Genomic DNA, 57,671 nt, shown 5'->3' on the forward strand with positions numbered 1-57,671 from the left:
TCTTAGACTAATTCGTTAGCTATCAAAAGTAACGACTAACCGAGAAGCCCCCACTTCAAACAGTCCGTAAGGACGTTAAGTGGCGGGTAGTTCACGTTGTAATTATTCAGTAAAGGACACGCCATAAATAAAAGGTAGCGTATGATTCCCAGTTTTTCCATGGAAACGATATTTCTAAGATTTCATCTTTCGTAGGCTTTCGGTCCATATTACGTAATATTTTTATCGAATTAATAAGACCCACATCATCGATTGGAAAAGCTGTCTGGAACCTGAGGCAGCGCATTAGAACATAATTGGCTGTCCAAGGACCGATGCCTCGTATTTTAATTAAGTTTTTTTCAGCATCTTTAAAGCTCATTTTCATTAGTTTCTCCTTCGATAATTCTCCACTTGCCATTAACCTGGCAATTCCAATGATATATTCACTTTTTTTTACCGTCATTTTAATATCTGCTAGGTCAGTAGGTGTTAACAGTGCAATTCGTTCGTACGGTGGGAACACCCAATACTTTTTACCATTCCATTCGATGGAATCGCCAAATCCTTCTACAAATTGCTTCTTTAAGGAGTACGCGAACGCTAAGTTAATTTGTTGCCCTAAAACTCCCCAACATAAAGCTTCAAATAAGTCGGGAATGCCGACGACTCGCAAACCATAGAATTTTCGGGCAGGCATTTTAAGTAATGGATCTGCTTTTGCCATTTCATAAAATGGGGTTAAATCGTTATCAAGATCAAGCCATTCACGAATATATTTTACAATCTCTTCCCGTTGCCACTCTTCAATGGGCCTAGAATCATTTAAGAACTGAATAATCATTTGTTTATTATCAATTACTCTTACCTGTACCAAGGACCGAATTCCCCCAATGGCTATGACTCTTGTAATGATACCGTTCTCGATTTCATACATGCATTCATTTTTTCCCCTTGTTAGATAGCCTAGGTTAGCATTTATGTCAAACTCTTCAGGTAATGTAATAATAATATCATCATTGACTTCATGCCATTTCACTTTTTCATCCCCCTCATCTTAATACTATCTCCTATAATATTCACAAAATAATTAGAAGGAAAACTCACACTGATTGAAGTTTTACTTTATCACATAATAATCTTGATTAATTTCGTTATCTTGCTATTTCATTCTAAATACCTTACTTTTTCCTATTTATGAGGTTATAGTGTTAGTTATCAAGAATGCTAAATAGGAAGGGATAAAAATGGTTCAAGATATAAAAACACGTGTTAAAAGCTTAAATTGGGATTCAATTCAAAACGAATTAGATGAGCAAGGATTTGCAAAGCTTCCAGCAATATTAACAAAAGATGAATGTGACTTCTTCATAGAACTTTATAGTGAAGAAGGATCATACAGAACGACAATCAATATGACGAGATATCACTTTGGGAATGGGGAGTACAAATACTTTTCCTATCCATTACCCGAAATCATCCAAAGTTTAAGAGAATCCTTTTATCCAGAGTTGGCTAAAACAGCAAATCGATGGTTGAGTTATTTAAAGAAACCAGAACAGTTTCCAGATCATCTTCAAGATTTTTTGAAAACATGTGAAGAATATGAACAAACTAGACCAACACCCTTAATTTTAAAGTATAAAAAAGGCGGGTTTAATTGCTTGCACCAAGATTTATATGGAGACGTATTTTTCCCGTTTCAAGTAGTGTTTGTATTAAATCAACGAGATAAAGACTTTTGCGGTGGAGAATCCCTATTAGTGGAACAAATTCCTCGTGCTCAGAGCAGGGGGCATGTGATTACTTTGGAACAAGGTAGTGCGCTGATCTTTCCTACTAACCATAGACCTGCTCTAGGTAAAAAAGGATATTACAAAAATACGGTTCGTCACGGAGTAAGTACGGTTACTTCTGGAGAACGATACGGTCTTGGAATCATTTTTCATGATTCCAAGTAAATATTAAATTTCAATATCTTGCTATTTCATTCCTAGAATTGTACATTCTGAATTTATAGGGAGTATATTGTAAGGAGAAGTGAGATAAATGCCTGATAGCATTAATAATGAATTACAAGAGAGCCATGATCATAGAATTTTGAATGACGTGGACATGATGACAAATGAAAAGTGGCAAGCAATTATAGACAATGATGCTTCGTACAATAATCAATTTTTCTATGCTGTAAAGACCACAGGGATCTTCTGTAAACCGTCATGCAAATCTCGCGTTCCGAAAAAAGAAAATGTACGTATTTTTCCAAACGCAGAACAAGCTCTCCGTGCAAATTTTCGCCCTTGTAAACGTTGTAAGCCTACTAATGTGAGATTGCCTGATAATGAATGGATGACACTTATCACAGAATACATTGATAAAAATTTTACAGAAAAATTAACTCTAGAAACGCTATCAGGTATTGCTCACGGGAGTCCCTATCATTTGCATCGAACGTTTAAAAAGATTAAAGGCATCACACCAGTTGAGTATATACAACAGGTTAGATTAAACGCGGCTAAAGAGTATTTGATTCAGACAAATAAAGCGATTGCGGATATCGCCATATGTGTGGGTATGGCTAACACGCCCTATTTTATTACCTTATTTAAAAAGAAAACCGGACAGACACCAGCACAATTTCGTCAAATGAGCAAAATGGAGGAAATGTAAAATGGAAACAAAGAATACACCAACCGTTTATTGGTCTTTACTAAAGTTTAAGGATTGGAAATTTTATATTGCTTCAACCTCTAAGGGTCTATGCTATGTAGGTTCACAGAGCAAACCATTCGAAGAATTGTGCGAATGGGCTAAGAAACACTTTCCAAAAAGTCCTCTTATTGAAGATGTTGAAAAGCTTGAACCCTATGCGGTTGAAATCACCCAGTATCTAGAAAGAAAAAGGAAAACCTTTACTGTTCCATTTGATTATAATGGGACAGCATTCCAGCTTGCAGTCTGGAATGCACTTTGTGAGATTCCATACGGACAGACGAAGTCCTATTCTGACATTGCAGATTATATAAATAAACCAGCAGCTGTTCGTGCTGTAGGGGCAGCCATCGGAGCTAATCCAGTATTAATCACCGTACCGTGTCATCGTGTAGTAGGAAAGAATGGATCATTAACTGGCTATCGTGGCGGATTAGAAATGAAGACACTGCTTTTGGATCTGGAAAGACAAGTTTCTTCCAGCAATGAGTGATTATTGCCGTACAATGAAGGGAAAGAAGGTTCCGTCATGAAAAGTGAATTGTTCTATAAAAACCCGAAAACCATTCTTAATAAAGGTACAGGCTTTCTTTCTGGATATACTCATTCACTAAATCCTTATACAGGCTGTTCATTTGGGTGTTCATATTGTTATGTACGCCAAATGCCTGTATCCCTTTTTCGAGAAGGGGAATGGGGAAATTGGGTCGATGTTAAAAATGGAGCTGCGAATTTACTAAGCAAGGAGCTTCATCGTGCCAAAGCCAAAGGAAATGTAACCATTTTTATGTCATCAAGCACAGACCCGTATCAACCAGTAGAGGATAAGGAAAAAGTAACGCAATCTCTACTAAAGGTTATGGTAGAAGATCCCCCTGACTTCTTATTAGTACAGACGAGGAGCCCGCTTGTAAGTCGAGATATCGATTTGCTGCAGCATTTAAAAGATAGAGTCCGGGTAAGTATGACAATTGAAACGGATTCGGAAACGATACGTAAACATTTTACTCCAGAGGCACCTCCTATTCAGGCACGCTTTAAGACATTGGAAAAATTAGTGGATGCGGGAATACCGACCCAAGTGGCGATAGCACCCATATTACCGAGTGGGGAATATTTTCCTGAGAAATTGAAGTCCTTCGTCGATCGGATATGTATTGATGACTACTTTATGGGCGATGGCAGTGGAGGAAAACGGACGAGAAAGCTTGGAATTGAAAAAAAATACGCCCAACTTGGTTTAGAAGAATGGTATGGACCGCAAGTTATTAAAAAAGTATATAACAGATTTATAGAAACCTTTCCGAAAAATCAGGTTTATGTGAGCCAGACAGGGTTCGAACCGTAAAAAATAGGAAGTAATTGCATGTATAAAGATAATGAGAAAAGTGCTGAAAATAGAAAAAAGACATTCACCCTGTTGGGTGCCGATATGCATCCATATCAAAGTGATACACCGGGTATTTTTGGTGGGTATCGACCGAGTAAATTATATGGAAGATTAGATTGTCCCTCAGCGCTTAGAGCTATAGCAAAAGGTGGATACGTTAAACATCGCGTGTTTTTTGCCGATGAACAGACGGCTATATCAGCAGGTTTTAGGCCATGTGCAGTTTGCATGCCTGAAAAATATGCACGATGGAAAAAAAAGAAAAGATAAGAAGCGCTGTATTTCTTTTCTCTACTTCACTATCCGCTTGTTCAATCGACTCCCCTCCACCTTTTTTGCTTTTCGATTTTGTTTGTATCCGTTTTGCCTTCTCCCAAGGAGGTACCTCTTCTTTCTTCGTAGGAGTTTCAGGAACCTCCCATCTATCTGTAATATGCGACCGCTCTTATTTCAATAATTCTTTCAATATAGTTTGCGTATATAGCGCACCGCTTACTATAAACACAGCAAGTAATAAACAAATACTAACTAAAAGCATCTGAAATACAAAACGCTTTCGTTTATATATCATACTCATGTAGGATCAATAACAATAAAAACTATTGATTATCCCCCGCTACTTTATTTCACCACTTGCAGCCATCCCCCATGTTTTTCAGGTGGATTCCCTATAATAATCGGAATTGCTCCAGCCTCTTGCTGGCAGAAACCTGTTTGATAAAAAAAGGAAGAAGATAACGGAACATCTCGATCTGTTAAGGACGATAATAATTGTAATGTTTTGTGCAATTGTTTTCGGTATTTACCAGCCGTTATATGGACAATTCCGTTTTCACACATACTATTCACCCATAGTTCAAATGAACAATCTTGCGCTATTAGTTCCCGGCAAACGCCCGCTGTTACTTCGATTAAATACTCTATATCAGTACGCAGTGTATAACCCGTTGAACCTAATACATTTAAATAGACCGCATACCGATCACCTTGCGTATATTCATACTTTTTTGCACTTAATACACCTGTTTTGGCAGTCGCTCCCCAATGAATGGCACGAAATGACTCCTGTTCGTATGCCTTTACTCCAATGATTTTCGTTTCATCATAAAGAGGCGAAACAGCTGCAGTGCGGAATCCGTGCTTCCAGCTGTTTGTTTCCGGAATATTTACTTTGACAATGCGAGGATATATACGAAAGCACGGCATATTCTCTTTCCTTATTGGGATGTGAATGGTAATAAGATGAAATGGATCAGACAAAATGATTTCGGCTTCTTGCCAGCTATGCAGTCCTCTTTGCTGCGCTGATACATGTAAATCTATGTCTAATGTTTCCTGTTTTTTCAGCTGCAAAGGAATACGATAAGAATGAACCGCTTGTTCTAATTCTCCTTCTGACCATTCCCATTTCATCTGTTCATCTGAGCGAAACCGAAAGGCAACTTCAAAAATCGGCAGTTTTGTTGGATTTACAATACGTACACGACAATGCCCGGTCTCATCAATAAAGAGACGTTCATGTTGTTGTGTTATTTCACAATATATTTGTGAAGCTTTCCGAACATACCAATGAGAAAAACTAACCATAAGCAAATAGAAAAAAGCAAGTACAAACAGAAAGAAATGTTGTACAAAGAGCCACACTAGTATTGTAATAAAGACGACGGCCCCTGCAACATACGTTTCTACAAACGGACGTTTCATTATTAATTTCTCTTTCATACATTCTCCACTGGAACAGCTACTTGCTCCAAAATCTCTTTCATTACATATGCTTTCGTCGTTTTCATATCTCCTTCAATACTAAGAGTTAATCGGTGAGCACAAACCGGCTCTGCTAGCGTATAAAAATCATCAGGTGTACAAAATTCTCTTCCCTTTAATAACGCACGGGCTTGTGCTGCTTTCATAAAAGCTAATGAACCACGCGGGCTCACCCCGATTTCAACGAGTTCATGCTGACGTGTCTTTTGCACAATATCCAATAAATAATCTTCCACTTCTTCATGAATTTCCACCTGCTTTGCTTTTTCTTGTAGAGAAAGAATATCCGCAAGAGACACAACACTTTGTAAGCTGCGCAGTGGGTCTTGCTGGCGGAAACGCCGTAACATCTCCTTTTCGTGCACTCGACTTGGGTATCCTTGCCTGATCGTTAATAAAAAGCGATCTAACTGCGCATCCGGAAGCGGAAAAGTACCGGCAGACTCTAGCGGATTTTGCGTAGCAAGTACAATAAACGGCTGCGGCAATACATGCGTCTCCCCAGCAATCGTAACGGTACGCTCCTCCATTACTTCTAATAAAGCAGACTGTGTACGCGGAACGGCACGATTAATTTCATCGACTAACACGATATTAGCGAAAATCGGCCCCATCCTCGTTTTAAAATCAGATTCTTTCATATCGAAATACTCTAAACCTACTACATCTCCTGGTAATGTATCTGATGTAAACTGTACACGCTGAAATTTTCCATCTATACTTTTTGCAAGACTTTTCGCTAATGACGTCTTCCCCGTTCCTGGAACATCTTCTAATAAAACATGTCCATTTGCTACTAATGCGATCATCGCTAAATCAATAACCTCTTCTTTTCCTACAATCACTTGCGAGACATTTTCTCTGATTCTTTCTAAAATTGACATGCCCTCTTCACCCTTTCTCTTCCTATAATAAATTTTCTGTTTTTTCCGATATTTATTTGTAGTATAGCAAAATTCATGTACTAACTGCTTATTTTTTGAGATTTTTTGTAAATTAAGTTTTCTTCTTACATATACTGAATTATAAAAAATACAATTCATTCCAAAAAAACATTTGCAAAAGTAATTTGAATACTGTATATTATGAATCAACATACTAATGCTATAAAAAAGCAACGAAAAGGACACGAGATATTCTTTACGGTTTTACAGAGAAGGAAGAATTGCTGAGATCTTCCTAAACGCAGGAGAATACACTTACCACCTTGGAGCTGTATTGGGGAAACATAGTATCCAATACCGTAGACGCTACGTTACAGTGCATGGAGCCATCGACGCTTTTTTAAGTGCGATGGGAATCTGGGTGGAACCACGGGTTTTAACGCACTCGTCCCTATTTTAGGGATGAGTGCGTTTTTTATTTTCTTAATTCCATATAACAATTAGCTATGAAAAGGACACGAGATATTCTTACGGTTTTACAGAGAAGGAAGAATTGCTGAGATCTTCCTAAACGCAGGAGAATACACTTACCACCTTGGAGCTGTATTGGGGAAACATAGTATCCAATACCGTAGACGCTACGTTACAGTGCATGGAGCCATCGACGCTTTTTTAAGTGTGATGGGAATCTGGGTGGAACCACGGGTATTAACGCACTCGTCCCTGTTTTAGGGATGAGTGCGTTTTTTATTTTTCTCAATTCTATAATATCAATTGGCAATGAAAAGGACACGAGATATTCTTTACGGTTTTACAGAGAAGGAAGAATTGCTGAGATCTTCCTAACGCAGGAGAATATACTTACCACCTTGGAGCTGTATTGGGGAAACATAGTATCCAATGCCGGAGACGCTACGTTACAGCGAATGGAGCCATCAACGCTTTTTTAAGTACGATGGGAATCTGGGTGGAACCACGGGTATTAACGCACTCGTCCCTGTTTTAGGGATGAGTGCGTTTTTTTATATTATGAAATGGAGTGATAATGATGAGTAACAAAATGATTCAAATTCGTTTTCCAAATGGTCGTGAACAGGAGTATATGAAAGGAACTACATTAGAGGCAATTGCAGAATCAATTAGCCCTGGGTTAAAAAAGAAAGCTATTGCCGGAAAAGTGAATCAGCAACTATTTGATTTACGCAGAAGCATACAAGAAGATGCAGAAATTGAAATTTTAACTGTAGAATCAAAAGAAGGCTTAGATGTAATGCGTCATTCAGCAGCACACATATTAGCGCAAGCAGTTAAAAGAATACACGGTCACATTAATTTAGGTGTTGGTCCTGTTATTGAAAATGGATTTTATTATGATATGGATCTTCCGAATAGTATTGCAGTTGAAGAGTTAGTTCAAATTGAACAAGAAATGCAAAAAATCATTGATGAAAATTTGGAAATTCAACGAATCGAAGTAAGTCGCGATGAAGCAAAACAAATATTTGAAGAACTCGGTGACCATTTAAAATTAGAGCTATTACAAGATATCCCTGCTGATCAAAACATAACTCTTTACAAACAAGGTGAATTTTTAGACTTATGCCGCGGACCACATTTACCATCTACTGGTTTTATGAAAGCTTTTAAATTAACAAATGTTTCAGGAGCATATTGGCGCGGTGACAGTAATAACCAAGTCCTTCAAAGAATATATGGGGTTGCCTTCCCTTCTAAAAAGGAACTAGATGAGTATGTAATCTTTTTAGAAGAAGCCGCAAAACGCAATCATCGTAAATTAGGCAATGAATTAGAATTATTTATGTTCTCTGAAGAAGCGCCAGGAATGCCATTTTATTTACCAAAAGGACAAATTATCCGAAACGAAATGGAAGCTTTTTTACGAGGGATTCAGCAAAAGCGTAATTATCAAGAAGTTCGTACTCCTTTAATGATGAATCAAAAACTATGGGAAAACTCCGGTCATTGGGACCATTATAAAGAGAATATGTATTTCACAGAAGTTGATCATGGAAAATTTGCTTTAAAACCAATGAACTGCCCTGGTCACATGTTAATGTTTAGAAATAAGCTGCACTCTTATCGTGATTTACCAGTTCGAATGGCTGAATTTGGGCAAGTCCATCGTCATGAATTTAGCGGCGCTCTTAATGGACTTCTTAGAGTTCGTACATTCTGTCAAGATGATGCCCATATTTTTGTAACACCTGAACAAATTGAAGATGAAATAAAAGGAGTAATTGATTTAATCGATTATGTATATCGTACATTTGGTTTTGAATATGAAGTTGAGCTCTCTACAAGACCAGAAAATTCAATGGGAGATGACGAGTTATGGAACAAGGCGGAAGGTGCCCTGCAAAATGTACTAGAAGAGCTCAATTTCCGCTATAAAATCAATGAAGGTGACGGAGCGTTTTACGGTCCGAAAATTGACTTCCATATTAAAGACGCTTTAAATAGAAGTCATCAATGCGCAACTGTACAGCTCGATTTCCAAATGCCGGAGAAATTTAACTTAAGCTATATTAATGAAAAAAATGAAAAACAACGTCCTGTTGTTATTCACCGTGCTGTATTCGGTTCACTTGACCGTTTCTTCGGAATCTTAATCGAACATTTTGCCGGAGCATTCCCAACATGGTTAGCTCCCGTACAAGCAAAAATTATTCCTGTATCTGCCGAAGTACATGAACAATACGCAAAAGAAATAGAAGAAAAGTTAAAAAATGCTGGTGTACGCGTAGACCTTGATCTTCGCAATGAGAAACTTGGTTATAAAATGCGAGAAGCACAAGTTCAAAAAATCCCATATGTCCTTGTCGTTGGCGATCAAGAAGCCGAGCGTAACGAAGTAAACATTCGAAAATACGGAGAACAACAATCTAAAGCTGTACGATTTGACGAATTCTTTGCAAATATTCAGCAGGAAATTCAAAATAGAAGGTTATAATACAAAAAGAAACCGCAAGAAGGCCAAGAGATATAATTTGAACCTTTTTGCGGTTTCTTCTATTCCTTCTTTCGGCTTAATCGGATTGGATGCTTCTCCTTTTGCTAAGATTGTTTCATATTTTTGATGCTCCTTATTCCACGAAAGCACCTGTTAGTTCAAGAAGATTAATTGTTATTTTTATAGTAGAAGATGGTAGCAGCTAATTCACCATTCTCAGATTTCGCATAGTTAGGAATCCGCCCAGCTTGAATATAACCTAATGAAGTATATAATTTATTGGAAGGGTCTCCTTCTCTTGTATCAAGAACTAATAATGACCTATCCTTCTGTTTTGCTATTTCTTCAGCCCTTTGCATAAGTAAACGACCAATACCATTACGTCGATAATTAGGGTGTGTCATTAATTTTGCGATTTCAGCTCTATGGCTTCCATTCTGCTTCGTCGATAATTGTAACTGTACACTTCCAACAATTTGATTGTTTAATTTAGCAACAAATAAAATCACTTCGGGGCTAAGAACGGTTTCCCAGTACTTCTCTGCATCTACTTTTCCTATTGGTGGTAAAAATCCAATCGAAGCCCCCTCTTCTACGACCTTTATTAAAAGTTCCGAAAGCTCATTAAGATGTTCTTCAATTAAAAATAATTGTTCAATTTTCACATCAATATCCAAGACAATCACCTCTATGTTAAATTAGCAGTTAAATAAAGTGAAACTTCCATCAGTGGGGGTTTTTTCATCCCCCACTGATTATCAGCCCTCACCAATCGGGCTTTTACGGGCAGTTATCCCCCACCTATCTTCTTCGCTTCTCTCTCAATCTTGAGGTGGGGGGTCTTACTGCCCACGAATAGCGGGATAAAAATTAGGCGTATCTGTGTTGCCTATCTAATTTCATAAAATAACCATTCGGATATGTGACCATTCTCCATTTAAACTAGAAACATTTCACACAACTATCCTGCACCTTTAGTGAAATAACAGAGTGTAGTTAATTTTAGTACATCTTTTTTATAAACGGTTAAACTTTTTTCAAAACAGTACAACTTTGTTTTAATTCAATAAAAACATAATTTGAGCTTCCTTGCGCTTTCTTTTATTTGCACCATTTATTTTAACTATTAATATATGTAACCACTTCATTTATATAACAATCTAAAGGTTGTCCAGAATCAACAACCAAATAATGAGAATCAGATGGTTTTTTGCTATTTTCAATCCATTCCTTAAATAATTCTTCCGATTCTACATGCTGTATTTGACTAATCATTCGCTTCCGATTTTGTAATCGATTATCAATTTCCTGCATATCATTCAAATAACATTCCACATATTTGTATTTTGCATCATGTTTCTTAGCCACAGCTGTCCCCTTTTCCACCATTTCTACATACAAACAAGGACTATCAAGTATCACATCATGCCCTTGTGACAGATGAAAATCTATTAGCGCCCACTCAATATCATACGAAATTTTACCAGCAAGCCTTGTATCAATATCATCTACCCCAAAAGATTCTAGCAGTGCCGTTTTCACAATATCATGATCTATTATAATAGCACCTGTCATTTTTGCTATTTCCCTAGACAAAGTTGACTTACCCGAACCCGGAAAACCTGACATTTGAAGAAAAAACATAAACATTCACCTTCCATATACTTTATCGTTCAATACTAATATCTTGGCGTTAATATTAATTGGATTTCTTTTGATTATCTCTATAAAAGTGAATAAGAACATTTCCTATACTACAGATTCCAATTGCAAAAACCATATAAGTTGAAATGACATCCCCATCTAGATTTAATTCATCTATAATATAGCCCATTTTATTAAGCATAGAATAAATATTAATAATTATGAGTTAGCAATCAAAACATATTTTCTAATCATCATGAATAGCAACTTCTAAAAATAATCTTTCATCAATTCCTTCATCCATATTGGAGAACGAGTATCTTCTCTTGAATCAAATTCTGATATATACGGCTTAATATCCAGAACTGGCGTCTTATTATTCGCATCTAATCCTTTTACAATCATTACATTATCTTCAATTGATACAATCTCAACAGTAGAAATCCCAATAGGATTCGGACGATACTTTGTTCTTTGTGCAAAACAACCCTTTGCATCTAAAGATTCTATCCCTCTCGGTTTTCTAATCCAGGACTGCGTTTTTTCCTTAAATTGATCCATATAAAAAATAACGATCGCATGTGAATATTCTTCTAATCCAACTAGTCCATCTTTATATTCTGGATGAATTATGATTGTTGAAACAACCTCTCCCCACCGTTCATATACCTTTTCATCAATAATTGATGCTACTTCACCTATAGGAGACATATTTATTAAATTCAATTTTTGTTCCTTCTTTCTTTACATGGTGTACACTTATCGGCAGTAAATAAAATATCTTCCTCATTTGTTTACAACCCCAAAAGTAACTTTCATACTTGGAGCATAGTTTAAAGAGGAATTTATGTTGAATACCTCAGAAAATCGTAGTTCTGCTTTATACTGTTCATATGCTTCATTATATGTAGCCCCTCGATTTATTAAGCGTTCAATAAATTCTTCTCTTTCAGCGGGAGCTATACCTAGTCCTTCTTCTTTGAGAGAATCATATAATCTCTGCTTATCTGTTTGGTTTGCGTTTGAGTCAAGAAAATTAACTTTATCGCTAACTCGACAATCAATATTTTTTACACCTAATTTACTTAAGTATGTCGGTAATTTAATCCCGATGTTTCCATCTTTTCCATTTCGTTTTACATCTTCTTCAAACAGTTTTTGAAGAAAACCAAGCTGCATAATTTCTGATTGATCGTATTCACTAAGATGATACGAAGACATATTGGAGATCCAGTGTGGTTCAAAACATATGATATTCCCTTCATTAATGACCGAATGAATCATTTTCTGCAACATTTTTATTGGATCAGTCATATGCAGTAAAAAAGCATGGCAAACTGCTATATCATATTTACTCTCTAATTCAATTTCAGTAACATCAGCCACTATGAATTCAGCTTCATAGGGAAGTGTTTCAAACAATTTTTTGGCATCATTAATCAATTTCTGTCCTTTATCAATACCTGTATATCTTGAACCTTTTGGTAACAGTGGTAATAATTTAAGTCCTAAATAACCATACCCACAACCATAGTCAACGATATGTACAGGCTTAGAAATCTTCCAAACTGAATTCACTAAAAATCCTAAATAGTCATCGTTATAATATAAATCTCTTGTATTTTTTAAATAATCTAACTTATCATCCCAATAATAATCTTCCAATATAAGGAGCTCCTTTCTCTACATTTAGTTAGTATTTTCAGTTTGCACAAATTTCGTTAACAAAAATGAAATTAAATATCTTTATCTTCTTTTTCAAATAAACGTTTCATATCGTTTCTAAAAAATTTCAGTTCATTTTTCGTTTTAATTAGTTCATATAAGATAAAACATAATGCTAACAATATTAAGATTTCACTCATATTAGTCACATCTCTTTCATATTGTGGCTTTATATTTTAAAAAAGAGGGCTGTACTAATTGTAAATACAAGAGTAAATATTCACATAATTTTCTCCAATTGTAACTTAGTACAAGCTGTTGTTTTATCCCGTTATTTGTAGGCAGCAGTAAGACCCTCATCTCAAAATTCAAAGGGAAACGAGGAAGATAGTTGGGGGATGACTGCCTACCATAAGATTAATCTTCTTTACGTTAGAATGTGATTAAATTAGTAATTTAGTTATTGCCTAACAATATATCCTGTATTTCTATAACATCTGATACGATTGCACTCGGAATATGTGCGGTAGCTTTGGAGAGGCCCTTTGTATTAACCCAAATGGCGTCCATCCCAACTTCTATTGGTCCAACTACGTCATGAGTCCAAGAATCACCAATAAAAAGAGTCTCCCCTGGCTTTTTACCAAATCGTTCTAATGCCATTAAATAGATTTCTGGATCTGGCTTTCTGTAACCTAATTGTTCCGCATGAAGTATTGTGTCGTTGCCGAATACTTCAGACAGTCCCATTTGGAAAATTTTTAATCGCGGATCATATAATCCATTGCTGACTATTCCAAGGTTATAATGTTTTTTCAACTCATTTAATAAACTTGTAATTGAATTATTTATACCAATGCAAGACATACTAGTTTTAAGAAACAGTTCATCAATCTCATCAATAACTTCTACATCAGGTAACACATGAAAATGAGCAAAAGCATGCTGCCACCTAGCTCTTCTAAATTCAACTGGGGTTAGTTCCCGGTTCTTAAAACGCTCCAATAAAGACGTAGGAATATGCAACTTTTTTTCAAGGAATATAGATGCATCAAGGTTTTTTGTTATAGGATGCATTTCAAGAGTCTTAATTAGCCCGGCATGAAACCAAGTGGAATCAAGAAGTGTATCGTCCAAATCGAATAAGAGTAAACTATACTTATTCAATCTTCTCCCCCCTTATATCAGGTTATTCCCTACAGTGATAATATTCCAATTCAGGAAAAATCTCTTATAACCCCCTTCTATTATACTACACATACTAATCTCAAAAGCATAAAAAAGCACCTCCAAATAAAGGAGGTTTCGACAGTTTCAAAAAAATTTATAAAAATTTATAAAAGGCGATGAAAACTATCACATACATCCCTTTTTTTGTTATATTTTATAATAAAAAGGGAGTTGTTTTTATGGGAAACGCGGAGGAAAAAAAGTAAGTAAAGAGATTGAAAATGTATGAACGAAAGGCGGATAATAGATGAAAACAACACGTTCTTGTAAAATCAAAACCATTACAATAGAACAAAGGGAACAACTTCTAGATTTGATTCGTACATTTGAAAGTGCCAAACGTTATAGTTTTAATCGTTTAACAGAAGGACATCACGATAAAGAATTGATCAAGAAATTACAACACGTGTACTCCTTAAATAAACGGTATTGTGAAGATACAGTTTTACAAGCACAAACCATTATTTCCTCTCAAAAAGAGCTCCTTCCTGTTTATGTAGAAAACACTCAAAAAAAGTTAGAACAAACCATACAAAAAATAGAAGAATATGAAAGTGGTAGAAAAAGGCCCAAAAAGGTACCATTAGACGCTTGTTTAAACGGTTTACGAAAGCGAAAACAAAAATTAGAACAAAAAATTACGATGTATGAAACGCATATTGCAAACGGTACATTACCGCCTGTTATTTTTGGTGGTCGAAAAGCCTTTTATGAACGCATGAAACAAAACATTTCCAATCAAGAATGGAAAGATTTACGGACACGGCAATTGTATTCAAGAGGTGATAAAAGTAAAAAAGGAAATTTAAATATGCGGATCACAATTGATGATAACGGCCAAGGTTGGTTAGAAATTGCCAATCCGTTAGGTTTGACTTCAGGAAAAAGAACAAGTCCTCGTATTGTAGTACCGATTACAATTCCATATCGTTATTACAAGGAAATCACAGATGTTGTCATGGGTACACAAACAGGTGTGAATCCAAAAGGAAAACCAATGATTGACCATCAAACATATAGTGTAGAATTACTTCGTAAAAAAGATGAATTCTATGTAAACATTACATTTGAGGAAACGGAAACAGGTCGTATGTTAGACTTCAAAGAAGTCCCAATATCTGATTTGCAGGGATCGATGTCAATCCTGATCGTATAGCCGTCAGTTTATGCACGAAGCAGGGGAATTTCAAAGGATCAAAAATCTTTTATTTACACAATCTAGATACGTTTTCTACGGATAAACGAGCTACTGTAATTGGGCAAATGACACAACAAATCAAAGATTGGTTATTTTCTCAACATGTTGGCGGCATTGTCCTAGAAGATTTACATTTTCAACAATCTCATGATACAGACAAATACAGGAATCGCAAATTTCATCAGTTTACTTACAAGAAGATGGTAAGTAGTTTAATCAGAATGGGGCTTCGCAATGGATTTTCCGTCAAAACGGTGAACCCTGCTTATACAAGCGTGATTGGAAAACTAAAATATAGTAAAAAGTATGGGATTAGCGTTCATGAAGCGGCTGCGGCTGCGTTTACGATTGCACGTCGTGGACTCAGACTACAAGAAAAACTACCAAAAGAAATGATTTCTTTGTTACAAAACCAGATCTCAACGAAACTTCGTATTCTTATTGCTTCATTGGAAGAAAGCAATAAGAATACAAAAAAGGTATATAAGAAATGGTTACAAACCATCGCAACATGGAAAGACCATCACAACTGGAAATTATGGAGTATCCTCCATAAAACAGTGTATATGAGTAATCAACAAATTTTATTTCAAATCAAGAAGGGAGGGAACCTGGTTTAAAACTTATATCCCTTTGCGTATAGTTGACTCGGATGAATGATTATGCGCAAAACAAGACCGTTCCTAACAGGAACCTGCCGTTATTCTTTCACAGTAGGTGAATGAGAAGGTGATAGCCTTGCGGACAGGAAAAAGGTGAGATCCCTTTTCGGTAGTTGGTTTTTGTCTTGGTTCTCCAACGTTTTGATAGATTTTTATAAGTTTTTCAAACCAGGTGTTTACTTAACAAATACGCGGGAACATGGTGCCCGATAATCGAGTCAGCATTCGTTTAGAGCCAATGGGCGTTTCCAAAAGTAACTGTCCTTTTCCTTTGCTGGTAATGCTGCCGATGATGGTAGCATCTTTTCCTTCGGGGCAGGATTTTAAAATATCGATTACTTTTTCTTTCTGACTGTCCGCAACGATAAAAATGGCTTTCCCTTCATTTGCAAGATAAAGAGGATCGAATCCTAGAATGTCACAGGCACCATGTACCTCTTGTTTAATCGGCAGCGACCGTTCATTAATTGTCATCGTAATTTGAAAATCTTCGGCAATTTCTACAAGTGTTGTAGCAAGACCACCTCTCGTTGGATCCCGCATAATGCGAACAGTCCCGCATTGCTGAAGTACGCTGTCAATCATGCCGTTTAGTGAAGCACAATCACTTAAGGTAGGAGCTGTTATCCCTAAATCTCCTCTTGCTGTTAGGACTGCAATGCCGTGATCACCAATCGTTCCTGAGATAATAATAGCATCGCCTTCTTCAAAGGCAAGGCTGCAACCTTTATTGTGTTCATACACGCCAATCCCAGTGGTGTTAATATACACCCCGTCAGCACTTCCCTTTTCAACTACCTTCGTGTCACCAGCAACAATCGTAACACCCGTTTTTTTCGCTTCATTCGCCATATCGATTACGATTTTCTTTAAATCAGCAATCGGAAAACCTTCTTCAATGACAAAACCGCACGTAAGATAAAGCGGCTTTGCACCACTCACAGCTAAATCATTGATCGTACCAGCAACGGCTAATTTTCCGATTGAACCACCTGGAAAGAAAATCGGCTTAATGACGAAGGAATCGGTTGTGACAGCAACGTTTCCGGTTGGAATATGCAAGGATGCCGCATCAAATAATGCTGCATCCTTCTTACCAAATGCAGCTACAAATACATCACGAATGAGACGATGCGTTAATTCTCCTCCATCTCCGTGCGCCAAGTTGATGAACGTTTCCATTACAAACTCTCCCTCATATATTGATAATAGGCCCCGCAGCTACCTTCTGCCGATACCATGCATGGACCGATTGGGTTTAACGGCTGACATGCTTTTCCAAACAAATGGCATTCACTCGGTGAAATCAAACCTCTTATGACTTCCCCGCAACGGCATTTTGTTTTCCGTGGTTCTCCTACTTCCACCTTAAACCGCTTTTTTGCATTATACAAATCATATTCTTTCTTTAAATCTAATCCGCTATTTGAAATAACGCCGATGCCACGCCATGCTTCATCACAAATTGTTAAATAGGTTTCCATCCATTGCTTAGCAACTTTATTTCCGCTGTTGCTTACAACCGATGAATAATTATTTTCAATAGCAGTCTTTTCTTGCAATACTAAATCAATGAGCTTATAAATGGTAGAAAGCAATTCAGCTGTTTCAAATCCTGTGATAACACCGGACATATTATACTCTTCAACTAAATAGTTATACGATGATTCCCCTAACACAATAGACACATGTCCTGGAAGGATAAAACCATCGAGTTTTACATCCCCTGCTTCTAGTAAATAGCGAAGGACGGGCTCTACCAATTTCGTTGTCATCCAAATAGAAAAATTTGTAATCCCTCTCTTCTTTGCTTCTCCAACCATTAGTGTAAGAATCGGAATGGTTGTTTCAAACCCAACACCTAAAAAGATGACTTCTTTATCTGGATTTTCTTCAGCGATTGTAACCGTATCGATCGGAGAATAGACAACCCGAATATCACTGCCAGCAATTTTTTTATCTAGCAGCGTTTTGTTCGACCCAGGTACGCGCATCATATCACCAAACGTGCAAATAATGCGGTTATCTTCATCGCTAAGCGCAATCATTGCATCAATAGACTTTTGATCCGTTACGCAGACCGGACATCCTGGACCAGATATTAAATTTACATCAGCCTTTAGGCATTGCTTTACTCCCGTTTTAGCAAGCGCCATCGTATGAGAACCGCATACTTCCATGAAAGCCGGCTTCCGTCCAAACTTCTTTTGAAATTCCTTCGCTTTTTCAAGAACTGCTTCCACAAGCGGCATACATATACCTGGATCATTCGACTGTTTCAGAATTTCGAGCATCGACCAACTTCCTCCATTCCAACACGCTATCTTTTGCATATTGTTCATCGACAATACTCATCGCTTGACCTGCATGAACAATTACAAATTCCCCTTCTTCTACTTCTGGAACAAAAATAATTCCAACGGTGGTTTGTGATCCCATCACATCAACTACCGCCGTATATTCCATTTTTTTCACAACCTTCGCCGGTACTCCTACACACATGACTAGGCCCTCCTTTTCGCCGCTGCAACGGCCAATTGACCATATGATAAGCCACCATCATTGCAAGGCATTAGTTCTGGTACATATACAGTAAACTTTCGTTTCACTAATTCTTCTCGTAATCGTTTGCGCAAATAACGATTGTGTAAGCTACCACCGCCTAATATGACGGCTTTGCTTCGCTCAGGTTGTGCACTAGCTATCTTTTCTATGGCGGTAAGAATAGACTGGACAACCGTTTCATGAAAGCGACCGCTAATATTTGCTGCCTCTTCACCTGCTAAAACGTCACACACAATTTCTTTAATCATTGCTTTCATTTGAATTGTAACAAGCTCGTCTTCTATGTATTCATACGAATATGGCTCGTACACGCATGTTTCATCCACTAATTCCGAGAGCAATATTGCTGCCTCTCCGTCATAGCTCACAATTTCTGTAATCCCGCATAGCGCGCTAACTGCATCAAACAAGCGACCGCATGTACCAGCTTGAATAATATTTATATGGTTTTCTATCATTTTCTTTAAAATATGAATTTCTTTCTCTTTATCTGGAAATAGAAGGATTGCTAAACTTTCTCCTTCTTCCCCAAACAAAAATAGCAGCATAGCGACCGCATTTCGCCACGGTTCACGAATACACACTTCTCCGCCAGGAAGAGGTGTATATTGCAAATGAGCAAGTCTTTCCGCACTGCTGGCATCTCCATAAAAAATTTCAAATCCCCAAATGTTTCCGTCAAATCCGTATCCGGTTCCATCAAGGATAACTCCATAAGCTTTTCCTGTAAGATGGTGTTCCTCCATACATGCGGCCATATGGGCATGATGATGCTGCACTTCTAGTACTCTATGAAATCCTTCAATAAGCTGTCTCGTAACATAGCCTGGATGTGTATCGATAACTGCGATGTCCTGCTTTGTATCCATCCATTTCATTAAATGGTTATACTCCTGCCGGTAATGACTCATTGTTTCCACATTTTCCAAATCACCAATGTGCGGTCCAAGAAAAATTTGCTCATTTCTTCCAATTGTAAAAGTTGTTTTCTGTTGTCCGCCAAAGGCAACCATTCCAGATACATCATAACTTGCTGCAAAAGGATCAGGAACATAGCCCCTAGCTCTTCGGAAAAAATCTAAGCGACCGTCGTTTACTTGCACAACCGAATCATCAACAGGGTGAAGGATGTCTCGATTATGAACAAGAAAATAATCAGCGATTCCGTCTAAGTAAGTCAGCGCTTCATTATCTTTATAGAGAATCGGCATCCCAGAAGGATTAGCACTCGTCATGACAAAGCAACCATTCTCATTATACTTAAACAGTAAGTGATGAAGCGGTGTATAGGGAAGCATCACGCCAACTGTCTTCATGTTCGGTGCTATATTTCCTGCCAGTTTACCTTCTTTTTTCTTTACAATTACAATAGGCGCTTCTGGACTTTTCAACAAATTCCTTTCTGCCTCATTCACATAAGCAAAAGTATCAATTGCAAGAACGGAAGCAGCCATAACCGCAAGTGGCCGTGCCGGACGTTTTTTTCGTTTTCGTAGCAGTGCCACAGCCTGTTCATTTGTTGCATCGCAGCAAAGATGATAGCCGCCGAGTCCCTTTATCGCCAGTATATGTCCCGCTTGTATTAACCGCACGGCTTGTTGAATCGGCTGATTCGTTTCAAGCTTATGTCCATACTGATCCAAAAGTGTAACTTTCGGACCACATGCAGGACAAGCGATAGGCTGAGCATGGTGGCGCCGATTCGTGGGATCTTCATATTCTCTTTGGCAATCGGAGCACATCGCAAAGTTCTTCATCACCGTGTACGGCCGGTCATAGGGCAGTTCTTCAATAATGGTATATCGCGGTCCACACTGCGTACAATTGATAAACGGATATTCATAACGGAAATTGGCCTTATCATTCATCTCTTGTAAACAATCATCGCATACTGCAGAATCGATTGGAATGACAAGGGATGACGTTCCCATACGCTCGCTATCAATAATGATAAACTCGGTTGCATCGGTTGGTTCTGTATTTACTACCGTTATGTTATGAATACGTGAGAGACGGGGCGCTTTACTTTGCAGCTCTAACAAAAACTGCTGCACATTCGCCTTCACTCCTTGCGCTGTAATTCTTACGCCGTCCATATTGTTTTGCACCATTCCCGCTAGATGATATTCATGGGCAAGCTGATATACAAATGGACGAAATCCAACCCCTTGTACCCTCCCGCGGATACTAATATTTACCGCGTACATTTTTTATACGCCTCTTGAATCCATTCATACCATTCTTCCAGTCCAATTTCTGATCTTGCTGAAAGAGGAATAAGCGTTGAATTTGGGTTAATCTCCATTAAATCCTTCTTCGCTTCCTCCACATTAAAATCAAGATAAGGAAGTAAATCAATTTTGTTAAGAAGAACTAGCTCCGTACGTATAAACATTTGCGGATATTTCGGAATCTTATCATTTCCTTCAGGAACGCTAAGAACCGCAACTTTATGGTTCTGTCCCAAATCATATCCAGATGGACAAACAAGGTTACCTACATTCTCAATAAATAATACATCAATCTCATCTAAATCCAGTTCGCCAAGGCTTGCTGCAACCATTCGGGCATCCAAATGGCAGCCGCCATAAGTGTTAATTTGGACCGCCTTCGCTCCCATTGCGCGGATACGATTAGCATCTCGTTCTGTTGCCAAATCTCCTTCAATAACGGCAATACAATAGGATCCAGATAATGCCTTTACCGTTTCCTCTAACAACGTCGTTTTACCAGCTCCAGGAGAGCTCATTAGATTAATCACAAGTGTATTTGTTTTTTCAAAAAGATCGCGGTTAAATTCAGCCGCCTTATTATTGTTCGTTAATACATCTGTTCGTAACGTTATATTCATCAATCATCGTTCCCCTCATAAGATAAAATTTGAAATGTTTCCCCCGCTAACACCTTGCCAGATGGAATGTTACAGTTTGGGCACAATGCGATTTTCTGGGTAGGATGATATGTCAAGCCGCATATAACACATTCCGCCTTCGCTTCCTCTGTATGAATAATTAATTGTGCAGCGTGGCTAAATAGATGTAGGTTTTGGTCACGAAAAATTTCGAAGGCCATCCGCAATGCCTCTGGCATCGCATTGCTAATTTCTCCTACAACTAATTCAATTTTCTTTATTTGTACGATATTTCTTTTTGCTGCATCCTCTTGAACAAGCTGCAAAATATCTCCCATCAATGACATTTCATGCATCGCGATCACCTTTTACTGTTGTCTGTAAAACCAACAACATACATTTGGTCCTTCCTTTTCATCTGCAACCTTTGGACAGATAATTCTCCGCCCAGCGTTTTAAAATCGTAGTCCTTGTCACAAATCGGACATGTCGCCCGATAATCATACATACGAACTTGAATGAGATTTGAGCAAATCGGACAAATACCGCTAATAGCATGAAGCTTTTCTTCATGCGAGAAAACGATAATCGATTTGCCAGAAGCAAAGCGAACTTCCGGCCCAATAACCATTTCATCAACTTTCATCACAGGTATCCATGTAATTCCAAGAACTCGACCTGCCGCTTCTTCCACTTTTTCTAAATCATCCTTTAAAAAAGGCTCATACACATATTTCATGGTTTGAAATATGCTTCCTGTCACCTCTTTTAAGAAATCGAGACGATTCATGATACATATCTCCAACGATTTACTTGATTCATAACTGCTTCCGCTAGGTCCCCTAGTTTTGCCTGGTTCGTTCCCGTTAGTTCTACACCAAGCTCTAATGAAGTGGGCTGCATTCCAAACATAATAATCTTTTTCGGATAGCGTTCTCTGAATTTCGCTGCAAATAACACTTCCTGAAAGCCCATTTGATGAACGGACATCTTTATACCAAAATAAGCAGGAATTTCATCCCCTTCTAATGAAAGAATAGTTCCGCCTTCTACACCTGCATTAATCGCATCAATAATAATAAGATTTTCCGCTTCCTCAACCGGACCTAGAAGCTTCATTCCATCCGTTAATCCTTCTATAATCTCAATTTGCTTATCGTCCTTATACACTTCTTCAAGCAGCGGCAACAAATGAATGCCAACACCCTCATCTGTGAAGAGGGTGTTGCCAATTCCAAGTATCGTGATTTTCGCTTCCTTATTTTGATTCATCATTCTTATCACCAACTAATTTTTTTGGTTCAGTCTTGTAGCCTGTAAACATTGACGAAATGGTGCCATTTCGTTCCATATAATCATCACGGACTGCCATATAGATATGAATAACTGTAAATAACATAAACGCCCATGCCACTAAATGGTGCCAGGAACGAATCGTATAGCTATCTCCGCCAAACAAAGTCGGAACCCAAACAAATAGCTTAGCCCAAAATGATTCTGGCTGCGGCTCAAAATACATATAATAGCCTGTTAGCATCATTACCCAAGAACCAAGACCGATAAAGATCCAGTAGCTAAGCTGTGCCAGTGGATTGTGGCCAATGTAATGCGGCTTTTTATTTTTTAAGAATAAGTAAAATTTAATCGTTTCTAATACTTCTTTCCAAAACACCAAGCGAAATGGGTTCGATGTGGCAAATTTATTTCCTATAAACGCCCAGAACAATCGATAAAGAAGATTGATTGTGAAAAGAAATGCTGCAAAAAAGTGTATATATCTCGCCCATCCCATGAGATAAGAGTAATATGCTTCCTCTTGTACACTTGAACTAACGAATGGTTTTCCAATATAAATTCCCGTTATCATGAGCAAGATAATTGCCACTACGTTAATCCAATGAAACACTCGAACCGGTAATTGCCATACATAAACTTTGACAACATCTTTTGTTTTCTTATATTGAATTGGGCGTTCTGGATGAAGCGTCACTTCGCTGTTTTTTTCTGAAACAAGCGTATTGGTGTTATGTGTTGTTGGCATGAGGTCTGACATAATGTGTCTCCTCCTAACCTAATCGGATTTCAGTTGTTTTATTAGACTCTAAATCTGTTAAATGCACTGCACAAGCAAGGCAAGGATCAAAGGAATGAATAATCCGTAAAATTTCTAATGGCTGTTCCTTATTCAGCAGCGGTGTTCCCTTCAATGCCGCTTCATAAGCTCCAAGATTATTGTTGTGATCACGCGGCGATGCATTCCAAGTAGATGGAACGACAGCTTGATAGTTTTTTGTTTTTCCATTTTCAATATCAATCCAGTGCCCTAGTGCTCCGCGCGGTGCCTCAACCCAACCAACTCCTTTTGTTTTCTTCGGCCAGGTGCTTGGCTCCCATTTTGTACGGTCAAATGTGACCTGGTTTCCATTCTTCACATTATGAAGTAATTCATCCATATCATGTCGAATCCAATTCGATAGAAGAGTCGTTTCGAGCGCACGTGCCACTGTACGACCAAGCGCTGATTTCATTGCAGTAATTGGAAGATCTAGCTTTTTCAGCGTGTCGTCCATCAAGCTTATAATCTCTTTATCTCCTGCTGCATAACCAACCATCATCCGAGCGAGCGGACCTGTTTCCATCGGCTGATTCTTCCAGCGCGGTGTTTTCAGCCAACTATATTGCTTATTCGTATCCAGATTCTTATACGGTGCTTTCGGTCCTGTATAATGAAGGAACGTTTCTCCTTCAAACGGATGCTTTCCAATCCCACCGCCTTCCTTGCCATCATATGTATACCAAGAATGATCAATAAACTCTTTCACCTGTTCAGGATCTTTGAGATCTACATCATGTACTTCATTCATGTTTCCATTTAAAATAATTCCTCTTGGGAATCGGTATGATTTCGTATCATATATGCTGCGCGTAGAGAAATCACCATAGCATAAATAATTATCTAATCCGCCGCCATATGTCCAATCTTTATAGTAAGAACCGATGGCAATTACGTCAGGCACATACACTTGACTTACGAATTCACGAGCTTGGTCAATGATTTGAGATACATGCATTAATCGTTCTGCATGAATACCATTGTCACTATTAATATCAAGTGGAGTTGCCATACCTCCTACTACATAGTGAGGATGCGGATTTTTACCTCCAAAAATCGTTTGTACTTTTACAACTTCTTTTTGCCAGTCAAGTGCTTCTAAATAGTGAGCAACTGCTAATAAGTTCACTTCTGGCGGAAGTTTATATGCATTATGTCCCCAATATCCATTCGCAAAGATGCCAAGTTGTCCGCTATCTACAAGTTTCTTTATTTTGTTTTGCACATCTGCAAAATATCCTGGAGAAGATTTTGGCCAACTTGAAATCGATTGTGCAATTCGTGATGTTTCAGAAGGATTTGCCTTTAACGCACTTACTACATCGACCCAGTCTAACGCATGTAAATGATAGAAGTGAACGACATGGTCATGAAAGAAGATAACCATATTCATAATGTCCCGTATCAAATGAGCATTTCTCGGAATTTTAATTTCTAGTGCATCTTCAACGGCCCGAAGTGACGCAAGAGCATGAGTCGATGTACAAACACCGCAAATACGTTGAATGTACGCCCATACGTCACGAGGGTCACGGTCTCGAACGATTAACTCCAGTCCCCGAACCGCTGTCCCAGAACTAAATGCATCCTTAATCATACCCCTATCATCGATATCTACCTCAACGCGAAGATGGCCTTCAATTCTCGTAACTGGATCTACTACTATACGCTCGCTCATTCGTCTTCCCCTCGTTTGTCATCGATTTTTTTCTTAATTACAGTTCCTGCTGCATGAACAGCAATACCTGCTGTCGTAACACCAACTGCTGCTAATCCAATCGTATCCGGATTAATCGTTGTTTGTGAGCCAGGAATTTTCGCTCTTCTTGTGTAGAAAGGACCATTATCCCAGAATCCCTTTTCCGAGCAGCCAATACAAGGATTTCCCGATTGAATCGGATAGCTAACCCCGCCGTTCCAGCGCATTTCAGCACAGGAATTATAAGTTGTTGGCCCTTTACAGCCAACCTTATATAAGCAATACCCTTGCTTTGCTCCTTCATCATCGAAGGACTCTACAAACAGACCTGCATCAAAATAGGCGCGGCGGTTACATTTATCATGGATACGATGGCGATAAAATGCCTTCGGACGTCCGAGATGATCTAATTCTGGTAATTTTCCGAATGTTATAATGTGAGCAATCACACCAGTCATTACCTCTGCAATCGGCGGGCAACCTGGAACGAGAATAGTAGGTGTGCTCGTTTGAAAGCTTGTAATTGGTTTTGCCCCCGTTGGATTTGGATAAGCAGCAGGAATGCCACCCCATGCAGAACAAGATCCATAGGCAATGACAGCTTGCGCGTTCGAAGCCATTTCAATAAAAGTATCTTTTCCTGATTTTCCTCCAATGTTTAAGAAGCCCTCTTGAGGAATACTTCCCTCAACAGCAAGAACATACTTTCCTTTATATTTTTTCAACACCTGTTCCATCGCTGCTTCAATTTGAAATCCAGATGCAGCCGAAAGAACTTCTGTGTATTCGAGTGAAATCATATCAAATAAAACGCTTTCAATTTTAGGTTGAGAAGAACGAATAAACGACTCTGAACAGCCTGTACAATCTTGGAATTGCAGCCATACTACAGGAACTCTTGTACTCGTCTCCATCGCCTTTACAACTTTATCTGTTTTTGAAAAATCGAGACCAATCGCCGCAGCCAATACAGTGCACATTTTCAAAAAATCTCTTCGGGTAACCCCATTATCCATCGCAGTTTCATAGATTGTTTTCTGCTTTTTCATTTGCTAGCCCCCTCCATTTTCCATGGAACAAGTAAGTAATACTCAGAAATTCAGGGTAAATGTAACATACTAACCCTATTTTCGTCTTGATACGGAAGAATTGTTCACAAAAACTCTTTCATCACTTTTCATAACTATTTGATAGTGTCCCTTTGCTCGTAAACAGTCCATTCTTTCTCTTCTTCCTGCCTGCGCTTCAATTGCTTTCGAAAAACAAACTTAGAAAGAGAAATGCTGATTTCATACAGCACGAATAACGGGATTGTTACGATAAAATCGGACACGAAATCTGGCGGCGTAATGACAACAGCAATTACAGCCAGAATAAAATAGGCATACTTACGAATGGTTGATAATACATAAGGGTTTAAAATACCGAGCGAAGTTAAAAACATAACTACGACTGGAAGCTCGAATAAAACCCCAAACGGCAATGTCACATTCATCATAAATTGAAAATATTTCTCCGCTGTAAATTGAGTCACAAACATATCCTGACCCAAATGAAGCAAAAATGAAAGAATCATAGGAAAAATAACAAAATAGCCAAACGCAAGCCCGATGATAAATAAGAAAAAGAGTGCTGGTACATATGTAAGCGCAATCTTTCTCTCCTTCGGACGCAGCGCAGGACGTACAAACAACCAAATCTGTATCGCAATGACAGGGATTGTGCCTGCAATTGCAACCACCGTCGCAAGCATAAAATATACCCATAATATATCACTTGGTCCGAGTACCGATAGTTTCATATCTATTCCCTTTGCAAACCATTTATAAATATCAGTGGCAAACATAAACCCAACGATAAAAAAAACGACAAATACAACAGCTGAAATGATAATCCGTTTGCGCAATTCCTCTAAATGGTCCACAATCTGTAATTCTTTATCTATCATCCTCTTCTCCTACCCATTCACAATGGTTACGGCTACCGCTTTACAAAAAAACGACTCGCATAAAAACACGAAATCGTTTTCATAAAAAAGTAAAACCGCAGACATTTCAAATTCTTGCTACTACACTTTACTTTGCTTCAACTTTTTGCTCTTCCTTCTTCTCAATCTTTACTTCACTTATCACATCATCCCTTAATTCAGCTGTAGATTTCTTAAATTCCTTCAACGTTTGACCAAACGCACGACCAATTTCCGGGAGCTTCTTAGGGCCAAATATAATAAGTGCAAGAGTTAGAATTAAAATTAAACCAGGAACACCAATATTAGAAAACATGCGAATTCACCCCTTCACTTCTGATGTGTATTTCTGAAATAATTATAGTATTATTTTGGTAAACAATGTCCTAAATAGTGGAAAGTTCACAAGAAGTTCGAATATGAACGAAATGTGTCAGTTTTGTTGTTCGTGTAATAAGGTACTTTTCATATTGATTTGCACATCATTAAACTATATATATCCAGTTTCATTTTCCGACATATAGGTCACTGCTATACAGAATATAACATGACCGCTACTTGCCTTCTCCTGTTGTTTGAAACCTTGCCTGTAGCAGAAAAAAGGCCCTGACCGCTTCTATGCATAGCCAGATGTTCTCGCCCTCCTAAAAAGAAAGAGAGTTTATATTGATTTTTCAATTTATACTTATATGGTTTAAGGAGAATTTATGAATTTATTTACTTTTATAATAGTAATTTATTTTTATCTGTTATAATTTACCTTTAAAATGACATTCCTGCATTGTATTTGGTTGAATGTTGCTTCTTACTTACTAACATTTATAACGTATTTTTAAACTTTTTATCTCGTAGGTTATATTATTAAAGGAGGTATATGAATGGAGATGAGTTTTCTATCCATTCTGGCTTTAGGATTTGTACTTGGAATCAAGCATGCAATTGAGCCGGATCATATAATCGCTGTTTCTACTATCGCTAGTCAAAGCAAAAAATTATTTCGCTCCACTTTAGCAGGAGTATTCTGGGGAATAGGTCATACTGCTACATTATTTATCATTGGAATTATTCTTATTTTTATGAAAGGTGAAATACCAGAAAAATGGGCGATGTCATTAGAATTTTTAGTAGGTATTATGCTCGTTTATCTTGGTGTGACCACCGTCTTCTCTTTAAAAAATATTCATGTACATCAGCACGAACATGATGGAGAAGAACATAAGCATATCCACTCTCATATACATAGCGGTAAACATGAGCATAAACGCCAACATAAAAATGTTTCATATTTAAAATCCATGTTGATCGGCTTAGTGCACGGACTTGCTGGAAGTGGAGCAATGGTTCTATTAACTATGAGTACGGTGAAGAGTGTTTGGGAAGCGGCTATTTATATTCTTATATTTGGTGTAGGGACTGTTATTGGGATGCTTTTCTTTACTACAATTATTGGACTTCCATTTGTTTTTAGCGCAAAAAAAATAAGGCTGAATAAAACACTCACCAAAATAACTGGGAGCATCAGTATAGTGTTTGGGATATATTACATGTACAACATAGGGATAACAGAAGGGCTGTTTCAACTTTGGATCCAATAGCAATTATTTAAAAGAAGAAAAGAGATGGGTTTTCCATCTCTTTTTATACTTTTAATTCGCTGTTTTTCTAACCCGATCCGCTATAACTGACAACAAAAACTTCGGCAATACAAGCTGCCGTTTTATTCTCTTCGGCTGTGTTACCAACCTATATAACCATTCTGTTCCTGTATCTCTCATAACCTTTGGGGCTCTTTTTACATTACCTGATATAATGTCGATCATCCCGCCAATACCAATGGACAACGGGACATTTAGTTCTTGAAGATTGTCATAGATAAACATCTCTTGCTTAGGAGAACCAAGGCCTACAAGCAGCAAATGCGGTTGAAACTGTTTGATTTGATCTTTTACTTCTTCGATTTGTTCCTTACCTATAAAACCGTGTTGCCCTTGAAAAATGGCATGTGGATAGTTTATTTTTAAATTTTTAATTGCTTTTTCATTATTTTCTGGAGCAGCTCCAAAAAGAAACACGCGATAGCTGTTTTGATTACAATATTCTATTAAGTCATACGTTAAATCTGCACCTGTCACCCGCTCTTTCAACTGTCCATTTAAAATTTTCGAACCGAGTATAATGCCGATTCCGTCAGCTGTGATTATGTCTGCAGATAACAAAATATTTTTGAAGTGTACAGATTCAGACGCTGTCTCTTTCGCAGACATCACAATTTCAGGATTGGCAGTAACAATGAATCTTGGTTTCTCGTTCTTTTCTGATAACCAATCTTTTAGTATATGTACTACCTGTTTATACTCCAAACTACAAAATGGTATTCCTTTTATATATTGTTGTTTCATTTCTTAAATCTAATTCCCTTCATATGTTTCTATCATTATGTAAATTTTCACTTCAAACTACCATCACAGTACTTATGATAACTAATATGTATCATATTTTAAAACACCTATCCATACATTCATCAGTCGCTTACATCCTTTTTAAAAGTAAAAGTTAAAAATTAAAATTACGAATAAGGAATTGAAGCTCTTGTTTTAATTCCTTTTTTTCACATTTCTCTTTAGTCTGTAAGGAGATTTTGTCTGCTTCCATTAAGAAATATTTCAATTGCAAGTAACTGCTTAATGGAAATTCGTGTTCGGCCCATAAATTTTGATAACCCACAATTCCATATCTAAGTAATATTTGATCCGCTTCTTTTATAACCATTTTAACAAAGTCAAGAAAATTACAAGTGGCGTCTACAATGGTTACGCCTTCCTTCCCCTTAATATAGTCTAGTGTGTCATTATATTCTGTTATAGTTAAGAATAGTTCCTTGCTGTCTTGAAGCTCGAGTCTCCAACCTAATCCATGGGGCTCTTCCTCCCATAAAAAAGTTACAACTCGTTCTTCACCATTTGATAAGTCGGTTAAACCACCTAATAAACCTCCAAATGCATCAGTTATGTAACTGGGACTAAATACAATTTTTTGGGAGTTTAGTTCAATAAATCCGTTTGCCCAACCAGTACCAATTAACTCATATTTAAATTGCATATATACCTCCGACATTATTAATCTTAAAATATGGCTCTCGTTCTTCACATAAGTATGATTATTAATCATTAATATTTCTTAATTTATATAAAAACATATATCTCTTGAAAATTAGAAGCAAGGCCCCCTGCTTGAACATCTGTAATATTATCAAAACTAGTAGATACATTTACAACAATTTCTGAAGGAGTGTCCATTACATAGCCTTGCTCAAAGGTGAAGGTACTATATTTTTCAAATTTTTTATTATGTTTTATTAAATAACATGCTAGTGCCGCATTTGATGTACCAGTAGCGCTTTCTTCCGGAATACCAAACAAAGGTGCAAAGTTTCTACAATGCGCTGTGGAATTATGCAATGTTTCTAATGTAAATACATCATAACCTGTTACATTATATGTTTTACTTATTTCAGCAACCCTTTTCATATTAGGAGAAATCTTTAACAGGTCTGTAAGCCCTCTTACAGGTATAATGATGTCACGTAAACCTGTAGACACAATTTGAATGGGCATATCAGATATTAATTTTTCCTTATCTAAATTTAAAGATTTCATAATTTCTTCACAGGGAAGTGTTTGAAGAAATTCCGGAAGATTTTGCTGTAAAGAGATCATTTTATTGTTATGTACCTCTACACTTAGTACCCCTGCTTTCGTTTTTATCGAGTATATCTTTGAGCTCATTCCTCTAATCTGAACCAATAAAGAGAAAGTAGCAATTGTAGCATGTCCGCATATAGCAACTTCTTCATTTGGTGTAAAATATTTAATTTCATAGTCTGCATCTACAGAAGGAAGTACAAAGACAGTTTCGGAAAAATTTAATTTATTTGCAATAGCTTGCATAGTTTTTGTTGTAAGACCCTTTGTATCTAAAACAACCCCAGCAGGATTTCCACCTTTTTCATCTTTCGTGAAGGCATTTAACATATATGCTTTAATCTTCAATCCTGTTATCTCCTTTTCCGACTGACATATATATTCCGTACAGAGTTAACGTAAAAAAGCTTGTACTTCCTTCATTTTGATTTATATTTTCTTCTTTATTAGATTTTGTTAAGGAATAATTTGTCTCTAGAATCTCCCTCTATTCCATGTGCTCCTCATACAATTGAACAACCTCAAGCGAGTTATCCAACTCCTGCAGCCTTTTCACTAAACTTTCCACACCAAATATTTCTGTAAATGTATGACTGCCTACAATAAGATTAATCTTTTTAAACTGTGCATACTGAACTGTATATAACGTCTTTTCTCCCGTAATGTATGTATCGCAGCCGCTGTCCAATGCTGCTTGAATATGATCAGTTGAATGGCCTGCTCCTGTTATAATACCAACTCGTTTTACTTCTTTATCATTATTTTTCCACGCCTTCACCTTTTCACCTAGTTTATTCTCTACTCTTTCTACAAGCTCTGCAAACGGAATTGGATTTGTATATTCACCGACGCCAGGTAATTCTTCATCGTCACAAGAAGAATACGTTATCATTTCATCAATTTCGATTGTATGAAATAACGAAGTACACGTTCCGAATTCAACAAAATCTAACGGTGAATGCACCCAAAAGTGATTGATGTTATATTCTTTCAGTTTTGTTGCACAAGCTTCTTCCATTCCGTATAGAAACTCCCATGCATCATGATGCGTTATCATCATATCTACATTCTCTTTCTTTGCTTCTTCAATCGTTTCAAGTGTTAAATTAGTAGTATAACCAATCTTATGAAAATGTTCATTGCTTACGTTTGTTATCCCAAACTGATCACCGTACTTACGTAAATGTTCTCCAAATAGTTCCTCAATGTATTGGTTGAATTGTTTTATATGCATATTTTTCTCTCCCCTTAATATTCTCATTTCCGCAAAAATTATAATTCAATGACTCTATCGCATACTTGTGCTACATATGGATCATGTGTGACAATAACAATTGTTTTTCCCTCTTTATTTAGATTTTTTAAAATTTGTATAATTTCATTTCTATTAGAATCGTCTAAAGATCCTGTTGGTTCATCGGCCAATATTAATTCGCAAGGCTTTAGAAGTATCCTTGCTATGGCGACTCTTTGTTGCTCACCACCTGAAAGCTCGTGTATTTTTTGCTGTAATGATACGCTCAGCCCAACTTTTTCTAACGCGACTGTTTTCAGTTCTTTCTTTTCCTTCTTTGTTTTTTTCACATAAATCAAGGGAATTTCTAAATTTTTATTTACAGTATCATTGTCGATGAGTGCGTAATTTTGAAAGAGATACGACATTTTCGTTCTCAGAAGCTTATTTGCTTTACTAGAACTCATACTAGGACTCTCTTCACCAAACAATTTAACGACTCCGCTATCTGGATTTTCAAGCATTCCCATAATATTAAGAATCGTTGTTTTACCGGATCCGCTTTTTCCAGTAATCGCAACCATTTCTCCTTCACAAATTTTTAAATTGAACTCATCTAGAATCGTATGATTTCCATAACTTTTACTAACATCTATCAGTTCGCATATATATTGCATTCGTTTCTATTAACCTCCTTTTATTACCGTTGTTTTTTTTCTTCGCTCTATAGTGATTAATGCGATAATAGACGCGGTAAATTCAATTAAAATAAGCATCGCCGCTACCGTAAGCAATTTCATATCAAACTCTTTTTTTACGATGAAACAAATCGATAGTTGTACGACCCACGTCAATACAAATAACAACATGTATCCCTTATATGTTCTAAAAAAACCTACGCCAAATAAGCGATGCACCACTATTTTCTGCTGATTTTTATTGAAATACACAATAATATTTTGTATAACCAAAAATAATATGCCGACAATTAATACACTAGTAACCGTCAATAGTATTTTCATTGTTTTTTGCAGATTGTATATATCTTTTAAAATATGTTGATCAACTGTTACAAGATATTTTAAATTATCATCTAGTCCTAACCTTTTAAGTTCTGGCTCCAAAGCCTTATAAGTTAATCCTGCATCTCTGTCAATTAACTTGATTTTTAAGGGATCGTTCGCCCCTCCGCCTAATATAAGATCTCTTTCTCCAACAAAACTATTCTTCTCTGTCATTACCTCTATAATTTCATCTCTAATTTTATTATTTTCAGATTTATATACATCTGGATTGAAACTAAAGATCTCCTGATTATTTTTTATCCAAATAATGTCTATTTTTCGATTACGTAAATGATTCGGGACCTCTCTATGCATTCTTTTTTCTTCATATTCTATTGCTGGCTTTCTCCATTCTCCAAAATAATGAAGAATTTCTTTTTCCCTGTTCTGGTATTTTTCAGGTACTAATAGAATCCAGTTTTCCATATCTTCTGTAACTTTCACGCGCTTATTTTGAATGTCATATAGCGGAAATTCGCGAAGGTAATTATTATTTACTGTAACTGACCGAATTCCTTTATAATCCTTGCTTAAAATAAGCTGTAATTCTTCATAATCCTTAGAATCAATTAATACCGCTCCCATTTTATTTAAAATAGAATAAAGCTCTCCATTTATTATTGACACCGTTTTATCCATCTCTTGTTGACCTTCTTCATTCCCACCAGAAAGTGGATAAAAGACACCATAATCTTTGTTTTTCTCCCAGTTTTTTAAATTCTCTTGTTTGTCTTTCACCGTGATATATTGTTCTAAAACAGACGTCCCTAATAAAACAAATATAATAGAACAAGTAACTCTCAATAGCGAATTTAATACAAATATACCTTTTGTATCTTTTCTATTTTTAATCATTTGATTGACTTTAACTTTAGAAATATAAAAATATGAAACGAAAGATAATACTGTAATGATAAGATACGTTTTACATTGATCGAACACAATGGTGTATATAAACCCTGAAGTTACATTTTTTACGAAAGCAGCTGCAAGTACGGAAGTGAATAACGATAAAATAAACATACTAATAATGGTTCTACCTATAACAATAAACCATAAACGTATATTCGATACGCCGTGCATTTTTATAACACCAATTCTTTTCGCTTCGTTAAATACATAATAAATGAGAAAACATAGGAACACGATAAACACCATATACTGAATATAGGATAAAGAATTAATTGGTGAACCGAAAGCTTCTTCGTTATTACTAAGATTCCGTTTAAAATCGTCAGCAACAATATACTGTTTCGGCTTAAAATGTTGATTTAGCTTTTTAGAGAAAAGCTTTAAAAATGCATCGTATGATTTATCATCTACTACTTCTACGACATATCGTCCTGCCATAGGTAAGTGTCCATATGACGTTTGAAGCGGTTTAATTGTAATCTTATGATTATCCCCAAAATCCTTTATAACCCCTTTTTGCTTTGTATCCTTCGTATGTACTGTCGATAAAAAAGCATCACCTTGCAATGTGTCTTTCGGCTTTAATATATTCCCGCTACTTACCTGAAACTGTTTGAAATATGCCGTTTCAGTTGTTAGTAACACATATTTCAAAATTTCTGCTTCTTCATCTTCATGATACGTAACATTTGTACGAAAAATATTTGTATGTGACTCCTTTGCTGCATCAAGCAATATAGGATAAATTTCACTAGGATTACTAAAAAGCATCACATCTGGGATAACGAACTCTTTACCTATCCGTTGTTCTACCTTTTCCATTTTTTCAAATTCTTTATGATCGGTTTGTTGAAATGCAATAAACCCTGACAATATAGAAGCTACAATAAGAAAAAACACAACAACTTTTTTCATGACATCCTCCTCTGTCATATTTTAGTATATTTTTAGAAAAATGGAAACATTAGGATGGATATTGTCCATATATATAAATTCATTTTAATTTTTCGACATATAGGTCACTGCTATGCAGAATACAACATAACCGCTTCTATGCATGGCCAGATGCTCTCGCTCGCCTAAAAAGAAAGCGGGTTTTTATGTCGATTTTTTAATTTATATTTATATAGCTTTATTTTTCACTTCAAAATGAAATCTATTAGTAGCTAGCAGATATAAAGGTATTTACTAAACTTGCACATAATAATTCGAAAATTATTGAAAATAAAATTCGAAAAATATAGAATAAAATAAAGTGAAACTTTAATCAGTGGGGGTATTACTGCCCAAAAATAGCGGGATAAAAAAGGAGGCTGAACAATGAAAGTAATGAACCTTAATGCAACAAGAGAAACGTATTCTGTTCAAATTAAACATTCGATTTTTTTCGAAATGGGATTAGGTATTGCGGCTTTTACGTATTACGATTTTCACCATACTTTTGAAAAGCCGATAGAGTATTGGAAGGAGATTGAGAAAAAATTACCTGCGGCCGTTCGCGAAGCACTACAGTATACACACAAGCACAACACATGGTTCGCTTTGCTGCAATTATTTCACTCTCGTACTTTTGATTCTCTTGAAAGTTTCTTTCATTTTCTTGATGAACTAACTGAAGAGGAATTACGTTGGCACTCTCTTCCTTATATCGGATTACAGCATGAAGATAATCGGCAAAAAGCATCCCAGCAAGACAGTGCAGCGATTACTTCCCTTATAAAAGCTTGCCAACATCATAAGTTCTTTCCAGCATACATGAAACATATTTCATCTATCGATACTTCCTTTCTTAAAGAACATTTAAAAATCATCTCTGAAGGTTGGTATGAAACTGTGATACAACCTAATTACATCGAGTTTACCAGTATGCTTGAGCGTGATGCCCAGCAAAAACGTGCGCTTCAATCAACGCATCATCCAGAAGAGCTTGTCAAATATATAACCGGTAGTCCGTATCAACCTGAGCCTTCTATTCATCAAGTTATACTTATCCCGCAATATGTGTATCGGCCTTGGAATGTAGAAACAACTTTACCAGGGATGAAAGTATTTTATTATCCAATCTCAGACAATAATGTGAGTTTAATCGAAGATCCTTATTCTCCGCCTTCTACATTAGTTCATAGTTTTAAGGCACTTGGAGATGAAACGCGATTAAAAATTATAAAGTTGCTAACAGAAAGAGATCACTCACTTCAAGAGCTAACCGAGCAGCTCAAAATTCCAAAAACGACTCTTCATCATCATTTGTCTTTACTTCGAGCAGCACGCATCATTAATGGCAAAGGTTCTCGGTATTATATACAGCTTGATCATTTAACTTCTCTCCAAGAAAAATTACAGCGTTTTCTAGAAAAGAGGTGAAAAAATGAAGGAAAATCAACATGTATTTACCAACCGTTCTTTTTTATGTTTATGGCTCGGGGAAACCATTTCTGAACTAGGAGGATCGATAGGCGCTCTATGTAATTCGTTATTATTGTATGAATTGACCGGGTCAAAGTCCGCTATGGGAACGCTATGGCTAACGTATTTTATCCCGTCTTTAATTCTTCAGCTGTTTATCGGCCCGTTCATTGACAGGATAAGTCGTAAATATATTATGCTGTGGTCTCAAATTTTAAGAGGAATGGTGTTTTTTATACCCGTTCTTCTTATGTTTTCAGGTCAGATTGAGATATGGTGTTTGTTCATTATTCAAATCGTACTTGGAATTCTGCAACCTCTATATGTTCCTGCTGCGTCAGCCCTGCTTCCTACAATTGTCGAACATAATAAACTGACACAAGCAAATGCTTGGCTTGACGGTACAGTCCGAACAATGAGCTTCTTAGCTCCTACACTAGGAGGACTCATCATTGCTTACATAGGAGCTTCATCTACTTATATAATGGTAGGAGTTTTATTTCTTATAAGTGCGAGTAACCTTGCTTATCTTCATGAGCCTTCCGTTACACACGATAGTAAAAAGGTGACTTGGTTAAAACAAATCATTTCTGGATATCAATATTTTTTCAAGCAACGTACGCTTATATGGCTTGGCTTCTTTACTTCTTTAGTTCAATTTAGCGTTGGGGTAACAATGGTAATCAACGTTCCATATATAATAGAAGAATTAAGCGGAACATCTTTTTCATATGGTATTTTTATGGGGAGTTTTCCTTTCGGTTATGTAATTGGTTCTTTCCTAGTCGGAAAATGGGGAAATACATGGCCGCAAAGATACGTTATGCTTTCTGGTCTACTTATGGGCGGGTTATCATTTTTCTTACTTGGTTTTGTAACCTCCTTTCCTCTTGCTGTTTTATGCGAAATTCTTGGAGGTATTTGTTTCCCATTTTTCAATATTCATCAAACGAGTCTTCTTCAAAAAATCGTTCCTTCTCATCTTATGGGACAAATATTTTCTGTTCGACTCTTCTTGATCCGAGCAACTATGCCTTTAGGTATTTTATTTGCAGGGCAAATTGTCGAAATATCAGGTATCCGTTTTTTGTATATCATGATTGGTAGTATTATTCTTATTCCTGCTTTATTTGGTATGTTACTTCCCTTCTTTTCCTTTTTAGATGAGGAGAATAATAGCGTTACTAACACGTAGTTTTCTTTATGTTATCCAAAAGATAGTATAATTTTATTAGGAAATATATTTACACTAAGGGGGATTTTTACCAATGAATAATTTAAAAATGACTTTGCTAGAACATGAAGTTCCATTTGATATTATTCATCACGAAAAACAAATACGTACCGCCCAAGAAGGTGCAGATTATTTCGGAATTGAGATTGGTCAAACGGCTGCAACATTAGTGATCAAGTCAGAAAAAGATTATTTTGCGGTTATTGTTTCTGGAGCTCGCGGACGTGTAAATTTACAAGAAGTATCGGGAATTTTAAGATGCAATCAATTGAAAATGGCGACTCCGCAAGAAATTAAGCAAATAACTGGATACAATGTTGGCAGCATATCTTTAGTTCTTCCATTACCTTGTATCTTAGATAGAGGCCTTATGTGCTATCCATTTATTTACGGAGGTACAGGCGAACCAACATCAACGTTGAAGATTGACCCAAATGCGTTAGAAAACATAAATCAAGTTACTGCTTTTCTCGATTAAGGTAGTGACTCAAGAAGTTCACCTTTTTTCAGTACTGTTCCCATGCCATCTAATAAAGTAACAAGTGGATTTATCAGAATTATAGAAACGAAAAGAAGATGAACATCTATTTACAACAGGTAGTTATCTTCTTTTTCTCTTTAAAAAGATTTTTTAGTACTCATTTTCTATTATTTAGATTGGTTTGGTAAATTTTTTTATATGAATCACTTTTTTAATAGAAAATACACATAGTAAAAACGAATCTAACTTATTTCGTTTTTATTACATCGAAAACTATTGGAGATTTCTTCCATACCCTGAAAACAGCTAAGTATTATTTACACTTAAGAACAACACATTATCGCCTTATTAAAGGCATCTTCAGGGATATACACTTTATTTTCTTTAATTTTATATGGAATATGATTTTTTTCAAGAGTACCTGTATTAACAGAATCTACAGTGTCACCCCATCGTACATATTTACCACTGTAGCCTTTTGGGTAAAAAAACACTACTAAAAGAACAGAAAAACATAAAAATAAAAATGCGATTCGTTTCTTTCCCAAAATTTTCACCTCTCCATTCATAATATAGCTATATAGAATTCATAAGTATGCTAAATATAAGTAGTCTGTACACCCATGCCCATCAACTTAAGCATCCTCTCTACTTCGTCATAAAGTTTTAATGTTTAAAAATAAAATAAAAAAGCCTTGCCACTCAAATTTTTTAAAGTTAATGATATAGGCCTAATCTATAAAATATAAACTACTATTTATGAACCGTCACAATTACTCCGTCCATATTGTTCCCTGAAATTTCATAATGCTGATTTACCGGGACATTAATGGTCGTATTTTTTGAAACTTTATAATAAGAAACCTTATACTTTTCCCCCCCAACATTAGTTGAAATCTCCTTTTTTTCCTTCAAGAAATCTAAGTATTCTTCTAAAGTAAATTTCTTTTTTTGCATGATTGCACTATGAGGCCAACCGACGTAACGTATATGCCATGGCTCATATTGAATTCCTGTAATATTACTTTTATTTTTCGGATAGCGTAAAACAAAACCGTATTTCCATACATTGTCTTCAATCCATTTTCCTTCAGGGGCTTTCTCCATTTTCATTTGAGTAGACCCTACATCAAGTGATAGCCCTAAATTATGTTCACTATATCCTGCTGGTAATGCATAATCAGAACCCATTTTTTCATATAGATTCCTTTGTTCTTTAAAATCTCGATAACCGCTACTGATCAAAAAATAATGAACCCCTTCTTTTTCTGCAGCATCTACAATCTTCAAAAAATTTCTCAAAATATCCTTTGATAAACGAAGATTTCTATCATGCACTACATATCCTCTTACTAATTCCGTATTTTGAAATACATTTATAATATCAGACCTTATGCTATCTTTCTGAACAGGATAATCTTTATTGACTAATAATAAATCACCCTTATAAATTTGTTCTTTTGTAATCTCTTTCTTTTCAGTATTTGTAGAGTTTACCTCATCACCTTTTTCTGCGATTTTAACATCTACTCCATTTTGAAATAATGGTGCAATATAAATACCGACACATACTGTGCACAATATAAAAAGAGAAATAAATACCCACTTTTTCATTCCTAGTTCCTCCTTGACCTAACTTACGTATAGGATAGAAAAAACTATTTAAATAAATAGTGGGGTAAACTTTAAATTTTTATTAAATTATTAAATGAGATTCCACGTCATCGTCTTTCGGTAACCTCACTTCAAATATTGTTCTTATTACATTACTTTCTGCAGAAATCGTCCCATTATGCTGTTCCACAATGTTTTTCGCAATAAATAACCCAAGGCCCGTACTATCCTGCTGTTGAGTTCTTGCTTTGTCTCCTGTATAAAACATATCAAAAAGATACGGTAAATCTTCCTTTGGAATGCTATCTCCATAATTAATAATTTGTACAACAACTTTTCCATTATCAATATACCCGTTGATATCAACAAATTGTCCATCATATCCGTAGCGAATTGCATTCGTTAAAAGATTTTCAAATACTCTTGCTAATAATTTTCCATCTCCATTAATAGTTAAGTGAGGATTCACATTCATTCTGGCTACTAAGTCTTGTTTCTCTAATAACGGATATAATTCTTCATCTAACTGTATAAGTAATTCACTTATATCAATTGGTCTCTTTTCCAGCTTCAGCATGCCATAGTTCATTCTTGTTATTTCAAATAATTCATCAATCAAGTTCTCAAGTCGTTGAGATTTCGTAAAAGCAATAGTAGAAAAATGTTTAATTTGTTCCCTCGTCAAATTCTCGTCTTTAAGAATTAAATCTAAATAACCCAAAACAGATGTTAATGGTGTTCTTAAATCGTGAGCCAGATTGACAACTAACTGATCTTTACTGCTTTCTGCAAAATCTCCTCTTGCTACCGCTTCTTTTAACTTTTCACTTGCTAGGTTAATTTCGTGTGCGATATCCCCAAACTCGTCATTCGATGAAATAAGAACTCGGTTTGTAAAATCACCGTTAGCAAGATGATGAATCCCATTAGAGATTTCATGAAAATACTTCAAATATGGTCTGGTAAGAAAAAAGAAAAACAAAATAGATAAAGGAATAAATATAATTAAAAAGAAATTAATGTCTCCAATTTCTCTTATCGTTGAACGGAATTGAGCTAAAGAATCCTCATAACGAACCACTTTTTTATAGTAGAGTTGTAGCCCTTTGTAGATCATATACGTTATGCTACCAGCTAGTATCATACTTAACGCAAATAGTGCGATCATTTTTGAACGAAAGCTTCTTATCATTTTAGTCATTGAAAGTATAACCTACCCCCCAAACCGTTTTTATCAATTTATTCTTTCTTTTATCTTCTCCAAGTTTTTTCCTTAAGGTACGTATATGTACCATTACTGTGTTTCTACCTTCGTAATAATCTTCTGCCCATACTTGTTGAAAGATATTTTCCACACTGTATACTTTCTTCGGATGACTTGCTAATAAATATAAAATATCAAATTCCTTTGGAGTTAATTCAATTGGTTCTTCATATACACTAACTGTCCGTTGTTCAGGATAAATGACTACTCCACCAATTTCTAAAACTGATTTATTGTCCTCTGCTTTCGGTTGATTTAACATTAAAAATCGGCGTAATTGCGCATTTACACGGGCAACTAATTCAATCGGAGTGAAAGGTTTCGTCATATAATCATCTGCACCTATTACAAGTCCTGTCACCTTATCAAAATCAGATGTTTTTGCACTTAAAAAAATGATGGGCATATGATATTGTGCACGAATTTGACGCGTTACTTCATAACCGTCCATTTTAGGCATCATAATATCTAAAATCACCAAATCAATTGGTTGAGAGTGAATAACACGAATAGCTTCTTTTCCATCAGCTACTTTAATAACATGGTAGCCTTCTTTTTCTAAATGTATCGCAATTAAATTAGCAACTTCTATCTCATCGTCAGCTATTAAAATTGAAATTCGATTCATTTTACTCCACCCCTATATCATTTCGTTTCTATTCTATTGGCGCTCTAAAAAATTTGCTCATTATATATTTTCATACACCCGACTTTATACTAGTCCACTCTGCTTTTACAATAGGGAGATACAGTCGAGATACGTGTAAAACTAGATCATAGTACTAGGGAATCTGACCTCCAGTTTAGTGATCTCATCATAAATGCCCTTCAGCTTAAGATATTTTAATACCCAAAAGTACTTAAAAACCTTTATTTTTTCTAAACAAGCTAGATTAGAAAGGATGGCGCTTTTTGTCTGTCTGTTTCTATATCTGACGAGATTTTGCTAGAAATATTAGTTTTGTGCAACGAACCAATAAGTATCAAGCAAAAGATTTAGTCGCTTTATGTGTATGAATGAACCAATTTGTTTTGAATATAGACGGGAAATGGCTGTCGGCAAGCATTTGATAGTTAAGTAAGCAACATGCACGATTCTGGAACAACACATTTAAGGGATTAAAAACAACTTACGGATCCTTATTCTACAGAAAATAAAAATAAATCCATAAAAAAAGTCTAATCAAAATAGATTCGTTACTTTTTAAATGAACATTTAGTTTTATAAAAAAGTTTAATCAAAACACATTTAGAATTCTTTATCTGATGAAAATGTAATTCAATATATTATTGATGATAGTGAGATTAAGAATGAGGACATTAATTTTGAAGATAGAAAGATTGATGAAGAAAGACCAACAAATGAATTATTATTAACTCTAAAAGCGATCCCTAAGATTGATTATAGTCAATTTAAAACTAAAGAACTCGAACGATTATTTGCTCTCTTACAACTTGTTCAAAGCAATAACAAACAAATAACAAAAATTGAAATACTTGATAGCAAAGATAAGTCGCATGGATTGCATTAAAAAAATATACAGCAAATCACATCGAAAGACCAATCGTTATCTGTAATGAAAAATGTCTCAGAAGAGTACTGGGCATATTTAATTCGTACACAAATCCATGACAAAAATACAGTCAGTTAAAATCGCGCAGAATAAATTCTTCCAATTTTTCGCTCTTAAATAATACATCATGTACTCCCATAACTTTTCCTCCTATAGAAGGTATATATTTTATTTCCCTTATTATAATATAGTGAAATAAAAGGTACATTCCGCTTAATCATTTTTTTATATTTATGAACAAAAAAGATAGACGAAGTAGAAGATTCTACTACTCTATCTTTTTTTGTATTATGAATTATTTAGCCTTAAATTCAATGAATTGAGTTTCATTTATTTTTCTATCATTCAATTTCTAAATCCACAATTAAATATGCAAAAATTACAACAAAATAAATACTTACTCCAGGAGCTGTTAATACATGACCTGCTATAAACGCAATACCTAAACTTAATGCTAGCGAGGTTGCTAATAATCCGTATTTTACTGTAAATACCTCTCTAAACCTAGTTATTAGCACGAAAAGAATTTTTATACCAAAGTATAAAAATAGAATTAAAAGTAGAGCAAAACCGATAATTCCAAATGCATAGAACCAATCATCGAAATCTCTTTCAATTAGCTTCGGACCCGGATTATCTTTGAAATTCCCAGAGTATCCCATACCTAATAACTTTTGAGACGTCGGTGCTTCTGTATAATAGTCTTTATATATTTTCTCAAACACCTCACGTCCACTGAAAATAAGCGATTGTGTTTCCTCTTTCTTCTTTACTTCCTTTTCCTCTTGTGTAACAGGAGGTTTCTGATGTTGTTTACCTTCTTTCTTTTCCTCTGCCTCTTTCATCTCTTGTTTATTCTCAAGAAATTGGAAATGAAACCCTATATTTTTGAGGAATGGAGAAAACGGTGTATACGCTAATATTCCAGCAAAAACAACAGTTGCAATGATACCGTTCAGTAAATATGGTTTCTTTTTTCTATCTTTACGCTGTAAAAATGCTTGAACATAACACATAAACACAGCAACAATCATTGTACCAACAATGGCCCCAAATCCCACCTTTGTACCAATAGCAAATAATGAGAAAATCATTAACAGAGAAGGAATCCAAAAATAACTCTTTGCTATACTTGTTGTTTTTTCAATTGAATATAGAAAAACAATTGGGCATATCACTGCTAAAATGGAACCTAATTCATTCCCTGCATAGAACCAACCGCGTGAACCGATTTTTATAGACGTGTAACTATTATAATCCGTTCCTGTCGCAATCGAAATAACCATGATGGCATTTATAATTAATGTTGAATATACGATATAATTACGCATTTTCGAATACGTATTTACTTTATTTTTTAATGATTTAAACACAAAAATATAACAAGTAAGCATAATGAGCGGGTATAAAGATTTTGCTATAAATTTAATTTCTTCCCCCAATATGATAGGGCTTTTGACAAATTTATTATTTACAAAACCTGCCGCACAAACAATCCCAACTACTATTAAGTATATGATATATTTACGATTCTCTTTTTCTCTTGCTTGAAGCAAAATATAGATTCCACCAAGAGCCATTACAAATAAACGCGTAATAACTCCAATTGTTGTATCAATTTTTAAAACCATAATACAGAATGATGTGAGTAAATCTAAAATCGGTTGTAACATAATGAAAATCAATAAAAAATTTTCAAATTTATTACTTAAACTATTATTCTCTAACATCCCAACCCCCCATAATTATCATATCTCACTTTATACAACTTACAATAAACCTTTCACTCGTCTCAAATACTCATTATAAGTAAACATTAAGTAACTCCAAAATATACAATAACAGTTGATTTTGGAGTTATTTTTTGTTTGCTTCACTTTTTTTCGGTACTCTGCAACTAGATGGTAAATTCATTGACTCGGGCGCAACAACCATATACTACCATTATTTATACTATTTTTCCAATTTCATTTGTATTTAACATAAGTACCAGAAAAAAGAGCCTAATCAAAGGCTCTTATATATATATTTCATTCAAATACCATAACCCAATATCTTTCTCCCGTTTCTCCTTCTTCAACAACTTTCTTCCAACCTTTATTTTCATAGAATTTCATTGCTTTTTCATTTTTAGATACGCACTTCAATCTTAACGGTTTATTCATTTTTTCTATGGAGGCATGAATCAACGCTCCACCAACACCCTTACCGAAAAAATTAGGATGAACAAATAAATTATGTATAAAGTTTTCTGGCAAATATAAAGAAGCAAATCCAAGAATACGATTATTCTCTTCTGCTAAAATAATAAATTCTCCTACAGTATCCTTATCAAAATCTTCTAGAGTCATTTCCTCTATATCCGCCCAATGGAAACTTTTACGACGTGATTCTAAATATATCAGCCTTAAAGCAGGGTAATCTAAATTATTTGCTACTCTAATATTCAAATTTCCACTCTCACTTTCTTTTACATAATGAATTCAATTTTTAATTTTATTCAGTTCTTTTAAAACAAAATTTTCTCGATGTATCCACCAATTACGTTCACATTGATTAATGATTTTTTCATTTTGATTAATCGCATCATTAAGCCTCACCCATTGTGGTGTAAATTCTTGTTCAAGCTCATAGCCTTCTAATTTTTGAGTGGTTTTCTCACCATCCACTTCACAAAAATAATAATGTGATGTCATTTGAAATATAGCATTTTCATCATATTCATCTATATATCTTTCAACGACCACACCCATTTTATTTCTAATTGCACAGTTAAGATAGCCTGTCTCTTCAGCTACCTCTCTCATTAATCCTTCTGCATGTCTTTCATTCTTTTCAATTCCACCTCCAGGAAATATATAATCCCCCAAGTTAGAATGAACGAGAAGAATCTTATTGTCTTGAATAATAATAGCTCTAACAGCTTCTCTGTAGTTGATCTTAACTTTGTTTTCATCAATAATTTCTGAAATTCCTAATAATGCATTCAAAATCTAAATACCTCCATCCGTTAACAATTGCCAAACATTTTTATAAAGTAACTTCAAACCCGTCCACATACACCGCACTTCCCGAAATCTCAACTTCTAAAATACCATTCCATTCTTTTCTCACCATTACTCTCACTCGTCCATCTTTCCCCATTTCGTGCCCTTGCTCTATTAAGAACTCTTTTTCCTCTTTACATTCCTTATCGATAAACGTAACGTAATATGCCCCCATAACTCCAGACGCTGTTCCAGTCACTGGGTCTTCTATTGTACCAGCATATGCTGATGAAAAATGACGTGCATGCATGTGAGCATTTGAGTCGTATGTTTCGAAACAGAAAGGGTGAATGGAAGCCCGGGGCATTTCTTTTAAGATAGATGGGAATAACTTGTTGTTAGGTTTCATCTCTTTAAACGACGCAAGCTTTTTCACTGGAACTAATAGAGTCCAATTCCCTGTACTTCCATATACAATTGGTAGATTTTCTTCTAAATCATTCCCATGTAGACCTATGGAAGCAGCTAACTCTTCTCTTAAACCATCAAACTTTTGAAACTGTGGATTTGCTTGCTTCATCATTATGTATGGTCTTCTATCAGAATCTAGCTCCACTTGTATTGGTAAAATTCCTGCTTTCGTTTCAATTGTAAAGTTTCCTGTCTCTTTTATTAAACCTCTAGTTTGCAATGCGTAAATAGCAGCTACAGTTCCGTGACCGCAAAGATCCATTTCATACCCTGGCGTAAAATAACGGATTCTCCAATCTGCTACGCCTGATTGCATTAAAAAGGCAGTCTCGTTAAATCCTACTTTATAAGCTATATTTTGCATCTCATCATCTGTTAATTTGTCAGTATGTAAAACAACTCCTGCTGGATTTCCCTTATTTGGTTTATTGCTAAATGCATCATAATGATAAACTTTTACTGTATGCAATGGATTCATCTCTTCGTCACATAAGATTCAAAAAATTTATTACTTCAAACTTCCCATATATACTAATCCATTAGAGCGGTTGCCATTCATCGTCACATATTCTACTTTTTCATATTCTAACTGTTGAAAATTGCTTGTCCATTCTTTTACTCGTTCCTCATGATGATGACGTAAAACTGCACCATCAGCTAACTCAAATACACCGTACAAATTCATGAATTGATTTTGTTTCAGCTCAAGTAACGTTCTTCCATATCCACATCCATAATCTAATATAGCGGCTTCTTTGTTCACATATTTTGAAAACCAATCAAATTGAAAAGGTGTAATAAATTGTTTTTCATTCGCTACTTCATTCCAGTATTCTTTTTGGTGATTCATCTCTTGCATCCCCTTCATTATTATGTAATATAGACGCTTCTATTTTTTCATATTGTTCAGAACGTTTAATTATTTCATAATTATCATTAAATATTTTATCTAATAATTTCAATATGAATGATTTTCGTAATATTGACAGTATCAATCATTTGTAATTCCCATATAAATAATTGAAATACACTACGCATAGGGGTGAGATTATGAATGCTTCTTCATTTTACTCTATTGTGATCATAATTGCTGCGTTGGTCTTATGGCGGAGAACTAGAGCAATGTATCGTCCAATTAAAGGAAATGGAATCCGTCTTCTTTTACCCATATTATTTCTACTATTACCTAGTCTTTTCACAATTCTGAATCCAAATGCACATGCCGCTTCCTGGGAATGGATTTGTGCAGCTATCTTTGGGTTCCTTTTGTCCATTCCACTTATTTGGACCACTAACTATGAACTCCGATCAGATCAGCATATTTATGCTGTAAGAAACAAGAGCTTTATCATTACCTTTCTTATCGTATTTATTGTCCGATTTTTACTTCGTGATTATTTAACATGGCTAGGTCCAGAAACAGAAGTAGCACTATTTATGACTGTAGCGCTGGGATATATCTTACCTTGGGGGATTATCTCTTTCATCAAATTTCGTCAACTATACAAAAATCGAATCCGAACTAACGACAACATTGACTTCCGATAACACTGATTTTGGGAATGAAAAGTCCCAGAATCAGTGTTATCGCTTGGCTTGTTAGGAAGAAATATCACTTATAAAAAATTATTTACACTTTCTATGTTAATTGAATGTTGTATTTATCTAATAAATCTTTGAAAGCGGGTCTTTCATTTCCACTTCGTCCAATAACATGTGTGGCAGTCACTAATGAGTTCAAAACTGCCTCTTCAGTAGCCTCACCAATAGCTCGAAATGCTAAATCTATATCTTCTTCATGAATCATTGGAACCGAAATGCAATGTGCAGTTTTTTCATGGGATATTTTTGTAGCTGTTGAAAAACCAATTACCACCTCACCACTTCCAGTTGTAATGATAGAACCAGTACGTGATAAGCCTGTTATAGTTCTTTTTATAATCCGGTTTAGCTGTCTTTCTGATACGGGAAGATCTGTTCCAACAATTATAATAATTGACCCCTTATCTTGTTCCTCACGCGACTGAAGGATAGCATCTCTCAATTCTTCTCCAACAGCTTTTCCATTCACTTTTAAATCACTCAAGATTCCAAAGTTAGACAACACTAAAACACCCATCGTATAAGTTCCATGTTCCATTCTCATTCGTCTGGAGGCAGTACCAATACCACCTTTTAATGAATAACACAGCATTCCAGTACCTGCTCCAACAGTGCCTTCTTGAACTTCGGATGAGGCATTGTTTAATGCTTGAATAACATGTTCTTTAGTTATAAATCTAGCTCGAACATCGTTTAATAGCATGTCGTTGCATTCACATACGATTGGATTAACAGTTCCAGTCGTTCGTCCTATTTCTGGATTATGTTCTAGCATATATTCAATTAATGCATCTGCAGCTGTTCCGATACTTAATGTATTCGTTAAAATTATGGGAGATTCTAATGTACCTAGCTCATTGATTTGTATGGTCCCCATAGTCTTGCCAAACCCATTAATTACATGGCTTGAAGCAATTAGTTTTTCCTTAAATATATTGCCTTGATGAGGAAGAATAGCTGTGACACCCGTTTGTATATCCTTATCACTAAGAGTTACATGCCCAACAGTAACTCCTTCAACATCTGTAATAGAGTTATAGTAGCCTGTTTCTAAGCGTCCTATTTTCACACCATAATCTCTTATTCTTTTTTGACTAAACATAAATAAGCCTCCATTTTTCCAAACAAATGTGTTCAAATCAGATTATAGTTGGTTCTATTTTTATGAAAAATATTCTTTAGGACAGACTCTAAAGAAACTTGTTGCTAATTCTTTCAATAAAGAAGGTATGTCCAAACCACAAAAAAAATAACGAAGCAACTCTTTTTATACGTTCCACACCGCTGATCCACTATATAGAAACAACGATTGAACATTTCCTTTTATTGTTATTCATCTTATAATATATAAAAATCCTCTCATTCCAGGAATGATATAAACTACAAGTGAATAGCTACACTGTATTCATAAAAAGAACATATTTGCAACACGTGACACTATTTTAATGTATAAGTAAAAAATATAATTCATTCATCTATTCATTTTTGAAAAAATACTTTGAGGAGAAAATTTCGTATGACATTTAAACGCAATCGATTACTGTACGCAATGATGACCATCATTGTAATTGTATTAGGACTATGCTCAAGAAAAATTGCTCATGTGTTACCACATATTTTGAATACATACTTAGGAGATGCACTGTGGGCATTAATGATTTTTATTGGTTTTGGATTTATTTTCAAAAGCGTTCAAACAAAAGTTATTGCGTTACTTGCCATATCGTTTTGTTATATCATTGAGTTCAGCCAATTGTATCATGCTAGTTGGATTGATCATATTCGCGAAACAACTTTAGGTGGATTAATATTAGGTTATGGCTTTTTATGGAGTGACTTATTGGCTTATGCGATAGGCATTGTAATAGGTGTGATAAGCGAAATGTTATTTGTATGGATTCGAAAACCTAGCAATCTCAATTAAACTAGCTTCTAGAATCGAATTCTTACACATAGCCAATACATAAGAACTTAGAGTTTCTATGTATTGGCCCATATTTCTTGAAAACCTCCATTACTTGTCTATCGCTCATTAATCTCGTTTTTTGTTCTGTTTTTGTACCAAAACTCCTTTTTCGATAGATAAAAAGTCAAATTCGGCTACAAAACCTTTTCCTTGTGGACTACAAGCATATACTCCGCATTGAAATACTTGTCCCTCAGTATCCTCCATTAATCTCGCAATACGTAGTTGAGTCCACTCTCGTTCCATCAGTTCACTTATTGAAAATGTTTTATCTTCTTCAACTTCCAAAAATTCGACGATATAATCTCCAGATTCCCTACGAATACGAAAATATAAATCTAATGACCCCTGAGTATAATTTTGAGTAGACCAATCTGAGTATCCGTTATTTGTAACAACTGCTCCAAGTTTACATGAACCATTTGGTTCGTATTCAATAGATGTTTTGATCCAACAATCCTTAGAAAAGCGAACCATTAGTCCCGCTTGATCATATTGATGTACAGGATATGATCGTACTCTAGTCGTAATAATGACATCCTCATTCATCTCTGTATAAAGAAAATGTCCATTGTCAACAGCAAAACCATAGTGAGTTTTTTGCCAATAATCAGTCATCTCATTAGGTTCAATAATAAGTCCAGTATTTTCCTTTTTTATGTTCCAATTCTCTGGTTGACAATACCACTTTAAATCCGAATGAATTGTATCACTTCGAAACGATTCATATAATGCTAATGAACTCATTTAATATATCCCCCTAAACTCTTCTCAATTATTACCATAATAATTTTATCAAATATTCCAATAAACATAAAATGTCTCATAATTTCTATCTTGTTCTTCTACTCATGCCCATCAACTTAAGGATGGAAATAAACTGAACTTTCGTGTAGCTGAGTTCAAACGTTCTTAAAAATGAAATGAACTACGCTTCTTCTTCACGATATTTCTTCCTTTTTTCTCTCCAAGTGATATATACAATACATGAAACGGCTACAATGATTGGAATCGCGATAAAAGAACCGATGAAAGGATAAGCCGCAAGACAAAGTATACAAGCTATCGCAGCTAACACCTTACCCAAGACATTTGTAATCAGCTTAACTCCAGCTGCTGTGCCAACAACATAAGTGGCGATTGCTAATGAGTTAGGAATAAATACTAATTGTTCTAATCCAATGTCAAAAATAAAACTTAACAATAAACCCATTGCTGCAATCGATCCTACTAATAAAACCGCACGACTAGGGGTTGAATATTTTTTATTAATGTGATCCAACCATGAGGGGGCTAGATGTTCATGAGATAAGGAATAACCTAACCGACTCATACTCGCAACAAATGCGTTGTTTGTTCCTAAACATATAATAAAAGCGAGAATTGCCGTTACCCAGGCACCATTTACCCCTGCAACTTTTTCCACAACTTGGGCTAGTGCTGCATTATTCATAGCCTGATTAACAGTTTGTTCTCCTGTTGAATAGGATTCCGTACCAATCACAGCCAAAATAATACCAAAGTACAAAACACCGATTATAACAATAGCTCCCCATGTAGATCGCATGATGTTTTGTTTTCTTGGGTTTTTAAATTCTGGTGCTAAACTGGAGATAGCTTCCCATCCAAAAAATGACCAAAAAATAAGCATTACAGATTGACCGATTGGAATGAGGCTGTTCTTTGTAATATGGAGTGTTATACTCTCAAGGTTAATAACTGGAAAAGCTAACACTGATGTACTCAATAAAATTAAAAATGTAAGCCCGGCCAAACCTAATTGAACTTTCCCACTTGTTTTTAATCCCACATAGTTTCCGATAACCGCAATGATGAGCAATACACTTGCAATGACATAGGCAGCAAAATGTGGAAAATTAAATGCAAAAGCTATGTAAGTCCCACCCGTCAATGAGACAATAATTTGACCTACACTTCCTGCAATGAAAAAAAACCAGCCAGTGAGGGCACCTGCATAATGCCCAAAAGCTTTATTTGCAAAAGTCAATATTCCTCCTGAACTAGGGAAATCAATTGAAAGAAAGGCAAATGTACAGGCTAATGGAATGCTAAGAAGTATCATTATTATCCATGAAACTAATGCATTTGAACCCGCAATACCCGCTGTCATACCGGGCAATATCAAAATTCCTGATCCTAAAACAGCTCCGACATATAAGGCGATGCCTTGTGGAACTGAAATGGTTCGCTTCAATAATTGTGACAAAATCATCCTCTCCTTACTATTTATGTATAATTTAATTATAGAAGGTTATTTACTTATTTTATATAAACTATTGAATATTTCAGACTGTTGAAACTTTATGTTTTGAATAAATAACAATATAATTATTTACAATTAGGAAAAGGAGAGGATAACTTTGGACAACATTGACCGAAAAATATTAGAACTCCTTCAGGAGGATGGCCGAATAACAATTATTCAGTTATCGAAAAAATTGAATCTTAGTCGCCCTAGTGTAAATGAGCGATTACGGCGATTGCAAGAAAATGGGGTCATTCAAGGTTTTACAGCACGTATTTCTCATGAGGAAATTGGAAAAAGTACACTTGTAATCATTCAAATAGGCAACTTAAAAATAGAGTGTCACCGATTTGAGGAGATAATTAAAAAGGAAATGGATATTCTAGAGTGTCATAGGGTGACAGGAACAAATAGTTATTTTATGAAGGTAGTAGTCGCTTCAATGAAAGATGTAACAGCCCTCGTAGATCGACTTATTCCTTTCGGACAATTAAACACATCTGTAGTACTTTCATCACCTATTATGTATCGCCCTTTGCTCCCTGTTAATGATTACTAAGTTTCACTTAAATTGAAAGTCACCACTCTATAGATTCAGTTTTTTATTATTGAACGAACGATTAACAAGTTAAGAAATGTATTTCTCCTCAAAACGAAAAAACTGTTAATACTTTTTAACCGATATTCTACAACTATCCTGCTCCATTAGTTCAATAAAAAGGATGAAATGAAATCCCTTCGCCACTTAAATAAGTTATTTCAGTTCATCTTTTTTATAAACAGTACGACTTTCTTACAAACCGTTCATCTTTGTTTCAAACCGACAATGTAAGCATTTAAGTATTCAAAATGATCCCCATAATGAATAAACCATGCCACCAACAAAAAATGCTAAACCTAAAGCAAAAACAATCAAAGCGAGTATTCCATTTTTATTATTTTCCATAAAATTGTCTCCTTGTAATTTTATATTTGTTTCATTTTTTATACTAAAAAAACCTTTAGTCGTAATTATGGCTAAAGGTTATTATCATCATACTTCTCAGTTTATAAAAGTTTATATTCTCCATTTTAAAATTTAGAAGCATATAGTCCTAACGAATGTTTCTAATTCTAATTAATATTGATAAATTGCTTAGTGTATATTTTCGTTAAAATGTAGGTGGGACCACATCCAATATTTACTGTTGTGTAGCAACATTTGAGCTCATCCATACACATAAAGCGACTAAATCTTTTGCTTGGTACTTACTAGTTCGCTGCACAAAACCAACATCTCTAGCAAGATCTCGTAAGATATTTTGGGATAAGAAGCTTTGAATTTCTTGAGCAAATAGTTGTAATTCATCAGATACAGAAATAGACATACAAAAACGCCATCCTTCCCTATGATTCTACAGAAAGAATAGCGTATTTTTTCATTTTGAGAGCTTTATAAAATTCTTAAGTTGATGGATGTGTGTCCCCCCTTCCAAGGTATCATTTTCCTCATAAAAGTGTATATTTGCAACCTATTAACATTTGAGAATCGAGTGTAACTAATCGCTTATCAACAACCTTTTCAGAGAAAGTAAAATGCCCCTTTTCTATCAGTTAAAAAATATTCATTTGTAATCAGCCCTTTAAAAATGATAGCAGTGCTTCATTAAATTCTTTGGCATGTGTTGCATTGAACCCATGTGGACCACCCTTTATTAAAGCTACCTTAGAATTAGGAATTGCTTCATGCGTTAGCTTTCCACTATATTCAAATGGAACAGTTGCATCTGAATCACCATGAATAACAAGGGTAGGTATATTAAACTTGGCTAAATCTTCTCTGAAGTCCGTTTTGCTGAAAGCAGCGATACAATCTAGTGTTCCTTTAGGCGATGCACCCGCTGCAATATCCCTATTGTAAAGTCGAAATGGTTCACTGACTAAGTCAGTTCGATCTCCAGCAGTAAAAAATCCTTTCGTAAACTCATCAAGAAATGCTAGGCGATCATTTTTTACTCCATTTTCAAACTCTTGAATTGCTGCATCATCTAATACTCCCTCAGGATGATCTGCTGACTTGTAAAGAAATGGTGGTACAGCTCCTGCAAATACAGCCTTCTCTACTCTATTTGTTCCATAGTTTCCGATATAGCGAGCTACTTCTCCACCACCCATTGAAAATCCGACCAGTGTGACATCTTGGAGATCCATATGCTCTAGTAACAGATGTAAATCAGTAGCAAACGTATCATAGTCATAACCGTTCCATGGCTGAGAAGATTTCCCGAACCCTCGACGGTCATAAGTTATGACTCTGTATCCAGCCTCAACGAGAGCAAGAACTTGGTATTCCCAAGATCGACCACTTAATGGCCAACCGTGAATGAATACTACTGGCTTCCCTGTGCCATGATCCTCATAATATAGCTCAATGGGTGCTTGATTTTCGGTTCCTACAGTAATTTTTGCCATTCTTCTACCTCCAAAAAATATTCTAATATATATCCTTTTCTTCAATAATCCGGATGAATCTCGTAACCTATTTATGCACGTCTATGTTGTGGACTCTAAGCATGAAACTCTATTGTTCCGCTGAATTCATTTTCTGTTTTTGTAACAATTCCCCATCTAATACCTTTTTCATCATGAAATAATTGCTGAACATTCCTCATATTCAATTCTAATAACAAAAATAGGTGACTATCAATATTGTTCTATCTATAGAATGTATAGGTAAAACCAATCAATTTTATGGTAAAAATAACTATAGTTACCATCTATGAAAATTATAGATAATTTAGAATTGATTAATGAATTGGTTTTCAAATACTATAAATTTGTATAGCGCTTCATGTTCTGTGAATGCTGCTATAACTAATATAACGAAACTAGGAATTTATGATAATGTTCCACTGTTTAAACTTTCTTCGATTACTTAATTTTTAGGAGGAATACATAATGTCTGATCTCTATTCTCGTATTAACAAAGATGATGCTGTCGTTCTTTTAGTGGACCATCAAACTGGCCTTATGTCCGGACTAGTACGTGACTATGGTGTTGATGAATTCAAGAACAATGTTTTAGCTCTTGCTCACACTACTAAGTTTTTTGATTTACCAGTTATTTTAACAACAAGCTTTGAACACGGACCTAACGGACCTTTAATGCAAGAATTGGTTGATCTATTTCCTCACGCACCAAAAATAGCTCGACCTGGACAAATTAACGCATGGGATAATGATGATTTTGTAAAAGCAATCGAAGAAACTGGAAAAAAACAACTTATCATCGCGGGCGTAGTTACGGATGTTTGCGTTGCTTTCCCGGCACTTTCCGCTATAAAAGCTGGGTATGAAGTATTTGCTGTTACTGATGCTTCAGGAACTTTCAGTAAACAAGTTGCAGATGCTGCCAATACGCGTATGGCACATAGTGGCGTGCAACTTATGAACTGGTTTAGCGTAGCGTGCGAATTACAGCGCGATTGGCGCAACGATGTCGAAGGTTTTGGCAATTTGCTTGCTAGTAATCTTCCAGGTTATCAAAATATAATTGGAAGCTATATGGGAGCTCAGCGAGATCTTAGTAAACAAAATGCATAAATTTAGCGCTGGCTAAATCAGCGCTCCTTTTTAAATTAAGAAGTATAGCAAAGCTTTTATTTTTACGATTACAGCTAAAACTAATAGAAAATATAATTGTTTCAAAAAACTTTATTTGAAACAATTTTAAAAAAGGAGAGTTTTATTATGAGTAATTTAGAATTGTTAACTCCGGAGAACAGTGCATTAATTTTGATCGATTTTCAGCCTCAAATGACTTTTGGAGTTGCAAGCATTGACAGACAAACATTGATTAATAACGTTATGCTGCTGGCTAAATCAGCAAAAACTTTTAACGTACCTACTATTCTTACTACAGTTGAAACACGCAGCTTTTCTGGTTATTTTTGGCCACAAATTCTTGATATATTCCCAAACCATGAAATTATAGAACGTAGTTCGATGAACTCTTGGGAAGATTCAAAATTTGTTGAGGCAGTTAAGGCAACAGGTAGAAAGAAATTGATATTTGCAGCACTTTGGACTGAAGTTTGCCTTGCATTCCCTGTGCTTGAAGCAATTAAAGCTGGCTATGAAGTTTATGCAGTTGATGATGCTTCAGGTGGTACTAGTTTGACAGCACATAACGCTGCTATGCGTCGTGTAGAACAAGCTGGAGCAATTCCAGTGACAGCAATTCAAGTTTTACTTGAATACCAACGTGACTGGGCACGCAAAGACACTTATGATGCTGTTATGGAAATTGTAAAAGAACACACTGGCGCTTATGGTCAAGGCGTGGAATACGCATATACTATGGTACATGGCGCGCTTCCAAGCAGGAAAATATGAAACAAGAAAGAGTAACTGCCGGAGAAACTCATACAAGGAACACGATGAATGCTGGCGGTCCAGTAACAACGATTGTTACATGGGAAATTCAAGAAGGTAGAGAAAAACAGTTTGAAACATGGAGACATGAAATCGAAGCTGCCGCTACTAAATTCCCAGGGCATTTAGGCGTAAATCTAATAGTCCCCAATAACGGATCCAGAGAGTATACTGTTATTTTTCGCTTTGATACGTATGAGAATCTACGTGCTTGGCAAGAATCAGATATTCGTCGAGATTTGTTAAAAAAGGCAGAACAATTTCAAGCTACTAATCCAACTTACAAAACTGAAAGCAGTTTGGCTTATTGGTTTGTTACTCCGAAAACGCCAGTTCCACCGCCAAAATGGAAAATGTCTATTGTTACCGTTCTTGGTGTATGGCCTCTTAGCATGTTGGTTCCTAAAGTGATAGGACCTATTATAAAAAATATGAATCCTATTATATCAGCTTTTTTTGTTTCTGTATGCATAGTGTCCTTGCTATCATGGGTAGTCATGCCGATTCTCGGTAAAATATTTCATCCATGGTTACAGAATAATAGGAAGTAGATGAGGTGTGAACATGAATTTACCGGATATGATCTTATATAACGGAAAAATCACTACCCTTGACCCATCTCAACCTGAGGTATCGGCTATCGCCATAACTGATGGTTTAGTCACTGCAGTAGGTGGAGATGAGCTTCTTGATAGTGCCACAGAAAAAACCAAAAAAATAGACCTTAAAAGAAAGAGAGCTATTCCGGGCTTGAATGACTCTCATATACACGTTATTCGTGGCGGTCTTCATTATAATATGGAATTGCGCTGGGAAGGTGTGCCATCACTTGCTATTGCTCTGGAAATGCTTAGAGAGCAGGCAAGACGTACACCTGCTCCTCAGTGGGTAAGAGTAGTTGGAGGTTGGTCTGAATTTCAATTTAAAGAGAGACGGATGCCAACTTTGGAAGAGATTAATGCTGTTTCTGAAGACACGCCTGTCTTTGTACTACATCTTTACGATAGAGCACTTGTAAATCGTGCAGGGCTGCGTGCACTGGGATACACAAAAGATACCCCAGACCCTCCGGGCTGTTTAATTGAGCGGGATAAACGAGGTAATCCAACGGGTCTTTTAATTGCCAATCCTAACGCTTCTATTCTTTATTCAAGTTTGGGTAGAGCTCCAGTACTTAATTTTGACGACC

The 57,671-nt window shown here is 35.8% G+C and carries 59 protein-coding genes, 2 pseudogenes and 2 other annotated features (1 of these 63 running past the window's edge); of the genes and pseudogenes, 18 read left to right on the plus strand and 43 right to left on the minus strand.

All coding sequences use genetic code 11. The features are described 5' to 3' along the window. Positions 1–106: 106 nt before the first annotated feature. Positions 107–1,018: a DNA glycosylase gene (locus ACIGHG_RS20325; RefSeq protein WP_396550241.1), complete on the minus strand. Its 912-nt coding sequence runs from the start codon at positions 1,016–1,018 to the stop codon at positions 107–109. A 208-nt stretch (positions 1,019–1,226) separates the two neighbouring features. On the opposite strand from ACIGHG_RS20325, the gene ACIGHG_RS20330 reads away from it, so the two are divergent. The 5 genes from ACIGHG_RS20330 to ACIGHG_RS20350 all read left to right on the plus strand — a co-directional run bounded on the left by ACIGHG_RS20330 (position 1,227) and on the right by ACIGHG_RS20350 (position 4,351). Further along, entirely contained in the window at positions 1,227–1,940 is a 714-nt protein-coding gene (locus tag ACIGHG_RS20330; protein WP_396550243.1) for a 2OG-Fe(II) oxygenase, read from the plus strand. A gap of 88 nt (positions 1,941–2,028) precedes the next feature. Beyond that, entirely contained in the window at positions 2,029–2,649 is a 621-nt protein-coding gene (locus tag ACIGHG_RS20335) for a bifunctional transcriptional activator/DNA repair enzyme AdaA (RefSeq protein ID WP_336473120.1), read from the plus strand. 1 nt (position 2,650) lies between these two features. Further along, positions 2,651–3,184, plus strand: a complete 534-nt coding sequence (gene adaB / locus ACIGHG_RS20340) for a methylated-DNA--[protein]-cysteine S-methyltransferase (RefSeq protein ID WP_396550245.1) — start codon at positions 2,651–2,653, stop codon at positions 3,182–3,184. A gap of 36 nt (positions 3,185–3,220) precedes the next feature. Next, positions 3,221–4,039 (plus strand): SPL family radical SAM protein, encoded by an 819-nt coding sequence (locus ACIGHG_RS20345; protein WP_336473122.1) that lies wholly within the window; start codon positions 3,221–3,223, stop codon positions 4,037–4,039. 18 nt (positions 4,040–4,057) lie between these two features. Further along, complete coding sequence (locus tag ACIGHG_RS20350) at positions 4,058–4,351, plus strand: Ada metal-binding domain-containing protein (protein ID WP_336473123.1); 294 nt, start codon at positions 4,058–4,060, stop codon at positions 4,349–4,351. A gap of 175 nt (positions 4,352–4,526) precedes the next feature. Here the strand turns inward: ACIGHG_RS20350 and ACIGHG_RS20355 are convergent, their stop codons facing one another. The 3 genes from ACIGHG_RS20355 to ACIGHG_RS20365 are packed head-to-tail and all read right to left on the minus strand — an operon-like array spanning position 4,527 to position 6,729. Next, positions 4,527–4,658 carry a hypothetical protein gene (locus tag ACIGHG_RS20355; protein WP_396550248.1) on the minus strand — a complete coding sequence of 44 codons (132 nt, stop codon included), beginning with the start codon at positions 4,656–4,658 and terminating at the stop codon, positions 4,527–4,529. Positions 4,659–4,702: 44 nt separating this feature from the next. Next, positions 4,703–5,803, minus strand: coding sequence for a DUF58 domain-containing protein (locus tag ACIGHG_RS20360; RefSeq protein ID WP_396550249.1), 1,101 nt, complete (start codon positions 5,801–5,803; stop codon positions 4,703–4,705). Continuing rightward, positions 5,800–6,729: an AAA family ATPase gene (locus ACIGHG_RS20365; RefSeq protein ID WP_336473125.1), complete on the minus strand. Its 930-nt coding sequence runs from the start codon at positions 6,727–6,729 to the stop codon at positions 5,800–5,802. Before ACIGHG_RS20365 ends, ACIGHG_RS20360 begins: the two co-directional genes overlap by 4 nt. Positions 6,730–6,953: 224 nt before the next feature. Further along, positions 6,954–7,185, plus strand: a binding site (T-box leader). Positions 7,186–7,226: 41 nt separating this feature from the next. Then, positions 7,227–7,457 (plus strand) — a binding site (T-box leader). Positions 7,458–7,777: 320 nt separating this feature from the next. Here ACIGHG_RS20365 and thrS point away from each other — a divergent pair. Continuing rightward, positions 7,778–9,700 (plus strand): threonine--tRNA ligase, encoded by a 1,923-nt coding sequence (gene thrS, locus ACIGHG_RS20370; RefSeq protein WP_396550304.1) that lies wholly within the window; start codon positions 7,778–7,780, stop codon positions 9,698–9,700. Positions 9,701–9,867: 167 nt separating this feature from the next. Here the strand turns inward: thrS and ACIGHG_RS20375 are convergent, their stop codons facing one another. The 6 genes from ACIGHG_RS20375 to ACIGHG_RS20400 form a co-directional block, all read right to left on the minus strand. Beyond that, complete coding sequence (locus tag ACIGHG_RS20375) at positions 9,868–10,377, minus strand: GNAT family N-acetyltransferase (protein ID WP_336473126.1); 510 nt, start codon at positions 10,375–10,377, stop codon at positions 9,868–9,870. A gap of 442 nt (positions 10,378–10,819) precedes the next feature. Continuing rightward, the gene (locus ACIGHG_RS20380; RefSeq protein WP_336473127.1) at positions 10,820–11,344 is read right to left on the minus strand and encodes a P-loop nucleotide/nucleoside kinase family protein; all 525 of its coding nucleotides are present in this window, start codon (positions 11,342–11,344) and stop codon (positions 10,820–10,822) included. Positions 11,345–11,614: 270 nt separating this feature from the next. Next, complete coding sequence (gene tsaA, locus ACIGHG_RS20385; protein WP_336473128.1) at positions 11,615–12,070, minus strand: tRNA (N6-threonylcarbamoyladenosine(37)-N6)-methyltransferase TrmO; 456 nt, start codon at positions 12,068–12,070, stop codon at positions 11,615–11,617. Positions 12,071–12,130: 60 nt separating this feature from the next. After that, positions 12,131–13,009, minus strand: a complete 879-nt coding sequence (locus ACIGHG_RS20390) for a class I SAM-dependent methyltransferase (RefSeq protein ID WP_396550250.1) — start codon at positions 13,007–13,009, stop codon at positions 12,131–12,133. Positions 13,010–13,080: 71 nt separating this feature from the next. Further along, on the minus strand, positions 13,081–13,209 hold the full coding sequence (locus ACIGHG_RS20395) for a hypothetical protein (protein WP_336473130.1): 129 nt from the start codon (positions 13,207–13,209) through the stop codon (positions 13,081–13,083). A 256-nt stretch (positions 13,210–13,465) separates the two neighbouring features. Further along, positions 13,466–14,176, minus strand: coding sequence for an HAD family hydrolase (locus tag ACIGHG_RS20400; RefSeq protein ID WP_336473131.1), 711 nt, complete (start codon positions 14,174–14,176; stop codon positions 13,466–13,468). Positions 14,177–14,486: 310 nt separating this feature from the next. Here ACIGHG_RS20400 and ACIGHG_RS20405 point away from each other — a divergent pair. Next, positions 14,487–16,057, plus strand: a pseudogene (locus tag ACIGHG_RS20405) (IS200/IS605 family accessory protein TnpB-related protein). 222 nt (positions 16,058–16,279) lie between these two features. Here the strand turns inward: ACIGHG_RS20405 and hypE are convergent. From hypE to tatA, 13 genes are all read right to left on the minus strand, one after another. Beyond that, entirely contained in the window at positions 16,280–17,281 is a 1,002-nt protein-coding gene (hypE, locus tag ACIGHG_RS20410; protein ID WP_336473132.1) for a hydrogenase expression/formation protein HypE, read from the minus strand. Next, entirely contained in the window at positions 17,281–18,393 is a 1,113-nt protein-coding gene (gene hypD / locus ACIGHG_RS20415) for a hydrogenase formation protein HypD (RefSeq protein ID WP_396550253.1), read from the minus strand. The genes hypE and hypD overlap by 1 nt, the downstream gene beginning before the upstream one ends. After that, entirely contained in the window at positions 18,365–18,601 is a 237-nt protein-coding gene (locus ACIGHG_RS20420) for a HypC/HybG/HupF family hydrogenase formation chaperone (protein WP_035436559.1), read from the minus strand. The genes hypD and ACIGHG_RS20420 overlap by 29 nt, the downstream gene beginning before the upstream one ends. A gap of 2 nt (positions 18,602–18,603) precedes the next feature. Next, entirely contained in the window at positions 18,604–20,871 is a 2,268-nt protein-coding gene (gene hypF, locus ACIGHG_RS20425) for a carbamoyltransferase HypF (RefSeq protein WP_396550255.1), read from the minus strand. Next, entirely contained in the window at positions 20,859–21,515 is a 657-nt protein-coding gene (hypB, locus tag ACIGHG_RS20430; protein ID WP_396550306.1) for a hydrogenase nickel incorporation protein HypB, read from the minus strand. The genes hypF and hypB overlap by 13 nt, the downstream gene beginning before the upstream one ends. Continuing rightward, positions 21,515–21,871: a hydrogenase maturation nickel metallochaperone HypA/HybF gene (locus tag ACIGHG_RS20435; protein ID WP_396550257.1), complete on the minus strand. Its 357-nt coding sequence runs from the start codon at positions 21,869–21,871 to the stop codon at positions 21,515–21,517. Before ACIGHG_RS20435 ends, hypB begins: the two co-directional genes overlap by 1 nt. A gap of 5 nt (positions 21,872–21,876) precedes the next feature. Then, the gene (locus ACIGHG_RS20440; RefSeq protein ID WP_396550259.1) at positions 21,877–22,305 is read right to left on the minus strand and encodes a Rieske (2Fe-2S) protein; all 429 of its coding nucleotides are present in this window, start codon (positions 22,303–22,305) and stop codon (positions 21,877–21,879) included. Further along, positions 22,302–22,787, minus strand: a complete 486-nt coding sequence (locus ACIGHG_RS20445) for a HyaD/HybD family hydrogenase maturation endopeptidase (protein WP_336473178.1) — start codon at positions 22,785–22,787, stop codon at positions 22,302–22,304. The genes ACIGHG_RS20440 and ACIGHG_RS20445 overlap by 4 nt, the downstream gene beginning before the upstream one ends. Beyond that, complete coding sequence (cybH, locus tag ACIGHG_RS20450) at positions 22,774–23,568, minus strand: Ni/Fe-hydrogenase, b-type cytochrome subunit (protein ID WP_396550261.1); 795 nt, start codon at positions 23,566–23,568, stop codon at positions 22,774–22,776. Before cybH ends, ACIGHG_RS20445 begins: the two co-directional genes overlap by 14 nt. Positions 23,569–23,581: 13 nt before the next feature. Further along, positions 23,582–25,306 carry a nickel-dependent hydrogenase large subunit gene (locus ACIGHG_RS20455; protein WP_396550263.1) on the minus strand — a complete coding sequence of 575 codons (1,725 nt, stop codon included), beginning with the start codon at positions 25,304–25,306 and terminating at the stop codon, positions 23,582–23,584. Beyond that, entirely contained in the window at positions 25,303–26,376 is a 1,074-nt protein-coding gene (locus ACIGHG_RS20460; RefSeq protein ID WP_396550265.1) for a hydrogenase small subunit, read from the minus strand. Before ACIGHG_RS20460 ends, ACIGHG_RS20455 begins: the two co-directional genes overlap by 4 nt. 134 nt (positions 26,377–26,510) lie before the next feature. Further along, positions 26,511–27,275 (minus strand): twin-arginine translocase subunit TatC, encoded by a 765-nt coding sequence (gene tatC, locus ACIGHG_RS20465; protein WP_396550267.1) that lies wholly within the window; start codon positions 27,273–27,275, stop codon positions 26,511–26,513. Positions 27,276–27,402: 127 nt separating this feature from the next. Beyond that, positions 27,403–27,609 carry a twin-arginine translocase TatA/TatE family subunit gene (gene tatA, locus ACIGHG_RS20470; protein ID WP_336473141.1) on the minus strand — a complete coding sequence of 69 codons (207 nt, stop codon included), beginning with the start codon at positions 27,607–27,609 and terminating at the stop codon, positions 27,403–27,405. 562 nt (positions 27,610–28,171) lie between these two features. Here tatA and ACIGHG_RS20475 point away from each other — a divergent pair. Then, on the plus strand, positions 28,172–28,888 hold the full coding sequence (locus ACIGHG_RS20475; protein WP_336473142.1) for a HoxN/HupN/NixA family nickel/cobalt transporter: 717 nt from the start codon (positions 28,172–28,174) through the stop codon (positions 28,886–28,888). Positions 28,889–28,939: 51 nt separating this feature from the next. Here the strand turns inward: ACIGHG_RS20475 and ACIGHG_RS20480 are convergent, their stop codons facing one another. From ACIGHG_RS20480 to ACIGHG_RS20505, 6 genes are all read right to left on the minus strand, one after another. Continuing rightward, positions 28,940–29,692, minus strand: a complete 753-nt coding sequence (locus ACIGHG_RS20480; protein ID WP_336473143.1) for a WecB/TagA/CpsF family glycosyltransferase — start codon at positions 29,690–29,692, stop codon at positions 28,940–28,942. A 154-nt stretch (positions 29,693–29,846) separates the two neighbouring features. Continuing rightward, the gene (locus ACIGHG_RS20485; RefSeq protein WP_336473144.1) at positions 29,847–30,392 is read right to left on the minus strand and encodes a hypothetical protein; all 546 of its coding nucleotides are present in this window, start codon (positions 30,390–30,392) and stop codon (positions 29,847–29,849) included. 83 nt (positions 30,393–30,475) lie between these two features. Beyond that, complete coding sequence (locus tag ACIGHG_RS20490) at positions 30,476–31,342, minus strand: PhzF family phenazine biosynthesis protein (protein ID WP_396550270.1); 867 nt, start codon at positions 31,340–31,342, stop codon at positions 30,476–30,478. A gap of 139 nt (positions 31,343–31,481) precedes the next feature. Next, positions 31,482–32,228 (minus strand): Nif3-like dinuclear metal center hexameric protein, encoded by a 747-nt coding sequence (locus ACIGHG_RS20495; RefSeq protein WP_396550272.1) that lies wholly within the window; start codon positions 32,226–32,228, stop codon positions 31,482–31,484. A gap of 38 nt (positions 32,229–32,266) precedes the next feature. Then, positions 32,267–32,905: an ABC transporter ATP-binding protein gene (locus tag ACIGHG_RS20500; RefSeq protein WP_336473147.1), complete on the minus strand. Its 639-nt coding sequence runs from the start codon at positions 32,903–32,905 to the stop codon at positions 32,267–32,269. Positions 32,906–32,914: 9 nt separating this feature from the next. Then, positions 32,915–35,119 (minus strand): bacteriocin-associated integral membrane family protein, encoded by a 2,205-nt coding sequence (locus tag ACIGHG_RS20505; protein WP_396550274.1) that lies wholly within the window; start codon positions 35,117–35,119, stop codon positions 32,915–32,917. 405 nt (positions 35,120–35,524) lie between these two features. Here ACIGHG_RS20505 and ACIGHG_RS20510 point away from each other — a divergent pair, with 405 nt between their 5' ends. From ACIGHG_RS20510 to ACIGHG_RS20520, 3 genes are all read left to right on the plus strand, one after another. Next, positions 35,525–36,568 (plus strand): ArsR/SmtB family transcription factor, encoded by a 1,044-nt coding sequence (locus ACIGHG_RS20510; protein ID WP_396550276.1) that lies wholly within the window; start codon positions 35,525–35,527, stop codon positions 36,566–36,568. Positions 36,569–36,572: 4 nt separating this feature from the next. Then, a complete protein-coding gene (locus ACIGHG_RS20515) occupies positions 36,573–37,805 on the plus strand; it encodes an MFS transporter (RefSeq protein WP_396550278.1) in 1,233 nt (410 codons plus the stop codon). 73 nt (positions 37,806–37,878) lie between these two features. Then, the gene (locus ACIGHG_RS20520) at positions 37,879–38,322 is read left to right on the plus strand and encodes an aminoacyl-tRNA deacylase (RefSeq protein ID WP_396550280.1); all 444 of its coding nucleotides are present in this window, start codon (positions 37,879–37,881) and stop codon (positions 38,320–38,322) included. Between the two features lie 326 nt (positions 38,323–38,648). Here the strand turns inward: ACIGHG_RS20520 and ACIGHG_RS20525 are convergent, their stop codons facing one another. The 9 genes from ACIGHG_RS20525 to ACIGHG_RS20565 form a co-directional block, all read right to left on the minus strand. Continuing rightward, positions 38,649–38,894, minus strand: coding sequence for a hypothetical protein (locus ACIGHG_RS20525; RefSeq protein ID WP_396550282.1), 246 nt, complete (start codon positions 38,892–38,894; stop codon positions 38,649–38,651). Between the two features lie 184 nt (positions 38,895–39,078). Next, on the minus strand, positions 39,079–39,939 hold the full coding sequence (locus tag ACIGHG_RS20530) for a M15 family metallopeptidase (protein WP_336473153.1): 861 nt from the start codon (positions 39,937–39,939) through the stop codon (positions 39,079–39,081). A gap of 82 nt (positions 39,940–40,021) precedes the next feature. Beyond that, positions 40,022–41,140 (minus strand): HAMP domain-containing sensor histidine kinase, encoded by a 1,119-nt coding sequence (locus ACIGHG_RS20535; protein WP_396550284.1) that lies wholly within the window; start codon positions 41,138–41,140, stop codon positions 40,022–40,024. Further along, complete coding sequence (locus ACIGHG_RS20540; protein WP_336473155.1) at positions 41,133–41,831, minus strand: response regulator transcription factor; 699 nt, start codon at positions 41,829–41,831, stop codon at positions 41,133–41,135. The genes ACIGHG_RS20535 and ACIGHG_RS20540 overlap by 8 nt, the downstream gene beginning before the upstream one ends. A 1,287-nt stretch (positions 41,832–43,118) precedes the next feature. Beyond that, complete coding sequence (locus tag ACIGHG_RS20545) at positions 43,119–44,507, minus strand: O-antigen ligase family protein (RefSeq protein WP_396550286.1); 1,389 nt, start codon at positions 44,505–44,507, stop codon at positions 43,119–43,121. A gap of 300 nt (positions 44,508–44,807) precedes the next feature. Further along, positions 44,808–45,227 carry a GNAT family N-acetyltransferase gene (locus tag ACIGHG_RS20550; protein ID WP_090917369.1) on the minus strand — a complete coding sequence of 140 codons (420 nt, stop codon included), beginning with the start codon at positions 45,225–45,227 and terminating at the stop codon, positions 44,808–44,810. Between the two features lie 33 nt (positions 45,228–45,260). After that, positions 45,261–45,767 (minus strand): NUDIX hydrolase, encoded by a 507-nt coding sequence (locus ACIGHG_RS20555; RefSeq protein WP_336473157.1) that lies wholly within the window; start codon positions 45,765–45,767, stop codon positions 45,261–45,263. A 40-nt stretch (positions 45,768–45,807) separates the two neighbouring features. Beyond that, a complete protein-coding gene (locus ACIGHG_RS20560; RefSeq protein ID WP_396550308.1) occupies positions 45,808–46,704 on the minus strand; it encodes a PhzF family phenazine biosynthesis protein in 897 nt (298 codons plus the stop codon). A gap of 39 nt (positions 46,705–46,743) precedes the next feature. Beyond that, a complete protein-coding gene (locus tag ACIGHG_RS20565; RefSeq protein WP_396550289.1) occupies positions 46,744–47,085 on the minus strand; it encodes a class I SAM-dependent methyltransferase in 342 nt (113 codons plus the stop codon). A 200-nt stretch (positions 47,086–47,285) separates the two neighbouring features. On the opposite strand from ACIGHG_RS20565, the gene ACIGHG_RS20570 reads away from it, so the two are divergent. Beyond that, the gene (locus ACIGHG_RS20570; protein WP_396550291.1) at positions 47,286–47,783 is read left to right on the plus strand and encodes a CcdC protein domain-containing protein; all 498 of its coding nucleotides are present in this window, start codon (positions 47,286–47,288) and stop codon (positions 47,781–47,783) included. Between the two features lie 91 nt (positions 47,784–47,874). On the opposite strand, the gene ACIGHG_RS20575 is transcribed toward ACIGHG_RS20570, so the two are convergent. Then, complete coding sequence (locus tag ACIGHG_RS20575; protein WP_396550293.1) at positions 47,875–48,939, minus strand: DmpA family aminopeptidase; 1,065 nt, start codon at positions 48,937–48,939, stop codon at positions 47,875–47,877. A 414-nt stretch (positions 48,940–49,353) separates the two neighbouring features. On the opposite strand from ACIGHG_RS20575, the gene ACIGHG_RS20580 reads away from it, so the two are divergent. Next, the gene (locus tag ACIGHG_RS20580) at positions 49,354–49,761 is read left to right on the plus strand and encodes a ribosomal maturation YjgA family protein (RefSeq protein WP_336473162.1); all 408 of its coding nucleotides are present in this window, start codon (positions 49,354–49,356) and stop codon (positions 49,759–49,761) included. A gap of 108 nt (positions 49,762–49,869) precedes the next feature. Here the strand turns inward: ACIGHG_RS20580 and ACIGHG_RS20585 are convergent, their stop codons facing one another. Next, positions 49,870–50,550 carry a DUF1349 domain-containing protein gene (locus ACIGHG_RS20585; RefSeq protein ID WP_336473163.1) on the minus strand — a complete coding sequence of 227 codons (681 nt, stop codon included), beginning with the start codon at positions 50,548–50,550 and terminating at the stop codon, positions 49,870–49,872. Between the two features lie 181 nt (positions 50,551–50,731). Beyond that, positions 50,732–52,030, minus strand: coding sequence for an APC family permease (locus ACIGHG_RS20590; RefSeq protein WP_336473164.1), 1,299 nt, complete (start codon positions 52,028–52,030; stop codon positions 50,732–50,734). A gap of 154 nt (positions 52,031–52,184) precedes the next feature. Between ACIGHG_RS20590 and ACIGHG_RS20595 the strand changes: the two genes are divergently transcribed. Beyond that, complete coding sequence (locus ACIGHG_RS20595; RefSeq protein ID WP_396550296.1) at positions 52,185–52,628, plus strand: Lrp/AsnC family transcriptional regulator; 444 nt, start codon at positions 52,185–52,187, stop codon at positions 52,626–52,628. A gap of 631 nt (positions 52,629–53,259) precedes the next feature. On the opposite strand, the pseudogene ACIGHG_RS20600 reads toward ACIGHG_RS20595, so the two are convergent. Together ACIGHG_RS20600 and ACIGHG_RS20605 are read right to left on the minus strand one after the other, a co-directional pair. After that, a pseudogene (locus tag ACIGHG_RS20600) lies at positions 53,260–53,436 on the minus strand (IS4 family transposase); the annotation flags it as partial. Positions 53,437–53,683: 247 nt separating this feature from the next. Beyond that, positions 53,684–54,520, minus strand: a complete 837-nt coding sequence (locus ACIGHG_RS20605) for an alpha/beta fold hydrolase (RefSeq protein WP_090917390.1) — start codon at positions 54,518–54,520, stop codon at positions 53,684–53,686. 486 nt (positions 54,521–55,006) lie between these two features. Between ACIGHG_RS20605 and ycaC the strand changes: the two genes are divergently transcribed. The 4 genes from ycaC to ACIGHG_RS20625 form a co-directional block, all read left to right on the plus strand. Then, positions 55,007–55,651: an isochorismate family cysteine hydrolase YcaC gene (gene ycaC / locus ACIGHG_RS20610; RefSeq protein WP_336473166.1), complete on the plus strand. Its 645-nt coding sequence runs from the start codon at positions 55,007–55,009 to the stop codon at positions 55,649–55,651. A 147-nt stretch (positions 55,652–55,798) separates the two neighbouring features. Then, positions 55,799–56,443 (plus strand): hydrolase, encoded by a 645-nt coding sequence (locus ACIGHG_RS20615; protein ID WP_396550298.1) that lies wholly within the window; start codon positions 55,799–55,801, stop codon positions 56,441–56,443. Continuing rightward, positions 56,440–57,033, plus strand: coding sequence for an antibiotic biosynthesis monooxygenase (locus tag ACIGHG_RS20620; RefSeq protein WP_336474708.1), 594 nt, complete (start codon positions 56,440–56,442; stop codon positions 57,031–57,033). Before ACIGHG_RS20615 ends, ACIGHG_RS20620 begins: the two co-directional genes overlap by 4 nt. Positions 57,034–57,046: 13 nt before the next feature. Beyond that, positions 57,047–57,671, plus strand: partial view of an amidohydrolase gene (locus ACIGHG_RS20625; protein WP_336474709.1) — the 5' portion only. 1,211 nt of this gene lie beyond the right edge of the window; the window shows 625 of its 1,836 coding nt (coding positions 1–625); the start codon lies at positions 57,047–57,049; its stop codon lies off the right edge, out of view.

The sequence above is a fragment of the Bacillus sp. NPDC077411 genome, assembly GCF_044543425.1.
GTDB classification, from domain to species: domain Bacteria; phylum Bacillota; class Bacilli; order Bacillales; family Bacillaceae_G; genus Bacillus_A; species Bacillus_A bruguierae.

Coding starts and splice junctions, on each gene's coding strand:
- ACIGHG_RS20330 (WP_396550243.1), top strand. CDS start 1,227: ATGGTTCAAGATATAAAAACACGTGTTAAAAGCTTAAATTGGGATTCA.
- ACIGHG_RS20335 (WP_336473120.1), top strand. CDS start 2,029: ATGCCTGATAGCATTAATAATGAATTACAAGAGAGCCATGATCATAGA.
- adaB (WP_396550245.1), top strand. CDS start 2,651: ATGGAAACAAAGAATACACCAACCGTTTATTGGTCTTTACTAAAGTTT.
- ACIGHG_RS20345 (WP_336473122.1), top strand. CDS start 3,221: ATGAAAAGTGAATTGTTCTATAAAAACCCGAAAACCATTCTTAATAAA.
- ACIGHG_RS20350 (WP_336473123.1), top strand. CDS start 4,058: ATGTATAAAGATAATGAGAAAAGTGCTGAAAATAGAAAAAAGACATTC.
- ACIGHG_RS20355 (WP_396550248.1), bottom strand. CDS start 4,658: ATGAGTATGATATATAAACGAAAGCGTTTTGTATTTCAGATGCTTTTA.
- ACIGHG_RS20360 (WP_396550249.1), bottom strand. CDS start 5,803: ATGAAAGAGAAATTAATAATGAAACGTCCGTTTGTAGAAACGTATGTT.
- ACIGHG_RS20365 (WP_336473125.1), bottom strand. CDS start 6,729: ATGTCAATTTTAGAAAGAATCAGAGAAAATGTCTCGCAAGTGATTGTA.
- thrS (WP_396550304.1), top strand. CDS start 7,778: ATGAGTAACAAAATGATTCAAATTCGTTTTCCAAATGGTCGTGAACAG.
- ACIGHG_RS20380 (WP_336473127.1), bottom strand. CDS start 11,344: ATGTTTTTTCTTCAAATGTCAGGTTTTCCGGGTTCGGGTAAGTCAACT.
- ACIGHG_RS20395 (WP_336473130.1), bottom strand. CDS start 13,209: ATGAGTGAAATCTTAATATTGTTAGCATTATGTTTTATCTTATATGAA.
- hypE (WP_336473132.1), bottom strand. CDS start 17,281: ATGGAAACGTTCATCAACTTGGCGCACGGAGATGGAGGAGAATTAACG.
- hypD (WP_396550253.1), bottom strand. CDS start 18,393: ATGCTCGAAATTCTGAAACAGTCGAATGATCCAGGTATATGTATGCCG.
- ACIGHG_RS20420 (WP_035436559.1), bottom strand. CDS start 18,601: ATGTGTGTAGGAGTACCGGCGAAGGTTGTGAAAAAAATGGAATATACG.
- hypF (WP_396550255.1), bottom strand. CDS start 20,871: ATGTACGCGGTAAATATTAGTATCCGCGGGAGGGTACAAGGGGTTGGA.
- hypB (WP_396550306.1), bottom strand. CDS start 21,515: ATGAATATAACGTTACGAACAGATGTATTAACGAACAATAATAAGGCG.
- ACIGHG_RS20435 (WP_396550257.1), bottom strand. CDS start 21,871: ATGCATGAAATGTCATTGATGGGAGATATTTTGCAGCTTGTTCAAGAG.
- ACIGHG_RS20440 (WP_396550259.1), bottom strand. CDS start 22,305: ATGAATCGTCTCGATTTCTTAAAAGAGGTGACAGGAAGCATATTTCAA.
- ACIGHG_RS20445 (WP_336473178.1), bottom strand. CDS start 22,787: ATGAATCAAAATAAGGAAGCGAAAATCACGATACTTGGAATTGGCAAC.
- cybH (WP_396550261.1), bottom strand. CDS start 23,568: ATGTCAGACCTCATGCCAACAACACATAACACCAATACGCTTGTTTCA.
- ACIGHG_RS20455 (WP_396550263.1), bottom strand. CDS start 25,306: ATGAGCGAGCGTATAGTAGTAGATCCAGTTACGAGAATTGAAGGCCAT.
- ACIGHG_RS20460 (WP_396550265.1), bottom strand. CDS start 26,376: ATGAAAAAGCAGAAAACAATCTATGAAACTGCGATGGATAATGGGGTT.
- tatC (WP_396550267.1), bottom strand. CDS start 27,275: ATGATAGATAAAGAATTACAGATTGTGGACCATTTAGAGGAATTGCGC.
- tatA (WP_336473141.1), bottom strand. CDS start 27,609: ATGTTTTCTAATATTGGTGTTCCTGGTTTAATTTTAATTCTAACTCTT.
- ACIGHG_RS20475 (WP_336473142.1), top strand. CDS start 28,172: ATGGAGATGAGTTTTCTATCCATTCTGGCTTTAGGATTTGTACTTGGA.
- ACIGHG_RS20480 (WP_336473143.1), bottom strand. CDS start 29,692: ATGAAACAACAATATATAAAAGGAATACCATTTTGTAGTTTGGAGTAT.
- ACIGHG_RS20485 (WP_336473144.1), bottom strand. CDS start 30,392: ATGCAATTTAAATATGAGTTAATTGGTACTGGTTGGGCAAACGGATTT.
- ACIGHG_RS20495 (WP_396550272.1), bottom strand. CDS start 32,228: ATGCATATAAAACAATTCAACCAATACATTGAGGAACTATTTGGAGAA.
- ACIGHG_RS20500 (WP_336473147.1), bottom strand. CDS start 32,905: ATGCAATATATATGCGAACTGATAGATGTTAGTAAAAGTTATGGAAAT.
- ACIGHG_RS20505 (WP_396550274.1), bottom strand. CDS start 35,119: ATGAAAAAAGTTGTTGTGTTTTTTCTTATTGTAGCTTCTATATTGTCA.
- ACIGHG_RS20510 (WP_396550276.1), top strand. CDS start 35,525: ATGAAAGTAATGAACCTTAATGCAACAAGAGAAACGTATTCTGTTCAA.
- ACIGHG_RS20515 (WP_396550278.1), top strand. CDS start 36,573: ATGAAGGAAAATCAACATGTATTTACCAACCGTTCTTTTTTATGTTTA.
- ACIGHG_RS20520 (WP_396550280.1), top strand. CDS start 37,879: ATGAATAATTTAAAAATGACTTTGCTAGAACATGAAGTTCCATTTGAT.
- ACIGHG_RS20525 (WP_396550282.1), bottom strand. CDS start 38,894: ATGAATGGAGAGGTGAAAATTTTGGGAAAGAAACGAATCGCATTTTTA.
- ACIGHG_RS20530 (WP_336473153.1), bottom strand. CDS start 39,939: ATGAAAAAGTGGGTATTTATTTCTCTTTTTATATTGTGCACAGTATGT.
- ACIGHG_RS20535 (WP_396550284.1), bottom strand. CDS start 41,140: ATGACTAAAATGATAAGAAGCTTTCGTTCAAAAATGATCGCACTATTT.
- ACIGHG_RS20540 (WP_336473155.1), bottom strand. CDS start 41,831: ATGAATCGAATTTCAATTTTAATAGCTGACGATGAGATAGAAGTTGCT.
- ACIGHG_RS20545 (WP_396550286.1), bottom strand. CDS start 44,507: ATGTTAGAGAATAATAGTTTAAGTAATAAATTTGAAAATTTTTTATTG.
- ACIGHG_RS20565 (WP_396550289.1), bottom strand. CDS start 47,085: ATGAATCACCAAAAAGAATACTGGAATGAAGTAGCGAATGAAAAACAA.
- ACIGHG_RS20570 (WP_396550291.1), top strand. CDS start 47,286: ATGAATGCTTCTTCATTTTACTCTATTGTGATCATAATTGCTGCGTTG.
- ACIGHG_RS20575 (WP_396550293.1), bottom strand. CDS start 48,939: ATGTTTAGTCAAAAAAGAATAAGAGATTATGGTGTGAAAATAGGACGC.
- ACIGHG_RS20580 (WP_336473162.1), top strand. CDS start 49,354: ATGACATTTAAACGCAATCGATTACTGTACGCAATGATGACCATCATT.
- ACIGHG_RS20585 (WP_336473163.1), bottom strand. CDS start 50,550: ATGAGTTCATTAGCATTATATGAATCGTTTCGAAGTGATACAATTCAT.
- ACIGHG_RS20605 (WP_090917390.1), bottom strand. CDS start 54,520: ATGGCAAAAATTACTGTAGGAACCGAAAATCAAGCACCCATTGAGCTA.
- ycaC (WP_336473166.1), top strand. CDS start 55,007: ATGTCTGATCTCTATTCTCGTATTAACAAAGATGATGCTGTCGTTCTT.
- ACIGHG_RS20615 (WP_396550298.1), top strand. CDS start 55,799: ATGAGTAATTTAGAATTGTTAACTCCGGAGAACAGTGCATTAATTTTG.
- ACIGHG_RS20620 (WP_336474708.1), top strand. CDS start 56,440: ATGAAACAAGAAAGAGTAACTGCCGGAGAAACTCATACAAGGAACACG.